This is a genomic window from Chryseobacterium sp. FR054, assembly GCF_056844565.1.
Genome location: NZ_JBXDSA010000003.1, coordinates 630,407 through 688,077 on the forward strand (window position 1 = coordinate 630,407; position 57,671 = coordinate 688,077).

The following is a 57,671-nucleotide window of genomic DNA, read 5'->3' on the forward strand; positions in this document are numbered from 1 at the left end:
CGGAACAGCCCTTACAGCAAGCTGCGTGGCTGAAAACGGAGAAACATTAGGCGTGATCATCGCTCCCGGAATTGTAACCTCTCTGAATTCCCTTATCAGCCATACGGCCCAGCTTCCCGAAATTGAACTGAAAAAACCTAAATCTGTATTAGGACTGGATACGGTAACCTGCATGCAGAGCGGAATGGTTTACGGATTCCTGGGAATGGTGGAAGGTTTTGTAGACCGCATCAACGATGAGGTGAATGATGACTGCTTCGTTGTGGCAACAGGAGGAGTTTCTCATGTTTATAAGCCTTTGACTGAAAAAATCCATGTGATGGATAGGCTGCATACCCTGAAAGGACTTTATTTCTTAGGAAAAGATCTTTAATTTTTATAATCCATGTCATGAAAAAACTCAGTGAATTTCCGGAAATAAAAACAGAAAGACTCATTCTGTCGCAGCTTAAAGAGGAGGATCTTGATCTTGTAACAGAATATCTTCAGAACAGGATCTTTTCAGATCTTACATCCAATATTCCGTATCCTTACACAAGACAGGATGCAGAGTTCTGGCTGAAAATGTCCGGTGCAGCATTTGATAAAAATACAGGCTTTACATTTGCCGTCCGGAATAAAGAGGGACAGATCATGGGAGCCATCGGCCTTCATGACAGGGATGATGATAAGGCGGAGCTGGGGTATTGGATGGGAATACCTTTCTGGAACAAAGGCTATATTACAGAAGCCGCTAAAGCAATAATTGATTTTGGATTTAAAGAACTTCATGTCAATAAGATTTATGCTACCTGTTTCCTTCATAATCCGGCTTCAGGCAGAATTATGGAAAAGGCAGGTATGGAGCAGGAGGCTCTTTTGAAGCAGCACCTTAAAAAAGATGATGAGTATTTCGATGTGATGATGTATTCTGTCTTCAGAAAATAATTCCGATTTTAACTTTTCGTGGAAGTAGGAATCAAATCTTAAAATACCTCCATGAAAATACCTTACTCATTTTTTGCACTGATTATCAGTATATCGGTTTTTTCGCAAACGAAACTGATCGCTTTTAAAAGCCACAGCGGAAACCCGGAAAATTTTACCAAAGCAGTTTCGGAAGATCTTTTTGATGTCAATTTTTCCAATCTTGGAGTGGCACCTCAGCAGCTTGTAAGAGATGCAAAGCTTGATTCTGTAATTATTCTTAATGAGAATGAAAGTATCCTGGTAACGAGTTCTTCCAACAAATTCGTGTCCAGAGACAGGAAAGACAACAGAAAAGTATGGACTCCCGGAAGAGAAACCGTACATAATCCGCTTTTTTCCAGAAAAAACATAGACAGTGTAAAACAGGTTCTGAAAAGAGATTATTTCTTCGTAAATGACGTAGACAGTGTTGTTTTTGTGGAATATGATAAAAAAAGTAAAACCTATAAACCCATAAGGCCTGCTGCTGTAAAACCGGCTAAAGAAAAGAATGAAAAAACCAGAGGAGGTCTTTTACTCGGAGTTCTGATGATTTCCGGAATTTCAGGGCTGTACAGTTGGAAGAAAAACAGGAAAAAATAATGAGCAGGAACCTTTTCTGCTGGGCCGGAATTTTCTTTCTGTTGTTCATGCTTTTTTTTCCTCTGGATTTCTTCGGGAACTTTCAGAAACAGATCTCACAGTTTCTATTCGGTGATCTTACAGGGTGGGTGATGAACGCTCTTTTCGGAATTGAAACTCCCAGGATTGATTTTTCTTCGGACAGTGTTTCCATGCTCGTTCTTATTGGATTTTTATTGATATTATCAGCCGTTATCATGCTTCTGATCGAGCGGAAGTATATTGATAAGGTTCTCCGCTTTTCTAAAGAACCGGTAGCTTTATATCTGGCTGTAATTCTGATGAAATATGGCTTTGATAAGGTTTTTAAAGCCCAGTTCTATCTTCCGGAACCCAATATTCTTCTTTCCCGTTTCGGAAATATGGACAGGGACATTCTGTTCTGGAGCACGATGGGAACTTCGCGGTCTTATTCCATATGGAGCGGCGGTGTAGAGTTGTTGGCCGCTCTTTTGATCCTTGTTCCCCGTACAAGAATTATGGGACTGTTCGTCAGTGCCGGGGTTTTTATGAACATCCTAGCCATCAATATTGGTTTTGATATTTCTGTGAAGCTTTTTTCCCTGATCTTACTGCTGATGACGGTTTATACATTGAAAGATGACTGGATTCCGCTGTTCCGGTTTCTGGTTCTGAAAAAAGAAGTGAAACCGAATGAAAATATTGAAGAACAGACTGTTTTCCGGCCGTTAAAGGTATTTCTTAGAACCGTTTTTATTGGTTCTTCACTGGTTCTGATCCTGTTTCCCTACATCAGTTCCGGAAACTATAATGATGATCAGGCAGAAAGACCTTTTATTCATGGAGCTTTCAGAATCACGGATGAAAGTTCAGATCTTCAGTATATCTTTTTCCACCGTAATCATTATCTGATTCTGATGAATACAAAAGAAGAAATGAAAGATTTTCATTATGTTGCGGCTTCCGGAAATCAGTTGATTCTTGAAGACTATAACGGTAAAAAAATACATGCAGATATTGCTTACCGAAAGAAAGACAGCCTTCTGATCCTCGGTTTAGAAGGAAAAACGGTGGAGGCAAAAGAACTGAACTGGAGAAAAATGAATGCCTTACGACCTCTTTTTCATTCAGCAATAGAAAAAATAGAATAGGAAAAAATAAGCTTGACATTCACCGGAAAGTTTCCTGGATATTACAATAAACCTTCAGGTGTTTTCAGGCTGCAAAAACTTCCCTCTTCCAGCCTTCGTCTTTATTACCTTTATCTTTTGCTTTTAAAAAACTCTTTAACGATCGCGGAACACTCATGTTCCATAATTCCGGCTACCATTTCCGTTTTGGGATGAAGGGAAAGATGCTTGTTGATGAAACCCCGCTGTTCGTCTCTGGCTCCGATCACCACTTTGGAAATCTGCGACCATGCAAGCGCACCTGAGCACATTACGCAAGGTTCAAGGGTGACATAGAGCGTACAGTTTTTAAGATATTTTCCTCCGAGAAAATTGGCTGCTGAGGTAATAGCCTGCATTTCCGCGTGAGCTGTCACATCATTTAATGTTTCGGTAAGATTGTGAGCCCTTGCAATGATCCTGTTGTTGGAAACAATCACACAGCCAATGGGAACCTCATCTTTTTCTAAAGCGGTTTCTGCTTCCTGCAGCGCCATTTTCATATAATATTCGTCGGTAAACATGTTCTTTTAATCGAGCGTTAAGGTGAAAGGAATTTTGAAACGTGATCTCACAGTATCTCCATTAACAATAGCCGGAGAAAATTTTTCGGAAATAGAATATAATGCAATTTCTGCCTGTCTGTTAAAGGTGAAATTATCTCCCTGAGCATGTACATTGCTGATGCTGCCGTCTTTTTCAACAATGAAAGCAACGCTGGTTTTTACGGTTTTTACCTCGGTATAGACACCTTCCGTGTAAAGGAGGTCGGCTACTTCCTTTCTCAGGATATTAAGGCCGCCGGGATAATCTGCCTGTTTTTCAACGTTGGCAGGTTTGTCGGGAGCAGTGTGAGGCATGTTTTTCTGTTTACCGATTCCCTGGAGGTCTTCCAGATTTCTCACTTTTAATAAAGCTCCGATAAGAGCGATATTCTCAATGCTGTCCATCTTTTTCATGAAAAGCTGATAATCACTTTTAATCCCGGCTTTTACAAAAGTATTGGTCTCTGCATCAAACTTCTTTTTAAATTCAGAATTCAGCATCATCCTGTGCTGGTTATAATAATTCTTCACAAGTCTGAACTCTTCTTTCTGCTGCGAAAAGCAAAATGAAGACATGAAACAGCATAGGCAAAGTAATAATGCTTTCAAGATGGTATATTTATGTAAATATAGCTAAAAAATATGAGATCAGGTATCTGTTGATCAGCTTTCAAGATAACGGTTCAGAGACTCCTGAAGATGGGCACGGATGTCATCAACTAAACATTTAGGTTCTAAAACGGTTACCTCTTTTCCATAGGAAAGAATTTCCTGCATAAAATCGTAAGTAGGATGAAGGAAGAACTCAAAATAGATCTCTTCTGGTGTTTCTCTGGTTTCTTTCTGAGACTGGTGAAGCGGAAAACTTCTGATGTATTCTCCCTGATGGCGGCTGCATTTCAATACAATATTCTGGGGTTTCTGCTTAGCCAGGTTCATCACCCCGAAAGCGTTCTTGAAATGTTCTCTGAAGTTGTAACTGTACTTTTCCCGGAATTTGTTTTTGGTCACATCAAGATAATTCACCCTGTCCAGGCCAAATGATTTTAATGTTTTATCTTTGGTATCCATCGCAATCAGGTACCATCTGTCTTTGGATTCTTTTAAAGCCAGAGGATGAACTTTACGGGAAGTCATCAGTTTGTTTTTGTAATTATAATGCTCAAAAGTAACTACCCTTTTGTTACGGATCGCGAAGAACAGATCATAAAAATGTTCAATTCCGGTAGGTTTTCTGCTTTCGAAAAAGATAAAGTCTGAAAAGTCCGGATGAAGATTTAATGCATTGCTTACCTGAAAAGATTCAAGTAACTTCTGATTGTATTCGTCCACTTCCATGATCGGGCGGCTTTCTATATAATAACGGTTGTCACCTTTTTTTTTGTTATGGATAGAAAGGTTAAAAAGATCGGATATCTCACGGATGTCGCGCTGAAGGGTGCGGATGGAGTAGCTCTTGATCTCCGCATCCTGAAATTCAAAAGAGTTCAGAAGGTATTCTTCCAGCTGTGGATAAGTAGCGGGAGAGCTTTCTAATCTTTTGATGATTAAGGCATATCTTGTCAGATAAAAATCTTTTTTCATGAGTTTATTTTTTTGGTTCCGTCTTTCCTGCAACCGGTGAAAATTACGGTCAGCAGGCAGACTTAATGGTTAAAGTTCTATGTAACAAATATATGTGCTTAATGCGACAAAACGTGTCGTATTTTATTTTTTGTAGATAAGATTTGAAACTTTTTCCCCCAGGTTTTTCAAAATCAAAATGCTGGTGACTGAAATATTCATAGAATTTAATCCATGATCTAGGGGAGCTCCGTAGGAGCGACCTGATAATTATATTGATGAAGATGAGGTTATCAGGGAACTTTAATCAATACGTATAACTAAAAGTAGCTTCCCGATTTCCATGTTTTTTAAAGATCTTCAATAGAATCTATTGCTAAAAATTCTTCTAAAGTACGGTTATAAAATACAGGTTCTGTTTCATCATACCTGAAAAGAAAGATAGATCCGTTTTTGTGCCCGTTTCCTGCGTAGATACAAATGATATGGCCTACCGGTGTCGTTGCAAAAGGAAGATATTCTTTGGGAATATGCTGTTCCGTTACCTGGAAACTGTCAATACTTTCTTCCATACGGGAATTTCCATGCTTTATACTGTCTAAATCATAGGAGTTTTCCCCAATCTCCAGAATACCTCCGTTATATTTTAAATAGAGTTTTTTTAGATTTTCAGGCATGATGATGCCGAATTGCTTTTCAAAATGCCTGATATCTTCAGAGGTAACAGGCTGTTCCTGCTCTGTGATTTTGGTTTTCATGATGATTTTAGTGTATAAATTTATACGAAATTGAGGACAAACCCTTCATTTTCCAGCATTTTGACTATTTCATTCTCTTTTTCATACACCATAGGTACTGTAATCTGATCGCAATCTCTGTAATCTTCTAAATAAGGGAGAATTTCTTCAGATGAAGGAATAATATCCATATTTCTTAACACAGACAATGCTTTTAAAATGGTAATGTCAGGATTATTTTCTCTTTTGATTATTATTTTCATAAAGCCTGATCATTTATTGTATTTCATAAACCGTCATTGTTCCGTATTCATTATCCTGCCGGCTGTTATAGGATTCATTAAATATAAAGAGTTCGGGAATTCTGTCATTGTTGATATCCATACTGTTAAAGGTGATCCAGTCCATGGATTCATAATGACGTACCGGTAATTTTATTTCGCTGTATCCTTTTTTGTACAGAAAATAATCTTCTCCTTTTTTTCTGATCTGATAATCTTTTGTATCCCGGCTGACCGTTTTATCCGGATAGTTTTTAAAATCCAGATCCATCAGTTCCGACTGGAACTTATAAGTCCTGAACATCTTCGTTGAATTATTTTCTTTAATGAAAGGCAGAATGTCTGTGCTGTCTTTAAGAAAAATACCGTTTTTCCAGACTTTAAGATGATTGTCGCCCCGATATATGCAAAACAGGCTGTCATTGGTAAATACTTTTGCATCATCACCATACGTCTGCTCTGTAAAAATCTTATTTATTTTCAATGGTTTGAGAGGTTCTGTAACAGTCTCTTTTTTGCATCCGATGAATACGGACAGTATAAAAATGAAGGCATATTTCATGGTTTTATTTTAGTTGACGGAATATTACAAAAAAAACCGCAACTTTTGATGTTGCGGCAGAATAAAATGTTCATAGTTGCCTGCATGGGAAATACCGGCTGATATATATAAAAATTTTAAACACAGTTCCGGCTGTCCGTCATTTTGTGAATGGTGATTTCAAAGGTATAAAGGATGTTTAATGAGACTGTTAGGCATTGCGGGAAATTGCAAAAAGTGATGAACAGTGCCGGAACCTGTTATGTTTAAAATTGTCTGGGTGCGTCTTCGTCAAGAATATCTTCTTCAAAATCTTCCTTAAAAAAACGTTCAATGTCATTGAGATAGTTTTCGTAATCCATCTCAGCATTTTCGATGTCGCTCCATTCTATGGTATAGAGATCGGTATCGAAGGCTATATCCGGGTTGTGATCTGGTGTTTCCATATGAGATGATTTAAGGTTTTGCGGGCATATTTCAGGTTGTCCCGTATAAATTGATGTTGAATTCAAAAGCTTTTAAAAGTTTTTTAGATGATTATTTTTTTGTCTTTATTTATATTCCAAAGGTATCCGTGGAAAGCGACAAAACTTGACGTATTAAAAATCTTTTTTTACTTTTTTTATATTTTGTTTCTGATCAGCTTCTGTACAATCTGATTCAGGGTTTCGCGATGGTCGTCAATGTAGCTTAGTCCTGCCTGAATGAGATTTTCAATATTGGATCTTTTTACATTATCCATTGCCGGCGACGCGTTTTTTAGAGAAGGATTCAGGCGGTAATAATTCTTCTGGTTTCTCAGTCCCAGCGTCTGGAACATCTGGCATAGCTGGTAATCTACGGTTTCCGCATTCGCAGACATCAGAATATCAATAATGGGATTTACCCAGCCGATCTTTCCTGCTTTCTCCATTTTCTTAAAAGGATAGGGTCTGGATTCAATTCCTGTTCCGATAGAAACAATGATCATATCGTTTACGGTGGGATGATTGGCTTTCTGGTGGTTTTTCAGAACCTCGGCAAAAGGAATCTTTCTTGCTTCGGCATAGGCGCAGAGTGCCGGATTGTTGGCAAACATTCCCCCGTCGATCAGGCTGAAGATTTGCCCGTACATCGATTTTATCTGCACCGGTCTGAAATAAGTAGGAGCAGCAGAGGTTGCCCTGCAGACATCTTTTACATAGAAATTATCTGTGCTGAGGCGCGCATCCCAGGAGTTGAAAAGCTTTGCTCTCCTGTTTTCTATATCATAGCTGGTAATTAAACATGGTTTTATAAATTCTTTAAGTTCAAGGTGTCCAAAAAAATCATTCAGGTTTTTTTCAAGTGCTTCCTGGGAGATCTTTTCGTTCAGCAGACCGAACGGGTTCAGCAGTTTTTCCCAAAAAGAGACCTGAAATATATCTCCGCCCTTCTCAGCATATAATTCCAGTCCTTTCTGGATAGAATATTTTGCTTTCCGGTGTTCATCAGGACATAGGATAATAGAAGCAATCAGCCCTCCGGTACTGCTTCCGGCTACCAGGTCAAAATAATCCCCGAGTCTGGCACCCGGCTTATCATAATGCTGAAGCTGCTCTTCTATGTAACGCAGAATAATACAGGTGATGATTCCTCTTATTCCGCCTCCGTCCAAAGAAAGAATGGTTGTCTTTTTCATGATGTTTTTGTTGGTTTTTAAAAAAAATAACAGGTCCAGAGACAACTAAAACCAACAATCTGCCGGTGAAGCTGATGCTGGTTTTAGTATTGAGATCTCAGGTAACTAACATTTTTCCTGTGAAACAAAGGTAGGCCGGGGAAGCGACAGAACTTGTCGTATTTTATTCAGTTTCAAATAAAAAACTAAAAAATTACATACTGCTGCTGGTCTTTTGCCATCTTAGAAAGTGTTCTCCAGCTGGTTTTTACCAGACCTTTTTTAGTCCGGATATTTCTCTTTTCAAAATGGGGGAGGTCTTTAAAGGTTTTCCAGTTTCCGCCCCAGTCCCAGCCATGTCTGGCAAAAATCTTTACACATTCGTACCAGTCGGCTACTTTGTCATTATCCCAGTCTTTGGCCGTATCCCAGCTCGCTGTTTTACCGTCAATGATCAGGCAGATGTCTACCGCCAGTCCGTAATTGTGGATGCTTTGCCCTGCTTTGGCATTCGTTACTTTTTTTCCGGAAGTGATTCTTCCGATGGCATACAGCTTTTCCTGTTCTTCCATAGATCTCAGTGCCTGTGTAATTCTTACTTTGGCCCTGCCGGTAAGAGCTTTATCACACGCTCTGATGATCTGTTTTACTTCTTCTCTTACTTCAGGGTGAAGGGTGCCGATTCTTTCCGATGTTACTTTATCCATGATCTTTTTGCTATTACGATTATGAAACAAAAATATAGACGCAGAACGACAGGACTTGACGTGTTTTATTTTTTCTGCCCGGAAATGAAATCAGGTTTACATAAAAAAATAGTAGAAAAAAATGACCTCCAGATTTTTAAAAATCAAATAGAAGTGGTAAATATGAAGAATAGAAAACACAATACCGAATGCATACGATTTTACCTTTTCTGCTGGCTATGGTAGCTGCCATTGTTTTGCTAAATATGTGGGCTGCGAAACTGAAGATTGCCTATCCTGTTTTATTGGTAGTATTTGGCCTGCTTGTCAGCTTCGTGCCCGGTCTTCCGGCTGTAAAGATCAATCCAGATCTGATCTTCTTTATTTTTCTGCCTCCTCTGCTGTTTGAAGCTGCCTGGACGATCTCTTTCAAAGAAATGAAAAGATGGTGGCGGATTATCGGGAGCTTTGCTTTTCTGGTCGTCTTTTTTACTGCATTTACAGTAGCTGTTACTGCGAATTATTTCATTCCCGGATTTAGCATTGCACTGGGATTTTTACTGGGAGGAATTGTATCTCCGCCGGATGCTGTGAGTACGGGGGCCATTATGAAATTTGTGAAAATACCCAATACCACCTCAGCAATTCTGGAAGGTGAAAGCCTGCTGAATGATGCTTCTTCGCTTATTATTTTCCGTTTTGCGCTGGTTGCTGTCGGAACAGGACAGTTTGTATGGCAGGAAGCATCTCTGAATTTTTTACAGATGCTCATTGGAGGACCTGTTATCGGGCTGGCGCTTGCCTGGATTTTTGTACAGGCTCATCAACGCCTTCCTACGGATGCTTCATCAGATATTGCCCTTACTTTAATTGAACCTTACCTGATGTACTGGGTGGCGGAACATTTTCATTGCTCCGGGGTGCTGGCAGTGGTATTCGGAGGGTTGTATATGTCGGATAAGCGGATGATTTTCTTAAACAGTACCAGCCGGATAAGAGGATACAGTGTCTGGGAAAGTTTTGTATTTATCCTGAATGGAATTGTCTTTTTACTCATCGGGCTTGAGCTTCCTGAAATTGTAGGAGGGCTGCGCTCCGAGGGAATTCCCCTGAGAACAGCCATTCAATATGGAGCTCTGGTAACGGGCATTTTGATCGCTGCGCGTATTGTAAGTTCATATGCAGCCATGATTGCTACTCTGGTATTCAGACCTGCGGTTGCTCCGAGGGCATCTTCTCTTAAAAGACGCCTGATGATGCCGCTTGTTTTGGGATGGACAGGAATGAGAGGGGTTGTATCGCTGGCGGCAGCGCTGGCCATTCCCATTACCCTTGAAAACGGTCTTCCTTTTCCGAACAGGAATCTTATCCTGTTCATCACGTTTGTCGTTATCCTGCTCACCCTTCTGGTACAGGGGCTTACCCTTCCTTATGTAATCAGGTATCTGCGTCCTTTTGATGATTTTATTAATGAAGAAAAAGAAAATCAGGCCAGACAGGAAATTAAACAGAAATTGAGGCAGCATGTTTATTATTTCCTGAAAAATAAACATGAAAATGAGCTTAACAGCCATGCCGGAATAGAGCGGATGCTGAAACACTGGGAAGAAAAAAATAAATCCGATGAAACAGAATGGATGAATGAAAAGACCAAAACCGTTTTCATTGAAATGTTGGAAAGCCAGAGGCAGTTTCTTTCAGAACTCAACAAAGATCTGTCGATTGATGAAGAATTGATACGCCATCAGCTCTATCAGATCGATCTGGAAGAAGAACGGATAAAGATGATTTAGCTCCATTACAGACGGATGTAGCCCTGAAAGAGAACTGAATTCTCGAAAAGCAGCGTTTGCTTTTGGCAAGAAAGTTCTAACATCCATCGTTTTTTGAGATTAAAAATTTTAATTAGCAAAATTCATTGTAAGGACAAATTTCCAAACTACAACTGGAATCAAAACCGATATTGGTCCAGCCTCCAAACATATAATTCATCATCTTTTCTAGACTGATGAGTTATGGATACACCTATTAAGTTTTAAGCAAAAAAAATCCTCTGAAAAGAGGATTTTAAAAATTAAATTTTTATAATAATTATTTTTTGAGTGCAAATTTAGCAACTACAGTTTTTCCCTTTTGAAGCTGTAACATATCGCCTTCAATCGTATAACTATCTGTGCTTTTTAAAGCTGCAATAAATTCATTTTCCATTTTAGTCTGGTCGCAAGCCACTTCTTTGCTATTAACATTGGCGAACAATAATTTCCCCGCTTCACCGGTTTGATAATCTCCTTCTACAGTATTACAACCTGTAAATCCAGAAAATCTTGCTAATCCAGAATCTAAAGAAATGAAATAATCTTTATCTGTAGTGTTTGTTACAGCGGCTCCATTCAATTCTGATAAAACCCATTTGTTTTCAGATATTGACAATTTTCCGGTTGCTGGATCTATTGTACCTGCAGGTTTTTCTGCTGATGCAGTGTTAGCACCACCAACCGTAGTGTCTTTTTTAATTGCTGTAGTGTCGTTTGTTGTGTTTGCATCAACATTTGTAGTTTGGTCTTTTTTGCAGCTTGTCATCATTAGTAATGCAAGAGATGAAATAAGATAGACTCTTTTCATGGTAAATTAATTTAAGTTTTTTAAAAATTTGTATCGCAAATGTAATATTAATAATAGTTTTAACGCTATAATTTTCGTTTTTTATTACTTTTTCATGTATATTCGTTTTAAATCATACTCTTTTAATAGCCGCTATTACTACTAATCTGTCGAAGATTTTGTCGCCAAAATAACGGCGATTTAGCTTATAGACGATTTCATTGAGAAAGCTGTAGATTTCTTCTTTTAAAATCATAATTTTGTATCATATTCACCATCCGTTATGTATGCTCTGGTAGATTGCAATAACTTTTTTGTTTCCTGTGAAAGGACGCTGGATCCTAAGCTGGAAGGCAAGCCCGTTGTGGTTCTTTCCAACAACGACGGCTGTGTGGTGTCCAGAAGTAAAGAAGCTCAGGACCTGGGAATTCCGATGGCGGCACCGGCTTTCAAATATAAAGAGTTTTTTAAAGAGCATGATGTGAAAAGCTTTTCCGCCAAATTTGAGCTGTATAATTTTAAAAGTCAGGAAGTCATTGGGGTGGCAACATCGTATGTTGATGAAAAAGATTTTGAAGTATACAGCATTGATGAACTCTTTTTAGATCTGACGAGTTTTAAATATGTTAACCTATATGACTATTGCCTGAAGATTAAAAACGAGATCAATGAAAAAGTGCATATTCCGGTAAGTATTGGCATTGCTCCAACTAAAACCTTATGCAAAGTTGCCAACCGAATCGTGAAAAAATATACGGATCAGTTTGAAGGCGTTTATATTCTGGATACCCCTGAAAAAATTGAAAAAGCTTTGAAATGGCTTCCGATAGGGGATGTCTGGGGAATCGGGCGGAGACTTGCTGCGAAAATGCATGACAGCGGCGTTTATAAAGCCTGGGATCTGCTTCAGAAACCTGAAATGTGGGTAAGGAAAATCATGGGAATTCACGGAGTAAGAATGATGAATGAACTGAAAGGAATCCGCCAGCTGGAACTGGATACTCCATCTCCTAAAAAATCAATTGCCGTAACGAGAAGTTTCATGGAAATGCTGACCCAAAAAGAACAAGTCCGCGAAAGGGTGGAAACCTTTGGGATGTATTGCTCGGAAAGGCTCAGAAAACAGAATACCTGCTGTAAAATGGTGACCGTTTTTGTACAGACCAACCGTTTCAGAAAAGATCTTCCCGAATACAGAAACGCAAAGACGCAGATTCTTCCCAATCCTACCAATTCTTCCATTCTGATAGGAAGGGTAGTGAATGAACTCTTTGAAGCTATTTACAGAGAGGGTTTTCACTATAAGAGGGCAGGAGTGATCGTGAATGACTTTGTTCCTGAAGATGAGAGACTGATCAGCCTTTTCGAGGAAGATACCCAGAACCAGCACCTTCCGGTAATGAAGGCAATGGATGCCATGAACAGAAAATTCGGAAAAGATAAGGTCCGTCTTGGAAGTATGAGCGGGGAAAATACATTCGGACGTGCCAAACTCTCCCCGGAATACGAAGCTTTTTTAAAGAATAATACCCTGCCGGAAGCCAATTTCAGATTTCACTGATGATCCGTTTCATTTTTATTTTTACCAATCCGTTAAAAAGAATATTTTTGTGCCCGGTTTCGGAGATTCGAAAGAATATTCCGGCTATTTAAATATTCAAAAACCAGAACTATGAAAAACCTGTTGACAACTTTACTGATATTCCTGTCAGTAGTTTTAACTGCCCAGAATTTTAAAGGAGAAATTACCTATTCCAATACTTATGAAAGTAAATCTGAACAGCTGACGAATGAACAGCTGACGGCAATGCTGGGAACCACCCAACACTATTTTACCAAAAACGGAAATTATAAATCCGAAACAAACGGTACATTCTTCCTTTGGCAAACCTATATTAATAAAGAAAACAGACTTTACAGCAAAATGGCCGCTTCCGAGACGGTGTACTGGAATGACTGCAGCATACAGGGTGATAAAGTTATAAAAGCGGACATCAGAAAAAATGCGGAAACAGTACTTGGAAAGTCGTGTGATGAGATTACTTTAGTCTGCGAAAGCGGAATTCAGAAGTATTATTTCAATACGTCTCTTGCTGTAAATCCGGATCTGTTCAAAAACCATAAATTCGGAAACTGGTATGATTTTATCTCCAGATCAAAAGCTTTTCCGCTAAAAATAGTCATAGAAAACCCTCAGTTTAAAATGACAAGCATTGCGACAAAAGTTGAACCCAAAGATATTCCGGACTCGTTTTTTAAACTTCCGGAAGGAGTAAAGACAGAACAGAGCAAACAGTAAAAACAGTAAATCCCTTCAGTCCAGACAGAGGGATTTTTTTATACGAATAAACGGTATGGGCAGAAGTTCATGAACTCACTTTCTTTCATATTTCCAGTTTCTGCCTTTTCCTTCTGAGATCCACTCCAGAGCCTGTTCCATTCTTTTATGACGGGTAGTTTCTGTCTTGGCATCAGTAATCCAGTTGATATATTCCTTCCTGAATGAGGGTGACGCTTTCTGAAAAACCTGTAAGGCTTTCTCATTGGCATTTAAAGCCGTCTGAAAATAATCCGGGATTTGAGTTTCGGTTTTGGAAGGTGCCGCTTTTTTCATCGTCACTCCCATATCCGTAAGTTCCATTGCTTCCTTAATCGCCTTTTTCAGGAGAGTTTTCGATGGAAGATCTTCCATTTTGGTGATTTTGCCCAGGCTGAACATATTGCTTTTTTCAGCAGCTGTTTCCAGTTCACTGATGGTCTTCATTTCCTGATGAAGCCAGAAGCCGAGGCTGCAGTATTGCTTGAAAGCGGTAATTGAGCATAGAATCTTTCCCTTATACATAAAAGCCGGGAACTTCCATTTGACGGCTTCTTCAGCATCGGGGCAGGTTTCATGAATCGTTTCACGGAGATAATGTAAGATAGGTTTCGCAAAATCCGGGGATTTTTCGATGTATTCATCAACTTGTGCGCTGTATTTTTCCATTATGAGGTTTGAAATAGTTGTACGGTTTCATTAACGAGGAATCTCACCTGGTCCGGCCTTCCCCTGTCGTTCTTAGGGTTGTTTGAGTAGCTTCCGGTTTTTACAATGACCATATTGTGCTCCGGAACCATAATGATATACTGCCCCTGAAGCCCGAGGAAATAATAATGTTTAACGGGATTGTCATAATTGATCCACAGGCCCAGCCCATAAATCTCTTTTGATTTTTCAGTAGGAGTGCGCATCTGTTCTATAAAATCCTTATTCAGAATCTGGGTTTCCCCAACTTTGCCATCATCCAGAAATAACTGTCCCAGCCTGGCAAAATCCCTGGCGCAGGCATGAATACAGCAGTACGTTTTTTCCATACCATAATCATCAGTGCTCCAGGCAGCAGGCTGTTCCATCCCCAGGGGAATCCAGAATTTTTCTGATAAATAGCCGGCGAGCGGCTGGCCGATTGCTTTTCTCAGGGCAAAGCCAAGCAGTTGCGTAGATCCGCTCTGGTATTCGAACCGGGTACCGGGCTCTTCTTTGAATTTTCTGGAAAATACCGCTTTTACGAGACTTTTTCCATAATATGCCCTGGCGTTGGGAAGAAAAGGATTATTGTAATCTTCATTCCAGTCCAGTCCGGCTTCCATCTGAGCGAGGTTTTTAAGGGTGACCTGGTTTCCGAATGTTTTTTCTTTAAATTCAGAATAAAAATCAGAGAGTTTCTCATCCATACTTTTAATGATACCTTCTTCAAGGGCTTTTCCAAGAAGCATTACTGTTACTGCCTTTGCCATAGAAAAAGAATTGGTATGGGAAAGCTGGTTGTAACCGTCCCAATACTGCTCGTGGAGAATTTTGCCGTTTTTAATGACAACAAAAGCCGCTGTTCTGGAGTGCTTTAAGTTTTCATTTATTGTTTCAGAAAGCTCTCTTTTGTTGTATTCCGGATCTTCTACCCAGGATCGGGGTTCTCCTGATGCGATGGGATTGCCGGGAAAAAGATTTCCGTCATCAATATAAGCACTTGACTTTCCTTTCAGGTAGGTTTTGGAAATGCCGCTGAATAAGTAGTCGTATCCGAAGAGATAAGCAGCTGCCACACCGAGTGCTGCGCCGCCTATTACATATTTCAATGCTTTCATAGAGGGATGAGTATCAGTCCTGAACAAATTTAAAATAATTTTGATTAGAATTTGAAAATGAGAAAGTAAATACGCTATTTTTGTTTTTATTGATGAAAGAACTATGACCAGAAAACTTATATTACTGATGCTTTCCATGTATTCTGTGCTGATCTTTGCTCAGGGTTATAAAGCCATAGATACCGCAGATTATATGCAGCGGAAAGAGTTCCTGAAAAATTTTGCCGATCATAATGAAGCCTTTATTAAAAAGCTGAAGTCTCAATATTCAGGGAAAACAGGCTCCGGATTATCTAAAGTCTATAAAGAATTCGGTGCCGATTTTGAAAAACAGGTGAAAAATAAGGATTTTGTTTTCAGATCCGAGTTTGATCCGGCTATTAAATCATTAATAGAACGTCTCCGGAAAAATAATCCCGGAGTCCCGCAGAACCTGAAAATATTGATTGCAAAAGATAATATGCCCAATGCATACTGTCTTGCCGACGGAACCTTTGTTATCAATATGGGTTTGTACAGCTGGCTGGATAACGATGCACAGATCGCAGCCGTAATTGCGCATGAACTTGGCCATAAGATAGATGATCATACCTTTAAAACCGTTTTAGGCATTGTAGAGCAGGACCAGCAGGATAAATCTACGGTCCAGAATATTAAAGAAACCACAGAAAGCAGAAGCCAGAGACAGAATCAGAAAGCTTTTGATCTGTTCAAAAACAGGATCTATAAAAAAAGTGTTGAAAAGAGAAAGCAGGAAATGCAGGCAGATTCTCTGGGATATACTATTTTCAAAAAAAGTGATTTTAATAAAAATGAGTTTGTCAATGCTCTGCAAAAGCTTCAGAATTTTGATACTATTTCTCCCAGAGTCCTTAAAGTGGAAACTTATAAAAAACTATACCATCTTCCAAAGCAGGCTTTTAATGAAAAGTGGCTGAAAAAAGAAGACTTCTCTCTGTATAACTATAATTTCTACAAAGAAAAACTGAATAAGGATTCCCTGGCTTCACATCCGGAAATGACTAAAAGAATAGAAAAACTCAAAAAAAAATTCCCTGAACTAAATATTTCGGTGGAGCCTGAAAAACCTTCCGAAACCTATCTGTCATTAAAGAAAACAGCACGGATGGAAATTCTGCCTAACTATTTTCATTCTGAAGATTATGGAGTAGGCATCTATTCTGCGATGCAGTTCCTGCAGGATGAAGAAGATGAAAAATATTATAAAGCCTGGCTGGGAAAATGCTTTGCCAAAATATATGAAGCCCGTAAGAATTATAACCTGAACCGCTATCTCGACAGGATAGAACCCAAAGATCAGAGCGAAAGCTACCAGCAGTTCCTGAATTTTATGTGGAATCTGAGCCTGGATGAGATTAAAAATATCGCGGATTATTATCAGTCCAACGCAGTTGCTTTAAAGTAAAAGGCGGTATTTAATTTCGCTGAATCCTTTTCAAATAGTATACCCGGGTTTTTATTTTTGGATCGCTCACAGATTCTGAGGATTTCGTGAAAAAAAGCTGAAGCCCGATAAAAATAAAAGCTGTCCTGATCGATCAGGACAGCTTTTATTATTTAATAATTCAGTTTTTCCAGGCGGATCTTATTGAATTTCTCTTTTTCATTGAATTCCCGCAGAAGTATAAATCCTTCTTTGGCTACATACGGAATTACAATATAATTATCCTTTTCAGAAATAGGAATGATTTCCTGCTTGAATTTCCCGTCGATCACCGTATTGATAAAAAGATTCCATTTTTTCTGTCTGGTTACCTCGTCTTTCTGATAATCGCGGTAGAAGAAAGCGATATCCTTTCCGCCATTGAGGTATTGGGAGAAGAGGTAATCATTGTTGACCCATTTGGTTTTTTCTTTTTCAAAAACTTTGAGGTCCCTGATCTTAAAGTCTTTGTCTGTGTAAATGTACACCAGATCGGTAGTTTTTGACGCATTGTACTGGCCTTCCGGTTTGTATTTTTCTGCAAGAATTCCTACGCTGCCGTCATTCATAAAATAAAGATCCTTAGTTTGCAGATAATAACCGTTTTCTACAAAACCGGTTCTGTTAATTTTAGGAAGATAGGAAGCCATATCCGGTTTGTAGCTGAGAGTTTTCAGATTAAGGGTAAAATCTGATTTGTTGATGATCATCCGGGCATATCCTGTATCATCATTACCTTCGTAATTTCTGCCTGTCAGTACTATTTTATCATCAAAAGTTTTGTCATTATCAATGGTGCTGTAATTGGAAATAAAAGTATCTATATACTCAATAGTCCTGTCTGAAGCTCCGGTAACAGGCTTATTGGCAACCTCCTTTCCTGTTTTCATGTCCAGTACAAGAAGGCTGAAGGTTTTCTTACCATCGTCTTCTTTCTTCAGGATACAATACATATACTGATCATCTTTATCTATGGGAGATAAAGTGGAGAAAACTTTTTTATTGCCGTCTGTATTGTATTTATATCTCCATACCTCTTTTTTGTTTCCGTCGAACTTCATCAGGCTGTTGTTGTTGACATACTTCCCGTAATCCTTGTATTCAACGGCGAAATAGCCACCTTCCTTTGTTTCCCCAACAGCGGAAACGTAGTTGTATCCTTTTTCCTTTTTCTCTGCACGGTTCTCTTTTCTCTGGTCCTTCCAGCTTTTAGGTTCATTAATTTCCCTGAAACTTCCGTCTTCGAGGTAGTCGTAATAAACTTTCCGGGAAATGGTATTGGTTTTGGGATCAATCACCATAGATACCGGAGTGAAAATTTCACGGCTTTTCACCAGAGAATAATCCATCATCGAAGGTTTCAGGATAATATGTCCTTTAAAGTCAACATATCCGAGATAGGAAGCCGCGGTAATATCTCCTTCAAATTCCTTGTTGGCAACAGGATTGAGGTTCTTATCCAGAATAACATATTCAAATTTTTTGGTTTTGTCTCCGGATTTACCATACGAATATATTGAAACATAGCCGTAAAGATTATCTTTATCGTCAAATAGGGCGTTCATCCCTACGTGATCGCCTGAGGCCAGTGTACTCAGGTCCTGGGTTTGGGAAAAAGCAAGTGTCTGGATCAGTCCGAACACTAAAAAGGTCATTTTTTTCATGGTTGATTTTCTGAAGTCTAAAAATAACAAATTAAGACATATCATCTGAAATAAAAAAGCCCTGATTTCTCAGGGCTTCCGTTTTATATTTTTGAAAGTAAATTTCTGAAGTTGGTCTTCTCATCAATGATCCTTCTGAGATCAGCAACCGGAACTCTTTCCTGCTGCATGGTGTCCCTGTCTCTGATGGTTACCGTGTGATCCGTAAGAGAATCGTGGTCGATGGTAATACAGTAAGGAGTACCAATGGCATCCTGTCTTCTGTAACGTTTTCCGATCGCATCTTTTTCCTCATAGAATAAGTTAAAATCATACTTCAGATCATTGAAGATCTTTTCTGCATATTCTGCCAGGCCGTCTTTCTTCATCAGCGGAAGAATAGCGGCTTTAATGGGTGCCAGTGCAGGTGGTAAGGATAATACTGTTCTCTCTGAACCGTCTTCCAGAACTTCATCTTTTAAGCAGTGAGCGAATATAGAAAGGAATAGCCTGTCTAAACCTACCGAAGTTTCCACTACATAAGGAACATAGTTTTCGTTTCTTTCAGGATCGAAGAACTGAAGCTTTCTCCCGGAGAACTCTTCATGAGCTTTTAAGTCGAAATCCGTTCTGGAGTGGATACCTTCCAGTTCCTTAAATCCGAATGGGAAATTAAATTCAATATCTGCCGCAGCATTCGCATAGTGAGCCAGCTTCTCATGATCATGGAATCTGTAATTGTCATTTCCTAAACCTAAAGCCAGGTGCCAGTTCAGACGCTTCTGTTTCCACTGTTCGTAGAATTCAAGTTCGGTTCCCGGAGCTACGAAAAACTGCATTTCCATCTGTTCAAACTCACGCATTCTGAAAATAAACTGTCTTGCAACAATTTCATTTCTGAATGCTTTTCCGATCTGGGCAATACCGAAAGGAAGCTTATGACGGGAAGTTTTCTGTACATTCAGGAAGTTAACGAAAATTCCCTGAGCCGTTTCCGGTCTTAAATAAAGATCCATCGCGCTGTCTGCGGAAGCTCCAAGCTTAGTTCCGAACATCAGGTTGAACTGTCTTACTTCCGTCCAGTTTTTAGAACCTGTATCCGGATCAGCAATTTCAAGCTCTTCAATTAAAGCTTTTACATCAGCAAGGTCTTCATTTTCCAGAGATTTTGCCAGTCTTGAAAGAATTGCTTCTCTTTTTGCTCTGTATTCCAGAATTTTTGGATTGGTAGCTACAAACTGATCCTTATCAAAAGCATCCCCGAATCTCTTCGCTGCTTTTTCAATCTCTTTATTCTCTTTATCTTCAATTTTAGCACAGTAATCTTCTACTAAAACGTCTGCTCTGAAACGTTTTTTAGAATCTTTATTGTCAATCAATGGATCATTGAAAGCGTCTACGTGGCCCGATGCCTTCCATGTGGTGGGGTGCATAAGGATTGCCGAATCAATACCCACAATATTTTCGTTAAGCTGTACCATCGCTTTCCACCAGTATTGTTTGATATTATTTTTAAGTTCGGCCCCGTTCTGTCCATAATCATAAACAGCGGATAAACCATCGTAGATCTCACTGGATGGGAAAATAAAACCATATTCTTTAGCGTGAGAAATCACTTTCTTGAAAACATCTTCTTGCTTTGCCATAATTTTTTTAACGTCTGAAGTGCAAAAATAGTGAAAAAGCGGGAAGTTGAAGGAGGGAAGCCGGAAGTTTTTATATATAAGAGTATTAGGAGCCGGGAACCTGCTTTCGCTACTCGCTTTTTCTGTGTTTAGGGGGGGGGGGGGGGGGGGGGGGCGGGGGGGGGGGGGGGGGGGGGGGGGGGGGGGCGGGCGCGGCCGCCCCCCCCCCCCCCCCCCCCACCTAAACACAGAAAAGAGCTCAGACATACCGCTCAATCAGGGCTATCATACAACCTCACGGATTTCAAAAACCCGTGAGGTTTAAAATAAATCTTATCCATGAAATTTTAAAGCCTCTCTCTCCGAAACAGGAATCAGCAGAAAATCTTTACTTTTGCCCCATGTTAGAAATTCTTTACCGTGACGAGCATATTATTGCGATCAATAAACCCAGCGGACTATTGGTTCACAAATCTTTCTATGCCGGAGAAGCCGATACCTATGCTATTCAGGAGCTGAAGAAACAGATTGGGCGGAAAGTGTACCCCGTACATCGCTTAGACCGGAAAACTTCAGGGGTTCTTCTGTTTACTTTAGATAAAGATACCCTTAGAATCATGAGTGAGCAGTTTGCATCACGCGGGGTGGAGAAGAAATATCTGGCTATTCTTCGTGGCTGGGCAAAAGAAAAAGAAACCATCGATTATGATTTAATCAATGAAAATGAAGTTAAGCAAAATGCTGTTACAAACTATCACCGTCTGCAGACTTCGGAAATCGATTTACCTTTTTTAAAACATCAGACTTCGAGATACTGTTTAGTGGAGGCCATTCCTGAAACAGGAAGATTTCATCAGCTGAGAAAACATTTCAAACATATTCTGCATCCTATTTTAGGCTGCAGAAAACATGGCTGTAATAAACAGAATAAACTGTGGCTTCAGACATTTGGCATCAATAAAATGACGCTCCATGCTCACCAACTGATTTTCAGTCATCCTGTTACCAACGAAAAAATAATACTGAATGCTGCGATAGATGAAGAATTCAAAAGGGTAGGAGACATTTTAAACTTCGACCTGAGTCCGTACTCCTAGTTATTATCGGTAAATATTTTGATTACCTGTATTTTCTTTCACAGGCCTTTAAAATTAAGGTCTCAAAAAATCTGCTCAATCAGCGGAATCTGCGAGAGAAATTTTAGAATCAATATTCTTTCCTGGCAGATTATAATGTTGTCTTTTATAGATTTTGTTTATAAAACATTTTTCCATAAAATATCACAGGTCAACCACCCATTAATTTTAAATTGAGTATTTTTGTAAAACTTTTTTTCAATGTACAAAAGTATCATCAGACCCATTCTCTTCAAATTTGATCCCGAAGAAGTTCATCATTTTACATTTTCAATGCTTAAAAATTTCGGATTTCTTACCAGGTTGTTTTTTCCGAAACCTGTTGAAGATAAACGTCTGGAAAGAGAAGTTTTCGGGCTGAAATTCAAAAATCCCGTAGGCCTGGCCGCAGGTTTCGATAAAAATGCGGTTTTATTTAACGAATTGGGAGACCTGGGATTCGGATTTGTAGAAATCGGAACGGTAACCCCAAAAGCGCAGGCTGGAAACCCTAAAAAAAGACTGTTCCGTTTAATAGAAGACGGCGGAATTATCAACAGAATGGGCTTTAATAACGATGGCCTTGAAGCGGCGGTTGAAAAGCTGAAGTCCAACAAAGGAAAAATCATCATCGGTGGAAACATCGGAAAAAATACCAACACCGCCCCTGAGAATTATACCCAGGACTACCTGGACTGTTTTGAAGGTCTTCATCCTTATGTAGATTACTTTGTCCTTAATGTAAGCTGCCCGAATGTAGGAAGCCACGCCAAACTGGAAGATGTGGAATATCTGCGTGAGCTGATTACAGAAGTAAAAAAAATCAACCAGTCAAAATCTGTACAGAAACCCATATTATTGAAAATTGCCCCGGATCTTAATAACCATCAGTTAGATGAGATTATTGACCTGATTGCAGAAACAAAAATTGACGGAGTGATTGTTTCCAATACCTCAGTAAACAGAGAAGGGCTGAAAACATCACCGGAAATCCTGGAACAGATAGGAAACGGTGGTTTAAGCGGAAAACCTATCCGTGAAAGAAGTACTACAATGATCAGATACCTTTCCGAAAAAAGCAACCGTGCTTTCCCGATCATCGGGGTGGGAGGAATTCATTCTGTAAGAGATGCAATGGAAAAATTAGATGCCGGGGCCAGTTTGATACAGCTGTACACCGGATTCATCTATGAAGGTCCGGAACTGATTCATGGAATCAATAAAGAGCTTCTGAAAAGAGCAGGAAGATTACCGAGATAAAAATAACTAAAGAGACTTTTCTGTCTCTTTTTTTAAGGGCGGAATGTATCAGCAACTGGAAGAGAGGAGCTATGAAACCACCGATAATATTTATTTAAGGTAATCTGATTATCCCTAAACGCCTTCACCCGAACCAGATTATTTATTTTGACCTTATAACAGATGCATTTTTAATATCCACTGTAAACATATAGGCAGGTGAAGAACTAGATTTGCCTACCTTATACCGTATGGTGTTTCTGTCTTTGGATTTTGTTTTGGAGGTGTCGTAAATAGATTCCATACAGCTTTCCGTCAGGAATTCTTCATAGCTTTTGAAATTCCAGTCTTTCGTAAAGTAAAGAACACGGTAACCTTTTTCACCTTCACTTGCCCCGCATCTTCCGCAGGCATTAAAGTTGGAAGTATGCTCAAAATACAGCAGTACCCTGTTGCCGCTTTCCCCGGATGTGTACGAAATCAGTTCATTGCCCCCCGCCTGATTAATAAAATCAAATGTGTTGATCTTTTTATCATTGGGTAAAAACAGATAATTATTATAACGGTAGATCATGCTGTTTTCTGTGAACAGTTCTGCCTGCCGGATTTTTTTGTCCAGATAAAAACTGCCGGAAATTATTCTTTTTTTCCTGTCATCACGATCGAAGAGAATAGATTCCTTAGGATGTAATGCCTGGGCAAATTCGTCGGTTTTCTCTATTTTCTGCGGAGATGTGATCTGTTCTTTAAGTTGTTGCGAACTCAGTTTTTGCTGGGTCCCGAAGTTATACAGTGACAGTTTGCCGTAGTCATAAACTCCGGTTAACGGGATCTTTTTCTGATACTTATCATAATAATACCAGCCGTCTACAAAATACTGGTACAGGCTGCAGTCTGCAATTCCTGAGTAATTAAGCTGGATCGTGATGGGAACTCCTGCAATCTGTCCCTTGAAAATCTGTGATGAATCCGTTACAGATTTAAGCTCAACTTTCTGGCTGAAACAGCACATAAAAAGAAAACAGAACAGGGTAATAAAAGTTTTTTTCATGGTCAGTTTTCAGTTTTTAAAGGAAAAAATGGGCAATCGTATAGATGATAAGCCCTACCAGGCCGCCTACCAGAGTTCCGTTTACACGGATAAACTGCAGGTCTTTTCCTACTTCCAGTTCCAGTTTTTCGCTAAGCTCTTTTCCCTGCCAGTTTCCAACCGTCGTACTGATGAGGTTTCCGAACTGATGGGTGTTTTTAAGGATATATTTGTAAGCCGTTACCCGCACCCAATGATCAATTTTATTCTGAAGATTTTCATCGGACTTTAAATTCAGGGCAAACTCGTTCAGATTTTTGGAAAGATAGTTTTTCAGGGCAGAATGTTCTTCCTGAAGCTCCTTCATTAGTGTTTTTTTAATGGAAACCCAGATATCACTGGAATATTCTTCCAGTTTATCATTTTTGAGAAGCCCGTTTTTGATGGTTTTAAACTCGTCGTTCCACTTTGGATCTTCCTTCAGATCCACAGAGAATTCATGAATCTTCCGGGTAATCAAAGTCCTGACTTCATGCTGTGGATTCTCCTCAACCTCTTTGAAAAAATCAGCAAGGCCGTCAGCGATCTTATCTGCGATTTTATTATCCACAAAAGAAGGAATGAAAGAATAGCTGCCCTTCTTTACCCTGTCTTTGATCATTTCATCATTTTCCAGAATGTATTCCTTGATCTGCCTGGAAAGATTGGTAATAATTCTCTGATGATCATTTTTTTCCAGAATATAGCCAATTCCGTTTCCTACCACTTGGTTGAGCTTGATATCGTCCGTCATTTCAGAAACCTTTTTACTGATAAACTGGCTTACGGCCGTATCATCAAGCTTATTGAGAATATCAAGAACAATATCCGAAATATTTCTGATCAGAATGCCCTGGTTCTTTTCTTTTCCCAGCCATTCACCCACAAAATTTGAAATTTTAAGCTTCTGAATATAAGGACGGATGTTTTGAGGTGAGAGAAAATTACTTACGACAAAACTGCCGAGATTGTCTCCCAGCCGCTGCTTACTGTTTTCAATCAGGTTGGTATGCGGAATAGGAAGGCCGAGAGGATGGCGGAACAGGGCGGTCACTGCAAACCAGTCCGCAAGGGCACCCACCATAGCGGCTTCTGCAAAAGCACGGACATAGCCGATCCAATGAGAACTGCTGGACTTCTGTAAGAGGGTAGTTACGATGAAAATAACCGCCATCAGGACAAATAATCCTGTGGCAAATGCTTTATATTTTCTGAGCTGTTTTCTTTTGGCGTCATCATTCATATTCTCAAATTTACTAAATTTGGTTGTGAACCTGAGGTTTATTATAACCACAAAAGCCACAAAAAAATTAAATGCATAAGTTTTTTTAAGTTAAAACCATGCTGTTAAAGTACAGATTAGTTTGATCAAAAGATATTTAAAATAACCCTATGGAAAATAAAGAAGCAAAAAATAATCCATATTATTCCAGAACAGACACCACAAAACTCAATATTTCCAATGATGAATGGAAAAAGGTCCTCGCTCCTGATCTGTATGCTATTGCGAGAGAAGCAGCTACGGAAAGGCCTTTCACCGGAAAATACAATGAATTTGATGAAACCGGCGAGTATTACTGTGCCGCCTGCGGAAATCATCTGTTCCGCTCCACCTCAAAATTTGCAAGCAGCTGCGGATGGCCGAGTTTTTTTGAAGCAGATAAAGAAGGAGTATATTATAAGAGAGATCTTGCCTATGGAATGGATAGGGTAGAGGTACTCTGCAAACGATGTGACTCCCATTTAGGACACGTTTTTGATGATGGTCCCCAACCTACCGGGCTGCGTTACTGCATGAATTCCGTGAGCCTGGAGTTTGTTCCGGACTCTGAAAATTAGGCTATGGAGGAGCTGAAGTTCCCCAATGTACAGAAACCAATCTGGATAATGTTATCCGAACTGTATCTGGAGGCAGAACTTCAGGAGTCTGACTTTCAGTATATGGCTTTAGCCTTCTTTAAAAACCCTTTTTCTTTCAGGAAAATTAAGAAAATGGGTCAATACGAAGTTTTCCCGGTACTCTTTTCCAATTGGTTAAATCCGGCCTGAAAATGGGCTGGATTTTGAAGAAAAAGGATTAGTTAAAAATATTATGAACCGGTTGGGATCCGGAATTAAACTGAACCTTCTTGCAATGAAATATGGGTACGTGATTTATGCATATGTAAATAGAAGTTATCAGGATAAGCTGGAAGAGATTTATAATCAGTCAGATAAAACATATCACCGTTAAAGTTTCTTAAATTGAGTTAAACTTTTTAGACTTATAACCACCTGGTAATTATGTTTTTATAATTTTGCCCCACTAATTTGGAATTAATATAGTATTGAATGAAAGGATTTTATAGCGTATTAGGCCTTGTATACATGGTCACGACTTCATTCTATCTTTCTCCGGGAAAGGCGGTAAAGAATGAGAATGTCTCCACAGTAAAAACTGAAAGATTAACTGACACGAAATCTGAGAAGGCCACAGCTGCTGTATCTTCATCAGAAGCACTGTACCAATCGATTGCATTTGATCCCGGACATGAGCTGAACTATGAAGTATTCAGCAAAGCACTGACGGGATTTGAAAACATTAAAAAAGCAGGATTGCTGAACCAGGACTCGCATTTATTGACTATCTGCGATTTTTCTATGTCCTCCAATACAAAAAGACTTTGGGTGATTGATCTTAATGATAAGAAAGTTCTGTTCAACTCACTGGTAGCTCACGGAAAAAATACAGGCGAAGAATTTGCTGCGAATTTTTCTAATACGGAAAGTTCGCAACAGAGCAGCATGGGATTTTATATCACGGATGCCACTTACAGAGGAGATAACGGATTTTCCTTAAGACTTTTGGGAATGGATAAAGGTTTTAATGATGCAGCATACAGAAGAGCGATTGTGATGCATGGAGCGGATTATGTAAGCGAACAGTTTGCAGCCATGCACAAAAGAATCGGAAGAAGCTGGGGATGTCCGGCAATTCCAAGAGATCTCACACAGCCGATCATCAATACGATCAAAGGAAGAAATCTCCTTTTTATCTATTATCCGGATCAGAATTATCTCTCTTCTTCGGAATGGTTAAAAGCATAAAACAAAAAGCAGTCAGTTCAATGGCTGCTTTTGTTTTTTACACTCAATATCTTAATCCGGTTTTCCGCGATAAAACACAAAACTCTGCGTCATCTGAAAAATCTGCGGGAGCAATTTATTTAAACTTCTTGAAGATCAGGGTAGCATTGTGCCCTCCGAATCCAAAAGCATTACTCAAAGCATAGTTGATTTCCTTTTCTTTGGCTTCTCCAAAAACGATATTCACATCTTTCGGAATATTTTCATCAATCTTATGAAGATTGATCGTTGGCGGAATAATTCCCTGTTCAACAGCTTTAATGGACAGAATAGCTTCTGCCGCACCGGCTGCCCCCAACAGATGCCCGGTCATAGACTTGGTAGCACTGATGTCCAGGTTTTTACTTCCGTTGAATAATTTGCTGATTCCTCTTAGTTCCACAAGATCTCCAAGTGGCGTAGAAGTAGCATGAGGATTCAGATAATCAATGTCTCCGACATTAATTCCTGCTTCCTTAAGGGCAAGCTGCATGGCTTTAATCGCACCTACACCGTCAGGGTGAGGAGCCGTCATATGGTAAGCATCTGCGGTCATGGCAGCGCCTGCTAATTCTGCATAAATTTTAGCACCTCTTGCTTTAGCATGTTCATATTCTTCAAGAACCAGTGCTCCGGCACCTTCACCCATCACAAAACCATCCCTGTCCGCATCATAAGGACGGCTGGCCGTAGCAGGATCGCCATTCCGGGTAGACATCGCCTTCATAATAGAGAATCCTCCCACGGATGCAGGGGTAATCGCTGCTTCTGAACCTCCGCTGATGATTACTTTTGCTTTTCCCAGACGGATATAGTTAAAAGCATCCATTATTGCTGTATTTCCCGTTGCACAGGCAGAAATCGTAGTATAGTTGATGCCCTGAAGGCCGAATTTCATCGAGATCATTCCGGAAGCCATATTAGCAATGAACTTAGGAACAAAGAACGGATTGAATCTCGGTGTTCCGTCCCCTTTCGCAAATTCCATCACCTCACTTTCAAAGGTCCACATTCCGCCCTGCCCGGTTCCCCAGATCACACCCGTATCAAACGGATCCATATGGGCTAGGTCCAGCCCTGAATCCTGTATGGCTTCTGCCGATGAATACATGGCATATTGGGTAAACAGGTCGCTTCTTTTGATTTCGTTGTGGGTAAGATGAACCTTCGGATCAAAGTTTTTGACTTCACACGCAAAGTGTACTTTAAATTTTTCCGGATCAAAGTGGGTAATGGTTTCCGCTCCGCTCACTCCGTTGATGCTGTTGTGCCAAAAATCTTCGACATTGTTTCCCAGGGGCGTTACGGCACCCAGTCCTGTAATGACAACTCTTTTCATATATACTTATCTGTCCTTTTTTAATAGTCGCAGGCAACCGCCATTTTTAAAGAAAAAATGGGGTTCATGCTTAGTTGTTGATTTTGAATAGATTGGAGGTTCCTCTGGCAATAAGTCTTGTTTTGTCTGCATTCCATATTTCACATTGGGCATTTACAAACTGCCGGCCTCTTTTTATAATTTTTGTTTCGGCTACAATATTATCATTTTCTTTTGCAGTTGAAAAATAATCGATCACATTATTGATGGTGGTGATGAAAGAATTTTCGTTCAGGGAAAACATGGTAGCCCCGATAATGTCATCAATAATGGCCGCTGTTACTCCTCCATGAAGATTTCCGACCGGATTCAGCCATTCCTGCCTTACCGTATACTGAAACTCAAGATGACCTTCTTCCACGGAAATAACAATGGGATTCAGCCATTTCATAAAAGGGGATGGTGACTGGCTGAACTCTTTTCCGATAAATTGCTGAAGCTGCGCTAATCTGTCCATATATTCTGTATTATTTTTCTATAATCATGGTCACTCCCTGACCGCGGGCGGCACAAATGGAAATAAATCCTTTTCCGCTTCCCTTTTCATGGAGGAGTTTGGCCATTGTGGCAATGATACGTCCTCCGGTAGCTGCAAAAGGATGGGCTGCTGCAAGACTTCCGCCTTTTACGTTCAGCCGGTTCCTGTCGATTTTTCCCAATGCTTTTTCAAGACCGAATTGTTTAGCCTGATCATCATGTTCCCAGATTTTCAGGGTAGCGAGAACCTGTGCGGCAAATGCTTCATGAATTTCATAATAATCAAAATCCTCAAGATTCATCCCTGCTTTTCTGAGCATTCTGTCGGCGGCAAAAACAGGTGCCAAAAGAAGATTCTGTCTGTTTTCAACATATTCAATTCCGGCAACCTCTGAAAAAGTGATATAAGCCAGTACAGGCAGGTTATTGGCTTTTGCCCATTCTTCACTGGCCAGCAGTACCGCTGAAGCTCCGTCAGTGAAAGGGGTTGAATTTCCGGCAGTAAGCGTTCCGTTCTGTTTATCAAATGCAGGTTTCAGCTGTGAAAGTTTTTCCATGCTTGTATCGCGGCGGAGATTATTATCTTTATCCAATCCGAAAGCCGGAGTGATCATATCATCAAAAAATCCCTCATCATAAGCTTTAGCCATATTCTGATGACTTTTTAAAGCTAATTCATCCTGTTCTCTGCGGGAAATTCCGTAGTATTTGGCTGTGATTTCCGTATGCCCGCCCATCACCAGTCCTGTTTTGGGTTCCTGGCCTTTATAAGGAACGGGCATCCAGTCTTTAAGTTTAGGACTTAGCAGCTGTTTCAGCTTTCCGAAAGCTGATTTTTCTTTATTGGCCCTTAAAAGAGCTTTTCTCAACCGGAGAGAAGACTCGAAGGGAATATTGCTCATCGCTTCTACACCGCAGGCAATTCCGCTTTCGATCTGCCCCAGTGCGATTTTGTTTCCGATGTATACAGCCGCTTCAATTCCGGTGTCGCAGGCCTGCTGAAGATCACAGGCCGGAGTTGCCGGATCCAGTGCCGTATTCATAACGGATTCCCGGATGAGGTTGCTTTCAGAAATATGCTTGATAACCGCTCCTCCGGCAACTTCTCCCAGAAGCTTTCCCTGTAAATGATACTTTTGTACCAGTCCGTTGAGGGCCGCCTCCAGCAGCTGCTGGTTTCCCTGATCTGCATACGCTGTATTGATTCTGGCAAAAGGAATTCTGTTATATCCTACAATAGCCACTTTTTTTGTTTCCATAACTTTTATTTTTAGGATGGAAGAAGAGTGAGTTCATGATCAATCATATGAGTAATCCTGTCCAGTGCAAGGTTCAGGAATTTTTCATCGTCTGTTGTTTTGGAAAGCAGTATTCCTCCTTCAATAAGCATGATGAACAGGGAAGCATATTCTTCAGCATCCGCTTCCGGATTGAGTTCTCCGTTTTCCTGCCCATATTGAATAACCCCGGAAATCTTAAGATTCCAGGTTTCAAAAGATTTTTTAACACAGCTTTTTAAGGCCGGAAAAGAATCGTCAGCTTCAGTAGCGGCATTCATAATCGGACAGCCTCCATTGGTGAAAACCGTCCGCCAGTTTTTCCTGTAAAAAGCAGTGAAAGCATGAAGCTTATCCAGGGTGGCCGGAAATTCGTCTCCAAAAGACCTGCTCATAATGTTGCTCAGCTGTCCTGCATTATAACGGTAAACTTCCAGAGCTACTTCATCCTTATTTTCAAAATTCCCGTAGATGCTGCCTTTTGTAAGACCTGTGGCTTCGGTAATGTCCGACAGGGAGGTAGATATATAGCCTTTGGTATTAAACAAAGAGGCCGTTTTTTCAATAATAAGCTGTCTGGTCTTTTGTGCCTTTGACATTTTGTACACTGTTTTTCAGTACAAATATACAAAAATATACCAATCGGTATATTTTATTTTGAAATATTCTGTAACCAGTTTTTAATTATTATGAAAAAATCTGCACCATCTTCGAAATCAGCGGGGATAAAAAATAAACCATTAAAATCCAGTCAGAAATAAAACCAGTAGAAATTGGCAAGCCATTTCCCCAGACATTCTGTCAACTTAAAAGATTTTAATGGTTTAAAAAGGAATTAAATAACCTCAGTGTTCGGAATGAGAATTTTTGATTGATAGAGATTTGAAGCTGGAAGAGGGAAGTTTTGAAAGTCATCAGTAATAGACTGCCATCTCCGGCATTTTATCTCTAAATTCCTCAGCCCGGGTTCAGGTTAAAAATAACTTCTATGCTAAAGTTGCATTCAGTGTAATCTCAAAATTGAAAGCCGCACTTACCGGGCATCCTTCTTCCGCGATTTTAGCATACTTCTGGAATTCCTCTTCAGAAATCCCCGGAACTTTTGCCGTTAAAGTCAATTCTGATTTTGTGATTTTTCCAATGCTTGGGTCAAGAGTGATCACCGAAGTTGTTTTAAGCTCCTCAGGGGTGAAGCCTGCCTGGGAAAGTTCAGCGCTCAGTTTCATGGTGAAGCATCCTGCGTGTGCTGCTGCCAGTAATTCTTCAGGATTGGTGCCTACACCATCGGCAAAACGGCTGTTAAAAGAATACTGAGTTTCGTTTAAAGTGGTGCTCTGGGTTGTTAAATGTCCTTTTCCTTCTTTGATGGTACCGTTCCAAACGGCTGTTGCGTTACGTCTCATAATGTTTGTTTTTTTGTTATTGATATGTATGATTGTTTTTAATGTGACAAAGGTATTGCGGTTAATGGTTGGATTCAATAGAGAAAAAGACTTAAATATTGTACTTTTTTCCCGAAATGTATTTTTTTTTGAAATTTGAAGGCGTGTTTCCTGTTTTTTTGGTAAACAGCCTGTTGAAATAAGCGGGATCCTCATATCCCAGATCATAAGCAATTTCCTTCACGGGTTTATCTGTATAGAATAAGAGTCTTTTGGCTTCCAGTAAAATTCTGTTAATGATAAACTGGTTGGGAGAATCAAGTTTCAGGTTTTTAAATTTATGGGTCAGTGTCTTGGGGGCGATATGCAGCAGCTCTGCATAATCTGACACATTATGTTTCTGTCTGAAATGAATTTCAAGGTGCCTGCTGAAATCTCTGAAAACATCCAGTTCGGTACCTGAAATCTTTAAACTGCCACTGTCAAGATTCTTTTGCTTCCATTTTCTGGTGGCACGGATGATGATCTGTTTTACATAGGTTCTGATCATTTCTTCAGCGGAGGAGTCTTTAAGTTCAAGTTCATCTTTAATGTGCTGAAAAAGATTTCTGATACTTATGGCTTCTTCAGGATCAAGCTCCACAAAGGGGATTTCAAAAACATTATGAAACAGAAGCCCGTCGCAGGCCACTTCTTTATCGTGGATCTGAATACAGTAAAAATCACGGTTATAATAAAGCAGCAGCGCATCTTCTTTACCTTTTCCGATCTTCATACGCTGCCCGGTCAGAAAAAATAAAGAAGGAACTGAAGTTCTGTAATGGTTAAAATCTACGGTCAGTTCATAACCTTCAGGAATGAATAGAATTTTAATGTCTGATATAAAAAGATTACTGTGAATGGCTTCCGGGTTTCCTTCCGAAAACATTTCCAGCCCCAGTTTTTTATATTGATCTTCAAAAATAAGCGGCATAGGATTACTTTACCTTAAAGATACAAAAAGAAATGATGGCTGAGGTGGAAGTTAGTACTGAAGAAGCAGCTTAATGAAATATGAGGGGGCCAGGTTAAAATATTTCCCTTTTTAAGGGTGAATTAAGAGTTAATCTTGTCTGGCGGAGCCGCTGTTTCCAGATTTTCAATAAAAAACAGATAAAAAATAAAAATTATATATTAGTTGATTGTTTTTTTATCAATTTTGTAAAAGTACTGTATTTGATTTATAACTTAACTTTTTTAGCCACTCATGAGCAAGTTAGAAAATATATTGAGAGAAATAACGCCGTTATCTCCCGAGGACAGTTTTCTTGTATTTGACCGCATCAAAGCATCGTTTGATTTTCCCTATCATTACCACCCGGAAGTGGAGATCAATTTTGTTTATAAAGGCAAAGGATATCGCAGAATGATCGGTGATCACACCGGGGAGATAGGCGATTACGAACTGGTTTTGGTAGGACCGAACCTGCCGCATTGCTGGGCCAATCATAAATGTAAAAACAGGAAAACCCACGAAATTACCGTACAGTTCAATCAGGATTTTTTTAACCAGTCGATGATGGATAAGAACATCCTGAAACCGATCAGCAATCTGATGAAAGATTCTATCAAAGGGATTCTGTTTTCACCGGAACTGGCAGAAAAACTGAAAGATTCTTTTCTCAACCTGTCGAAAATGAGCAGTTTCGAATCTTTCATCGAAATCATGAAAATTCTGAATGAACTGGCTACTGCAGAAGAAAAGACCCTGCTGTCTTCATACAGCATTGAACTTGAAACATTTGCCGATAATGATAAAATGAAAATTGTTCATGATTTTGTCCATAAAAATTTTGAAAGTAAAATATCCCTGAACGATGCGGCATCACTGGTCAGCATGAGCAATGTAACGTTCAACAGGTTTATTAAAAAAAGAACGGGTAAAACTTTTGTGAATTATCTTAATGAAATCAGGATCAGCTACGCAGCCAGATGGCTGATGGAAAAGAATCTTACGGTTTTCGAAACCGCCTTTGAGGCCGGATTTAACAATATTGCTAATTTCAACAAAGTTTTCAAATCGATTAAAAAGACAACCCCTACTGAATTTAAAGAACAGTTCAAGGGAGTGAAAAAAATCGAATAATGCGATAAAATTTAAAAATTATACTGCTCATTGGCAGAATCCGGAACGCTGTTTCCGGATTTTTTTTGCTGAAAACTTCATAATTACCCCATATTTTCACCAAAACACATCAAAAACTGTGTTAAAACTGTAAAGCTGAATAAGGCATAAATTGTTGGTATATAGATCAAAATAAACGGTTTTTAAACAGACCTGAAAAAATAATATCGTTTTATGATAAAATAATGTTATATCCGGCTGTTTACAAAATTTAGATTTGCTAATGTGAATTAAATCTTAATCAAACTTTAAATTATTTGACGCTTTTTAATCATAACGTTGCGAAAAAATCACAATGGCTATGCTTTATGTTTCAAAATCATATTTGAAGAAGTGCGGTTGATTCTCAAATAAATCTAAATTAATCCTAAACCTTATGAGAAAAACTGTTATACCGGTTTTATTAGCTATTTCTTTATCTGCTCATGCACAGGAAGCTCAGAAGGCAGATACTGCTAAAACAACCAAAATAGAAGAAGTGGTTGTTACTTCTTTAGGGATCAAAAGGCAGGCGCGGTCTTTAACGTATTCGAGCCAGCAGATTGGCGGGGATGAACTTACGGAAGTAAAGACCCCCAATCTTTTAAACTCTATCAACGGCAAGGTTTCCAATGTACAGATCAATAAGACCAACGGAGGTGTAGGAGGATCTGTAAGGGTAGTGATGAGAGGGGACAAATCAACAAGAAACAGCCAGCCGCTGTATGTGATTGACGGGATTCCTATCATCAATAATACAAAAGGGCCTAATGTAGATTTTTTTGCATCCATGCCGGATACAGGTGATGTACTGAGTACAATCAATCCGGAAGATATTGAAAGCATTAACTTCCTGAAGGGTGCTTCAGCTGCTGCATTATACGGTGCTGCCGGAGGTAACGGTGCCGTTCTGATTGTTACTAAAAAAGGAAGGGCAGGGAAAAGTAAGCTGTCTTATACAACGAGTCTTACCCTGGATAAGGCATACAGTCTTCCCGAATTGCAGTACAGCTATCTGCAGAGTATTCCTTATGATCCTGCTGCCGGGCAAACCGGTTCTCAACAGAGCTGGGGACCGAAAGGGACTTCAAAGGATTATCTTAAAGACTTTTTACAAACCGGAACAACCTGGGTCAACAATATTTCATTTCAATCGGGAAATGAGAAATCCAATAACTTTTTCTCTCTGGGAAATACGACCAATAAAGGAATCATTCCTACTTCCATATTTGACCAGTACAATATTAATTTCAGAAATTCAAGTAAATTTCTGGATGATAAACTGACACTTGATGCCAACTTTATGGGGTCTCTGCAGAACAGTAAAAACAGACTTACTCCGGGATCTTATTATTCCCCGCTCGTCAATCTGTACTGGCTGCCAAGAGGTATTGATTTCGATCAGTTCAGCGGGGCCAATTATACCTATCAGAACAATAACAGATTGCTTCCCGCACAAAACTGGTGGGCTATAAAACCGGACGGAAGCTTTAGTGTAGAATCTCAGAATCCGTACTGGATTCTTTATAAAAACCCGGTAACAACAAAAAATAAAAACCTTTACAGTGCTGTGACACTCAGCTACCAGATCAATCCGTGGCTGTCTGCCAGACTGAGAGGAAATTACGGCTATACCACTTCAGACAGCCAGCGTAATGTAGCGGTTTATTCCTTGCCTGTTTTATTGGGAGGAAATGATAATGGTAAACTTTACAAAGATGTAATAGAGAGCACCTCTACTTATGGTGACGCGTTGCTTATCGGAAGTCCGAAAATCAATGATGATATCTCCCTGGATTTTACGGTGGGAGGAAGTATTAATACACAAAGGTATACATCAAGCAGTATAGAGAACAATCTTTTGGTCATTCCCAATCTTTTTACACAGAATAACTTACAGTGGCCGGGGCAGAACGGAAACGGGGTGAGCTACCTGTATTACAGTACAAAGAAACAGACTCAATCTGTTTTTGCAAGTGCCAATCTTGGGTATAAGAAATTCCTGTATCTTGATCTTACATTCAGAAATGACTGGGATTCAACGCTGTCGGGAACCGGAAGGATTTCTTTTGACTATGAATCAGTAGGATTAAATGCTATTTTGTCTGAAATTTTTAATCTTCCGGAATCTGTCAGCTTCTGGAAGGTAAGGGCATCCTATGCAGAAGTAGGAAACGGACTGTATTCTAACCTTACCGCACCTAATATTTACCGTTACCAGGTAAATGCAGGAACGATGATCACACCGGTTTCTTCTCCCGTTACCAATCCTGAATTCTCTGAGCTTTTTGCCAAACCTGAGCTTAACAGGACTTTTGAGGCAGGAACAGAGCTCCGGCTTTTTAAAAACCGGTTGAGTTTTGATTTTACATACTACAATTCAGTAGTATCCAACCAGCTCCTGCAGGCCGTGGAAATATCGTCCAATTTAGGATTCGGGACCGGAAGGTTTGATGTGAATGCAGGAAAAATTCAGAACAGAGGATTTGAATCAAGTTTATCATACAAAGCATTTACCGGAAATAAGTTCGGCTGGACAACAACAATTAATGCTTCAGCCAATAAAAATACCATTAAAGAGCTTTTTCCGTCCAGGCTGAAGATTTCCGACGACAAAACTTTTGTACTTACAGGAGGCGGATATAACAGGCTAAAAGTAGGCGGATCATTCGGGGATATTTACGGGTCGGTCTTTAAAAGAGACGGACAGGGAAGAATTATTGTGGATGCCGACGGCGTTCCGTTAAGAGATGAGAATCAGGTACAGTATCTGGGAAATCCCAATCCGAAATTCATTCTCGGCTTCAACAACTCTTTCAATATCGGGAAACTGGGAATCAGTTTTCTTATTGACGGGAAATTTGGCGGAAAAGTGTTGGGCTATACGCAGGCTAAAAATGATCAGTACGGCGTAAGTAAAGCCAGTGCAGATGCCCGTGATAGAGGAGGGGTATCTGTTCCCAATGCCGTGTATGAAAACGGAACTCCCTATACAGGGCTGACCGATGCTGAAAAATATTATTCAAAAGTAGCGGGATCTGTTGATGAGCCGTACATGTATAAAGCAACAGCCGTACGGTTGAGACAGGCTTCAGTGTCCTATACCTTTGATATCCATTCAAAATATATAGACAATGCTACGGTAAGTTTAATCGGAAGCAATCTGTTTTTCCTGTACAAAGATGCTCCGTTCGATCCTGAGCAGGTATCCGGGGTTAATCCGGGTGGTGTGGGAATCGATATGTTTGGAATGCCTATCACCCGATCTGTCGGTTTATCATTAAAAGCTAACTTCTAATTTTAAGAACAAATGAAAATATCATATATTAAAACGGTATCACTCAGTGCACTTATGCTGTTTTCTGCTCTGAACTGCACAGGTGAGTTTGATCAGTACAACCAGGAATATATCGGAGGACCTGAGAATTTCAATGCTGATTTTACCCAGATTGTGAATCCTTTAAAACTGATGCAGAGAAATCAGCAGAGTTCTACCAACTGGATCTATCAGCTTCAGACCAACCTTAATGCAGATATGTACAGCGGCCTTTTCAGTACAGGAACACCCTACAACGGAGGAAGAAATAATACTACTTATTTTATTATGGATAACTGGAATGAGAGGATCATGATGACGCAGCTGGAAGATGTTTTTGACAAATCAAAAACCATTAATGCTGTCATCAGAGAAAATTATCAGGGGATAAACTTTAAGGGATCGCTTGCTCTTGCAAAAATTCTCAGAGTAATTTCTGCCGGCAAGGTTTCAGATGCCCACGGACCTATTATTTACAGTAAGTTCGAAACACCCGATCCTATAACAGGGATTACCGATTTTGACTCCCAGCAGGAAGCTTATCATAATTTCATTGCAGATCTTACTTCAGCCATTTCCGACCTGCAGCAGACCCCTGGAGTGGAAGATAAAGCGGTCATCAGCAAATCTGATCTGATATACGGAGGTAATCTGCTCAACTGGGCAAAGCTTGCCAACTCTCTGAAATTAAGATTTGCCATGAGAATAAGCTATGCCGACCCTGCAAAATCAAAACTGTATGCAGAAGAAGCTTTGGCCTCACCTGTCGGATTTATTGATGATAACTCTGCGAATGCTCTGATTAACTATGGAGGAGCTTCCCCTCTCAGCGATATTATTTATTCCTGGGGAGACTGCAAAATAGGGGCGCCTTTAATGGCATTTATGAACGGATATAATGATCCGAGAAAAACAGCATATGCCAAACCTGCCACAGATCCTTCCGTAGCCGGACAGTATATCGGGGTGAGACAGGGAGTTGATATGGGAGGAAGCAAGGACCGGTACGGAGATTTTTCCCAACCTATTGCCGCAGCTGCGGGCGGAGATTATTTTTCTAACAGCAACGGTAAAAACAAAATTATGACAGCCGCAGAAATCTGGTTTCTGAAAGCGGAAGCTGCCATCAGAGGTTATGCCGGAGCGGGAGATGCCGGAACAAATTATAATAAAGGAATCGAAATGTCTTTTGCAGAATGGGGGAAAAGCTCATCTTATGCAGCTTATATAGCAGATGCAACTTCTACGGAAGCTCCCTATATCGATCCTAAAAATGCCTCAAACAGTATTCCGGCAGGAAGCCCGATGCTGAGCACAATTACCATTAAATGGAATAACGGAGATTCTTTTGAAAGAAAACTGGAACGGATCATCACCCAGAAATGGATTGCTGTTTATCCCGATGGTCCCGAAGCATGGGCGGAACAGCGGAGAACAGGTTACCCTGTGATTTTCAGAAATGTTCTTAACGACAGTCAGGGAACCATCAGTACCGATGCAATGATCAGAAGGGTTCCTATTCCTACCAAGTATAGAAACAATACCCTGAACTATGCGCAGGCGCTGCAATTCCTCGGCGGCCCGGATACAGGAGGTACAAAACTGTGGTGGGATAAAAAATAATACTTTTCAGGATCAATTATAAAGAAAACAGAAGGCCGTCTCAAAAAATAGATTTAATTTGGTTTTTTCATGCCGGTATAGAAAAATCTTTTACAAATTCGTTTTTAAGATTATTCTTTTTTAGTTTCGTTCATCCGGGATGACAATTTTGAGAGGCCTTCTTTTCTTTAACATTTTAGTTTGAATATGGAAAAAAACAAATCCGAGACACATCCGGTACAACCGATTTTCTGGATCTCAACATTATATTTTGCAATGGGAATCCCCTTTGTAACCATTAATGCTGTTTCCGGAATCATGTATAAAGATATGGGTGTTTCAGATGCGCAGATCACCTTCTGGACAGGACTTGTTATGCTTTCCTGGACGCTGAAGCCACTCTGGAGCCCTTTTCTGGAGATCTATAAAACCAAAAAGTTCTTTGTTCTTTTTACACAGGCAGCTATCGGGGTTCTTTTTGCTCTCATTGCGCTGAGTCTCCCGCTTCATGATTTTTTCAGATACAGTATTGCCCTTTTTGCCGCAGTTGCTTTCTGTGGCGCCACACACGATGTGGTGGCAGACGGCACCTATATCGCTTTTCTTTCCAATAAAGAGCAGGCAAGGTATATCGGCTGGCAGGGAGCTTTCTACAATCTGGCCAAAATTATCAGTAGCGGTGCACTGGTGTATTTTGCCGGTGTTCTTGAGAAAACAAAAGGAATTACCCATGCCTGGATGATCATCATGGGGATTTATGCCGCCTTATTTTTCGTCCTGGCAGTTTATCATTACCGGGTGTTGCCGGAAGAACAGAAAAATGAAAATGAAAAAAAGGAAAGAAATGCAGGAAATATCCGTAAAGAACTGCTGGAAGTGATCACTTCTTTTTTTACCAAACGGAATATTCTGTGGTCGGTTATGTTTATTATCCTGTACCGTTTTGCCGAAGGATTTGCCATTAAGATCGCGCCTTTGTTTTTTAAGGCACCCCGCACTTCGGGAGGCCTGGGATTATCCACTTCAGATATAGGGCTTATTTATGGAACCTATGGGTCTGCTGCATTTATTTTAGGCTCTGTGCTGGCAGGATATTTTATTTCAGCAAGAGGACTTAAAAAATCTCTGATCTGGCTTTGCTGCGCATTTAATATCCCGTTTGTGGTGTATGCGCTGCTGGCTCATTATCAGCCGGAAGATCTTTTTTCAGTAGGACTGGCTGTGGTTACTGAATATTTCGGATATGGTTTTGGTTTTGTGGGGCTGATGCTGTACATGATGCAGCAGATTGCGCCCGGAAAACACAAAACGGCCCATTATGCATTTGCCACCGGAATTATGAATCTCGGAGTCATGATCCCCGGAATGTTCAGCGGCATGATCAGTGACTGGATCGGATATAAAATGTTTTTCATCTGGGTGCTGATCGCTACGATACCGGCATTTATAGTAACCCTGATGGTCCCGTTCCCACATGCTGAAAAACCAAAAGAAGAATTAGTTAATTAATAATAAAAAAATAAAAAAGTAATACTACTTTATGACATCTCAATCAGTAATGATCCCGTGGCAGGAACGCCCGAAAGACTGCCGTGATATTATGTGGCGCTTCTCTGAAAACCCGATTATCAGCAGGTATGCAATTCCCACGTCCAACAGTATTTTCAATAGCGCGGTGGTCCCTTTTGAAGACGGATTTGCAGGCGTTTTCCGGTGCGACAACAAAGCCGTACAGATGAATATCTTTGCCGGTTTCAGTAAAGATGCCATTCATTGGAAAATCAACCATGATCCCATTGACATGAAAGCCGGGAATACCGATATGATCGAATCCGATTATAAATATGACCCGCGGGTAACCTTTATTGAAGACCGCTACTGGATCACATGGTGTAACGGGTACAATGGCCCCACTATCGGAATAGGATATACCTTCGATTTTAAAGAATTTTTCCAGTGTGAGAATGCCTTTCTGCCTTTCAACAGAAACGGAGTGCTTTTTCCTGAAAAGATCAATGGGAAATATGCAATGCTGAGCCGCCCGAGTGATAACGGTCATACTCCTTTTGGGGATATTTACATCAGTTACAGTCCGGATATGAAATATTGGGGAGAGCACAGATGTGTTATGAAAGTCACTCCTTTTGAAGACAGTGCATGGCAGTGTACAAAAATCGGAGCAGGGCCGGTGCCAATCAAAACCAGTGAAGGATGGCTGCTTTTCTATCATGGCGTAATTAATACCTGCAGAGGATTCAGATATTCTATGGGAGCCGCGCTGCTTGATCTGGAAGATCCTTCAAAAGTATTGTACAGAACAAAACCATACCTGCTGGCCCCTGCGGAAATGTATGAACTTACGGGAGATATTCCCAACGTCATCTTTCCTTGTGCTGCATTAACTGAAGGAGATAAGGTGGCAGTATATTACGGGGCTGCCGATACGGTAGTGGCTGTTGCTTTTGGATATATTTCGGAAATCATTGATTTTATGAAAATTAATTCAATTTAATAGCATAAAAAATGTAATAAGACCTGTAAAATCTGTGATTTTGTTATATAATATTGTTATTATGATTTTCATATTCCTAAATAATCCCTTATCTTAAAAAAAATTTGAGATCCTGCATACCATCATGAAAAAAGAACTGCTTATATTTTTAATGTCAATACTGCTTTCACACCACGGAAATGCACAGCTGAAGAATAATGATATTCTTTCCTGGGTAGACCCGTTCATTGGGACGGGAGGTCATGGGCATACCTTTCCGGGAGCGACAACACCATTCGGAATGATACAGCTCAGCCCCGATCAGAATACCAAAAGCGGTGACTGGGATTGGTGTTCTGGCTATCATTACAGCAGTAAGACCATCATGGGCTTCAGCCATAACCACCTTAGCGGAACCGGCTGGGCAGATCTCGGTGATATTCTGGTAATGCCAACAATAGGACAGATCAGAATGCTGCCCGGTTCGGAAGATAAACCTGAAACAGGATACCGCTCCACATTCAGCCACGAGAAAGAAACCGCATCTCCGGGATATTATTCCGTGATGCTTGACAGTTATGGAATCAAGGCCGAACTGACCGCTTCACCAAGAGTAGGATTCCATAAATATACTTTTCCTGAAAGTGAAGAATCCAATATCATTATTGATCCTGTGAATAAAATATTCGGGAATGTATACCATACACTGGTAAGTATTGAAGGAAATAATAAAATTAAAGGTTACAGTTATAGTACAGGCTGGGGAGGAAAAAGATTTGCCTATTTCGTGATGGAGTTTTCAAAGCCTTTTAAATCCTACGGAGTGTATTCAGAAGGAAAGATCAGAAATAATGAGAAAATGGCCCTTGCTAAAGATGCGAAAGCATTTGTGAGATTTTCCACAGAAAAAGATGAGAGTATAGAAGTGAAAGTATCCCTGTCTCCGGTAAGTACAGAAGGTGCACAGGAAAATTTCGATACCGAAGCCGGAAATGTTGATTTTGCCAGAGCTAAAGAAACAGCACAGAAAACATGGAGAGATCTCATCAGCAGATTCCAGGTGACAGGCGGAACAGATGATCAGCGGAAGATCTTCTATACAGGAGTCTATCATACCTTTATTGCTCCTAATCTTTATATGGATGTCAACGGCGATTACGTCGCAGCAGAAGAAAATATGAATACCCGATGGTTTACCAATTACAGTACATATTCTTACTGGGATGGCTTTAGGGCAACGCATCCGCTGCTGACGATCATGGATCAGAAACACACCAGGGAATTTGCCAATTCTCTCATCAGCAGGTATACAGACCGTAAAGATCATATGCCGATCTGGGAGCTTTGCGGTTATGACAATTTCTGCATGTTGGGATATCACAGTGCATCAGTGATCTGGGATGCCATTTCCAAAGGAGTCCCCGGGATTGATCATGAAAAAGCGTTTGCCGCAATGAAAGATGCTTCATTAACCGATAAAATGAGCAGCAGTGATGGCGGAGGCGGCCTGAATGACTATATTAAATTAGGCTATTCGCCTTCTGAGAACGGAGCTTCTGTTTCTGCGACTTTAGAATATGCCTATGATGACTGGTGTATTCAGCAGCTGGCGGAAAAACTGGGCAAAAAAGAGGACGCAGAAGTATACAGAAAACGCTCAATGAATTTTCTGAATACCTTCAACACAAAGAATAATCACTTTTGGCCAAGACAGAAAAATGGAGAATTTCTCCCTGATTTTCCTTTGAACGACTGGAAAAAACTTCAGCCGCACTGGGTTTCAGGCAATATCTGGGCCTATGATTTCTTTGTTCCGCATCAGATTGGTGAAATGATAAAACTGTATGGAGGAAAAAAAGGATTTGAGGAAAAGCTGGACAGAACTTTTACCGAAAAACTGAATATGCAGGGAGAACAGCACGTAGATATTTCAGGATTCATAGGATCTCTGGGATTCGGAGACGAGCCGGGGCACCATGTTCCTTATCTGTACAACTATGCAGGCGTCCCTCATAAAACGCAGAGAATGGTAAAATATATCCGCGATAATATGTATACGGCAAAACCTGACGGAATTGTAAATAACGAAGACTGCGGGCAGATGTCGGCATGGTATATTTTTTCCTCCCTGGGGTTCTATCCCGTTACTCCCGGGAAACCTGTATATGCAATAGGAGCTCCCCAGTTTCCGAAAGCTTCTTTAAAGCTGGAGAATGGAAAAACTTTTACAGTCACTGCTGATAAAATTTCCGATAAAAATATATACGTTCAGAAAATATTCCTGAACGGGAAAGAATACAAAAGCTGGGAACTGAATCACAGCGATATCATGAACGGAGGAGAGCTGAAGTTTATCATGGGAAGTAAACCCGTACAGTAAATCTAATAAGTAATAAAGAAATAAAAAGAATCAATGGAAAGGAGAAAGTTTATTAAAACAGGCGCACTGGCTGGAGCCGGGCTGCTGTTTACCCAAAATGTTTTTGCTAAAAATCTGGCTGTGGAAGATTTTCCAGTAGTCAGAGTTCCGAAAGATAAAAGGCATTTTACCAGCGAATCGGTAGAAAATGCCATTGCAGCCTTCAGAAAGAATGTTAAAAATAAAGAACTGGTGTGGCTTTTTGAGAACTGCTTTCCGAATACATTGGATACAACTGTTTTTTATAAAGAAATTAACGGAACTCCGGATACCTATGTGATTACCGGAGATATCGATGCCATGTGGCTTCGTGACAGCTCTGCCCAGGTTTTTCCTTATCTGCAGTTTTCTAAAAAAGACGAGAAGCTGCACAGGCTGATCTCAGGAGTGATTCATAAACAGACCGAATTTATCCTTAAAGACCCTTATGCCAACGCATTCTATAATGATGACAAGAAAATAAGCAAGTGGAAAGAATACGATCATACCGATATGAAACCGGGCATCCATGAGAGAAAATGGGAAATAGACTCACTTTGTTATCCTGTTCGTCTGGCCTATCATTTCTGGAAAACAACCGGAGATACCAAACCTTTCGATGCTCAGTGGCTGAAAGGAATAAAACTTACCTTACAGACTTTTACTGAACAGCAGCGTAAAAAAGATCTCGGTCCTTATAAATTTGAACGTACCACCGCCTGGGCTACCGATGGAGTTCCGATGGGCGGCTACGGCTATCCCACAAATCCGGTAGGACTCATCAGTTCCATGTTCCGTCCCAGTGATGATGCTACCATTTATGGATTTCTTATTCCTTCCAACCTGTTCGCAGTAGTAAGTCTACGTCAGGCAGCAGAAATGGTTTCCAAAATCAAAAATGAAAAAACATTGGCAGCGCAGCTGAACGGTCTTGCAGATGAAGTAGACGCAGCCGTTAAAAAATATGGTATTTATAACCATCCGGAATATGGGAAAATATATGCTTTTGAAACCAACGGATTCGGAAGTTACAATCTGATGGACGATGCCAACTGTCCGAGCCTTTTGGGACTCCCTTATCTGGATGCTGTAAAATCTGATGACCCGGTTTACCTCAATACCAGGAAATATGTATGGTCAAAAGACAACCCTTTCTTCTTCAAAGGAAGCCTTGCCGAAGGGATAGGAGGCCCGCATATCGGTCTGGATATGATCTGGCCCATGAGTATTATTATGAAAGCCCTTACCACCAAAGATAAAAATGAAATCAGATGGTGTATACAGACCCTTCAGAAAACCCACGGAGGTACCGGATTTATGCATGAGTCCTTCCATAAGGACAACGACAGGAAATTTACCAGAGACTGGTTTGCCTGGGCAAACACACTGTTTGGAGAATTATTATGGAAAACATTTAACGAAAACCGGGATTTACTGACTTAAATATTTCAGATCCTGAGTACTCCGTTTACTCTTCTTTTGCGGTATTCATTATGCAGGACAGGTTATAACCGGTCTGCACAGGGAACTGCATATTTTAAAACAGCAAAAAATTATACTATGAAGAAAAACTCCGTTCTTGCAGCACTGATCCTCATGGCTTGTCAGGCAGGATCCCTGTTCAAAGCACAGCAGCTTGACCCTGTCGGAATATGCTATGTGGAAGTCAACAACAGCAATATGCTGAATGCAGGCTCTTACACCCTGCAGAACAGTGGAAGGCAGCTTTTTGATGTGGCCATTATTTTTGCCGCAAACATTAATTATGATGTTTCCAAAAACAGGGCATATATTTCCGGAAACGGAAATGTTACCAAAGTACTGAATGATGTCAATACCTACGTAAGACCATTACAGCAGAAAGGAATGAAGGTCCTGCTGGATATTTTAGGAAACCATCAGGGAGCCGGAATCTCCAATTTTCCGAACCGTGAAGCTGCCCGTGATTTCGCAAGGCAGATTGCCAATACCGTTTATACCTATGGCCTGGATGGAGTAGATCTGGATGATGAATATGCAGGATACGGAAATAACGGAACAGGACAGCCCAACAGCAGCTCGTTTGTCATGCTGCTGCAGGAACTTAAAGCGGCAATGCCAGATAAACTGATCACATTTTATTACATAGGTCCGGCCACCACAAGGCAGAGTTACAATGGTGACTCCGCAGGAAATTATATCAATTACGGCTGGAATGCTTACTACGGAACTTACAGTGCACCCGTTATTCCTCCGCTTGATAAAACAAAAATTTCTGCTGCGGCAACATGGATACGTAATACCAATCCTGAGTCTACACCGGCATCTACGCTGGCAACGCTGGCCACCAATACCAAAAATGACGGCTATGGCGTATTTATGTGGTATGACCTGGGAGCTACGGATGTTGCAGGCTATTTAAGTACAGGATCAAATATCCTTTATAATGAAAATACCCTGCTTACCGGACAGCTCTACTCATGGACGCAGGGCCAGGCATGCGACCCGCCTTTAGGGCTTGAGGCCACCAATGTTGCAGGTACTTCAGCTACCCTGAAATGGACTTCCAATGCTTCGCAAACCTATAATATAGACTATAAACCGGCCAATTCCAATACGTGGATCAGTGCCGGAACCCATTATTCCGGAAACAGTATTGTTATCAGCAATCTGACTCTGAATACGGAGTATGACTGGAGAATACAATCCAACTGCTCTTCATCACTTAGCAGTATTTATCTTTTTGCACCACGGTTTAACTCGGGAAACGGATGCGCAGTCCCGGCAGGAATAAAATCTGAACGTTTTCTCGGGAATACCGCTAAAGTATCCTGGGACGCCGTAGGAACTGCAGCATCTTATAACCTTCAGTATAAAACAGCCGCTGCCACAACTTGGACAGATGTTCAGAATATCTCCTCCACCTCTTATACCCTTCCGAACCTGACGGAGAATACCGGTTATGTCTGGAGAGTACAGGCAGTATGCAATGGTGGAAATAGCAGTGTTTATTCAGCAGATACGGCATTCAACAGTGGTTTTGCTCCGGTTCAGAGCCCTGGGGCAAGATCCATTGCTTTTAACGGGAGTACACAATATCTGAATGCCGGGCAATTTGATCTGAGCGGTAATGCTCTGACCATTGAGGGCTGGGTAAAGGTAAATGCATTTAAAACCGGGTTTCCCTATATTTCTTCCGTAGCAGGAATTGAAGTAGGAGATAACAATTCCGCGATACTGAGATTCGGAGACGGAAATCTGGCCAATAATAAACTGCAGTTTACCCTGAGTTTAGGCTCATCCCAGGTAAAACTCAGCAGCAATACCTCATTTAATACAAATACATGGTATCATATCGCGGCAGTATATGACGGAACTTCTATGAAACTTTATATTAATGGTAATGAAGATGCCGGCAATACGGCTTCCGGCAGTTTTACGGCAAACGGTATTCTTTACCTGGGAAGAAATTATGATAATTCCCGTACCCTGAACGGATTTTTAGATGAATTCAGGATCTGGAAAAGAGCACTGACGGCACAGGAGATCTCAGATCAGAAATGTAATGTAGCAGCAAATACTCCCGGTCTTGAAGCCAATTGGAAAATGAATGAAGGAAGTGGAATCGGAGTTTTGGATGCAACAGCCAATACACATTTTGCAACAATGGTTAATATGACCAATACAAACTGGAGAACAGACGTTGCCTGCACAGAGCAGCTCTCCGTAAAAGAAAACACATCAGGAAGTGCAGACAGCCATCTCTATCCGAATCCCGTTAAAAAAGGCAGTGATCTTCATTTTATCATAAGTGATACGGCAGCAGATGAGGTTGCACTGTATGATATGACAGGAAAACTGGTAATTACACAGAAAGTGGATAAAAATATTACCGTTATGGGTACACAGAACCTGTCCGCAGGAACTTATATCTATAAAATAAGCTCTTCTGATAACAAGATTCTGAGATCCGGAAAAGTACTCGTGAAATAAAACCGGAAAAGATAAAATACATGACAAAAAAATAAAAATTAGGGGATTTTTGACTGGGACCTGAAACGGACGTATATTAGTACTTAACTTTGCTATTACTGTCCGTTTGGGTCACAGTTTTTTTATTCGGATAAAACAAACATCATGCAAAATATAATAGGAATAGATATCGGCGGCTCCCATATTACAATGGCACAGGTAGATCCGGCTAAACGTGAAATCATTGCATCCACTTACGTCAGGGAACATGTCGATTCCTTTGGTTCCCGGGAAACCATCTTTTCTTCCTGGGTTTCTGCTGTTGAAAAAGTTACAGAAGGGCTTGCGAAAGAAAACCTTTTAATAGGAATAGCCATGCCGGGACCCTTCGATTATGAAAATGGAATTTCCCTGATGCAGCAGGGGAAATTTATTGATATATACCAAATCAATATTAAAGAAGAGCTGGCTGAAAGATTAGCGGTTTCAGAACAGCAGATTCATTTTGTAAATGATGCCGGAGCCTTTCTGGAAGGAGAAGTTTTCGGGGGCTGCGTGCAGGACTGTAACAGAATTTTCGGAATAACATTGGGAACAGGGCTGGGAACGGCCTTTTATGACGGAACAGCGGCTACTGATGAAGACCTCTGGGATTCCCCTTTCAGGAATTCAATAAGTGAAGATTATCTGGCCACACGCTGGTTTGTACACCGGTATAAAGAACTTACAGGACAGGAAATTTCAGGAACCAAAGAATTGCTGGATAAACCTCAGAACGTACAAACCGAAATATTGGATGAGTACGCAGATTCCTTTGCAGAATTCATTGTAAAATATATCAGCCCTTATCAGCCGGAAGTTTTAGTTATAGGCGGAAACATTGCCAAAATGTATCCTTATTTTGAGGAAAGACTTCACAAAAACTTATCTGAGGATAATATTGATCTTCCTGTAAGAATTTCCGCTATTTTTGAAGATGCAGCCATTTTAGGAGCAGCAGGTTATGCTTTGAAGAAAGCCACGAATTAATTAACAGAATGACATTATGAAATTGATCATTTCATCTTTTTTTATTGTACTGAGTACATGGGTACTGGGACAGGATAAGTCCCCGGCCGATTATGTGAACCCTTTAATGGGTACCCAATCCAAACCATCCCTGTCCAATGGGAATACCTATCCGGCAATCGGACTTCCCTGGGGAATGAACCTCTGGACACCACAGACCGGTAAAATGGGCGATGGGTGGGCATATACCTATGATGCCGATAAAATTAAAGGATTTAAACAGACCCATCAGCCTTCTCCGTGGATGAATGACTACGGAGCTTTTGCCATTATGCCGGGAGTAGGTAAACCAAAATTCAGAGAAGAAGAACGGGCAAGCTGGTTCAGCCATAAAGCTGAGGTGGCAAAACCTTATCATTACAGTGTGTACCTGGCTGATATTAACGTTACCACAGAACTTACCCCGACAGAAAGAGCGGCCTTTTTCAAATTTGATTTTCCCGGGACAGACAGTGCCTATGTAGTGATTGATGCCTTAAATAAAGGATCCTATATTAAGATCATTCCGAAAGAAAGAAAAATTCTGGGCTATACGACCAAATATGCCAGAGGAAAATATGAAAACTTTAAAAACTATTTTGTCGTTCAGTTCGATAAAGATTTCGATCTTACCACGGTCTGGAAAGATAATGCTTTTGTAAACGGACAGCTGGAACTGGCCAGCGAACATACAGGAGCTGTCATAGGATTTAAGCTTAAAAACAAAGAAAGTGTTTATGCAAAAGTAGCTTCTTCGTTCATCAGTTTCGAACAGGCAGAACTAAACCTCAAAAGAGAGATCGGAAACCGGAATTTTGAACAGGTAAAAACTGATGCTAAAAATATCTGGAATAAAACATTGGGTAAAATTGAAGTGAAGGGAGGAACAGACCAGCAGATGAGGACATTCTATTCCTCTCTGTACAGAACGCTGTTCTTCCCGCAGAAACTATACGAAATTGATGCTCAGAACAGAATAAAGCACTGGAGTCCCTACAACAGCAAGATCTTGGATGGAAAAATGTTTGCCGGAACCGGATTCTGGGATACTTTCCGTGCCCTGTATCCATTCCTGAACCTGGTGTATCCGGGTATCAATGCTGAAATGCAGGAGGGATTGGTGAATGCCTACAAGGAAGGAGGATTTCTGCCTGAATGGAGCAGTCCGGGATATTCTGACATTATGATTGGGAATAATTCCGCCTCAGTAGTTGCAGATGCTTACATAAAAGGTCTCCGGGGGTACGACATAGAAACTCTCTGGCAGGCCGTTAAGCATGGAGCCGATAACGAAGGTCCTATTGACGCAGTCGGACGCAGAGGAGTTCAGTATTACAATACACTGGGCTATGTTCCTTACGACGTAAAGATCAACGAAAATGCAGCCAGAACTTTAGAATATGCTTATGATGATTTTGCAATCTATCAGCTGGGAAAAGCATTGGGAAAACCCGCTTCGGAAATTGATATTTACAGACAGAGAGCTTACAACTATAAAAACCTTTTCGATCCGGAAACCGGACTGATGAGAGGAAAAAATAAAGACGGAAAATTTCAGGCCCCATTCAATCCGTTCAAATGGGGGGATGCCTTTACAGAAGGAAACAGCTGGCATTATACATGGTCGGTTTTTCAGGATATTGAGGGGCTGTCTAAGCTGATGGGAGGTAAAAAGAAATTTGAAGCCAAACTGGATGAAGTATTTTCTCTTCCTCCTGTTTTTGATGACAGCTATTACGGCAGTGTCATACACGAGATCCGAGAAATGCAGATCATGAATATGGGACAGTATGCACACGGCAATCAGCCGATCCAGCATATGATCTATCTGTACAACTATGCCGGAGCACCCTACAAAACACAGTACTGGACAAGACAGGTGCTGGATAAACTCTATCAGGCAACTCCTGACGGCTATTGCGGAGACGAAGACAACGGGCAGACTTCTGCATGGTACGTATTCTCAGCCTTAGGATTTTATCCTGTTACTCCCGCTACGGATCAGTATGTTTTGGGAGCCCCCTTATTCAAAGAAGCCATAATCCATCTGGAAAACGGAAAGAAAATAGAAATAAAAGCACCGGAAAATAATGCGGATAATTTCTATGTGAAATCTCTGAAAGTCAATGCACAGCCTTATTCCAGAAACTGGTTAAGCCATAAAGAACTGATGAAAGGAGCCGTGCTGGATTTTCAGATGGATAATAAACCGAATAAAGAAAGAGGATCACAGGAAAAAGATTTTCCGTATTCAATGTCTGTGGAATAATGAAACAATACTTAATTTTTAAAATAATCTTAAAGAGCAGTTTAGCGATATGAGTGCAGTAAAAAAAGAAATATTCGATAAAATAGAAAAAATGCTTGGTACACAGGGGTTTAATCTTGTCGCAAAAGACGACACAAGACCCTGGGGAGGTTTCTTTGTAATCGATGAAAACCAGGCACAGGATTTTGCCAACCGTTACTTTGACGGAATTGATGTCAATAACCTGAAAATAAGCGGAAAGCTCAGTCCTAAGATCCTTATTGTAGCCCCTCAGGCACGGTTGAGCTGGCAGTATCACCACCGCAGAGCCGAAATCTGGCAGGTTGTGGAAGGAACTGTCGGAATCAAAAGAAGTACAACAGATGAAGAAGGCGAACTGAAAGAATACCACCCGAAAGAACAGGTAAAACTGCAGCAGGGTGAAAGGCACAGGCTGATCGGTCTGAATGGCTGGGGAGTAGTCGCAGAAATCTGGCAGCATACCGATGCATCCAATCCTTCAGATGAAGATGACATTGTAAGAGTACAGGACGATTTCGGAAGATAAAACAGACGCAGCATTGATTTTTCAATGCTGTGCCTGTTTTCAGAAAAGAATTGCACTAAAGCAGAAATCGGAGATTGGGGAATAGGTCTTACCTTTCGTTGTTATCTTCTGCATAATTTTTAAAATCAACTGCAAGAATAATTGTATTAAATTTACATAATAAGCATTCAGCGATCTTACACTTATGATAAAGCTGTTCAGACAGCTGATCAATCTGTGTGATAACTTTTATTTAAAAAAATAACATTTATATGAATATGTATACCCAACCGATGCTGCGTGAGGGCGCATTAAAAGATAAAGTGGCAATAGTAACAGGAGGCGGAAGCGGTCTCGGGAGAGCAATGACCAGATATTTTCTGGAGCTGGGCGCTAAAGTAGTGATCACATCCCGTAACCTGGAAAAACTTCAGACCACTGCAAAGGAGCTGGAAGAGGAAACAGGCGGGAAAGTACTTTCCGTAGCCTGCGACGTGAGAAACTGGGATGAAGTGGAAGCTATGAAAGAAGCTGCTTTAAAAGAATTCGGAAGAATTGATATCCTGCTGAATAATGCGGCCGGAAACTTTATTTCCCCAACGGAAAGACTGACGCATTCCGCTTTCGATTCTATTCTGGATATTGTTTTAAAAGGAACCAAGAACTGTACATTATCCATAGGAAAACACTGGATAGATTCCAAAACCCCGGGAACCGTCCTGAATATTGTAACCACTTATTCATGGACCGGGTCTGCCTATGTAGTTCCCTCAGCATGCGCCAAAGCAGGAGTTCTGGCTATGACAAGATCTCTTGCCGTAGAGTGGGCGAAATACGGAATCCGTTTCAATGCGATCGCTCCGGGGCCTTTCCCTACCAAAGGAGCGTGGGACAGACTGCTTCCGGGAGATCTTCAGGAAAAATTCGATATGAAGAAAAAAGTGCCTTTAAGAAGAGTGGGAGAACATCAGGAACTGGCCAATCTTGCCGCTTACCTGGTTTCAGATTACTCGGCATATATGAACGGGGAAGTGGTGACCATAGACGGAGGGGAATGGCTGCAGGGCGCAGGAGAATTCAATATGCTGGAAGATATTCCCAAAGAAATGTGGGATGCCCTTGAAGCGATGATCAAGGCAAAAAAATCAAATTAAACGAAAAATAAGTATAAAAAATCCCGGATTGTAACGATTCCGGGATTTTTTATAACTTATACCCTGAATTTACTAAATTTTTTTCAAATGAATTTTAAGCTCTCAGGTATTGTTGCTGCAGCCGCAGTTTTCCTTCTTTCAGCTACTGCCCTGGCACAGGAAACTCCGAAGTACAGTTATGTAGAAGCATTTAAACCTTTCTTTTACCCCCAGACAGGAACAGAAACCCGTTCTGCAAGCGGACAGCCCGGTTATGCCTACTGGCAGAATTCAGCAGATTACAATCTGAATGTTTCTCTGAATGAAGCAAAAAATGAAATTTCCGGTACCGCCGAAATTATATATACCAACAACAGTCCCGATAAACTGGGATTTCTCTGGCTGCAGCTGGATCAAAACCTGTTTGCAGAAGATTCCAGAGGAAATGCCTTAGTTCCGCTTTCAGGAAGCAGAAACGGAGCCAGAGGTGAAAAACTGGAGGGAGGATATAAAATAAAATCAGTAAAACTGGACGGAAAAGCTGTAAAATATACCGTTACCGATACCAGGATGCAGATCGATCTTCCCAATGAGCTTAAAGCAAAAGGCGGCAAAGCCAGAATTGCCATCGAATATTCATTTATCTCTCCTGAATACGGATCCGACAGAATGGGAGTTCAGAATACCAAAAACGGCAAAATCTTTACCGTGGCACAGTGGTATCCCAGAATGTGTGTATATGATGATGTGATGGGCTGGAATACACTGCCTTACCTGGGGGCATCGGAATTTTACCTTGAATATGGCAATATTACAGCCAGTATCACCGTTCCTGCAAATCACTATGTAGTAGCTTCCGGAGAGCTTCTGAATGCTAAAGACGTTTACAGCAAAGAAGAAAATAACCGCTGGCAGCAGGCTAGGAACAGTGATAAGACCGTCATGATACGTACAGAGTCCGAGATCGGAAAAAACCAGGACTCCGGAACAAAAACCTGGAAGTTCAGGATTGAGCAGACCCGTGATTTTGCATGGGCTTCCTCACCGGCATTTATCCTGGACGCAGCAAAAATAAACCTGCCGAGCGGCAAAAAATCACTGGCCATATCTGCCTATCCTGTGGAAAGCGGAGGAGAGAAGGCCTGGGGCAGATCCACGGAATATACAAAAGCTGCGATAGAGCATTATTCACAGAAATGGTATGAATATACCTATCCCGCAGCCACTAATGTAGCAGGAAATGAAGGCGGAATGGAGTATCCGGGAATCGTATTCTGCCACATGAACTCAGCCGGAGAAGATCTTTGGGGAGTCACAGATCATGAATTCGGGCACAACTGGTTCCCGATGATTGTTGGCTCCAATGAAAGGCTTTTCGCGTGGATGGATGAAGGATTCAATACCTTTATTAATGAATTATCCACAAAAGCATTCAACAATGGGGAATACTATAAAAAGAAAGACCTTGCCAGAAGCGGAAGCTTTATGATGGGAGATAATCTGGAGCCTGTGATGGTAGGACCCGATAATATGAAAGAAAGGAGCATCGGAGCTCTTGCCTACTATAAGCCGGGGCTTGGGCTTGAAATTTTAAGAGAAGCAGTTCTGGGACCTGAAAAGTTTGACAAAGCGTTCAAAACCTATATTGAACGCTGGGCCTTCAAACATCCTACTCCCTGGGATTTCTTCCATACTATGGAAAATGTTTCCGGCGAAGAACTCAGCTGGTTCTGGAGAGGCTGGTTTATCAACAAATGGAAAATAGATCAGTCGGTGAAAGACGTGAAATATGTGAACGGAGACTTCAGAAACGGAGCACAGATTACCGTCGAAAATCTGGGGCAGCTGCCAATGCCGACAACCGTTCAGATAAAATTCAGAGACGGAACCCGACAGATTGTAAAAATTCCGGTGGAAATCTGGAAGCGTAACACGGAATGGACCTTCAGAGTCAATTCCGTGAAGGAAATTTCTGAGGTAATGCTGGATCCCGATTCCGTAGTTCCGGATGTAAATCCTAAAAACAATACCTGGACAGCATCGTAAAACTATTGTGCTGAAACAGAAATCTGATACAGTTATTATTAAAACGCCTGAACTTATTACCGTGGTTCAGGCGTTTATTTTTAGGGTGTTTTTCCGGGACAGGTCAAGCGGTTTTCCTGTAATATTTTGATTAATAGTGAGATAATTTTGTCCCACAGTATTAATTTAAAAACAAAAGAACATGGAAACATTAAAATCGGTGCTTGAAGCAAGCCACGCCAAGAAAACCAAAAACGAACTGATTGACCTTCTGTCAGGAGTAGAAAAAGTGCTTACCCCGGCAGTCTACGAAAAGGTTTCAGGAATTGAGACTTCAGAATTGGGAACCCTCACCAATAAAGAACTCTTAAACATCGTAGAGGATTTTAAAAAGAATTATGACGAAAAATGGGAAAAATCTTTTTCCGGAGCCTCTTCAGAGATCATGAAACTTATTGCCGGCAAGATGGCTGCCGATGATGAGATCTTCAGAACTTCAGATGCTGCCGGTGCAGATTTCGCTGCAGAACTGGGAAGTATAGATTTTGCCACCATTATAGGCGGACCTCTGGATGCCTGTGTAAAAGCACAGTCCAATGCTTCTATCGCTACCGTTAACTTCATCAATGAAGTAGGATTTGAGCTTACAGATCCTGCCAATGCTGCCAGTGCGAAAAAACTGAGAATGGCAGAATTTAAATACAAAAAGAATATCCCGAACCCGGATTTTAAACCTGAAGAACCGGTAAGCACAACTAACCCCAAGACTATTCCTGACGACGTGGAGATTTCAGTGCCTTTTATTGCGCTGCTGAACGTTCCAAGCTTCAGAATAGAAACCTGCGAGGTAGATTTTAACGTTAAGCTTAATTCTACCTACACCAAAGACGTAAGCGATGAATTTGGAATCAACGCCGGAGTTTCCGGAGGTTGGGGACCTGTAAAATTCAAAGTGGATGTATCTTATAAAAGAACTTCCAGTACAGGAATCAAAGTGGAAAAAGAGTACTCTCTGGGGGTAAAAGTACGGGCTACCAATGACGAAATGCCGGCAGGACTTGAAAAAGTTCTCGGACTTCTTTCACAATAACCAATTTTTACGGAAATGATCAAATTATCAGATTACCTGGATTATCTCAACAACGAGATAATTCAGGCCCGTAAAAAAGCTGATGAGAATGCTGTTCTTATTGCAAAGGAATATGCAAAGCATGAGTACCTTAAATATTTTAAGGTTCCCAGATATGCCCTGCCCAGTGTAAAGATGGATATTCCGGTAAAGATCACCGATATAGATTCGGCTCCCAAATACAATTTTAAACTGAATCAGGATCAGTTTGTTTCAGAAATGAACGAAAGGATCAGGCTGGTGAATAAAGAAAAAAAACTGAATATTCCGGAAATTACCAAAAGACAGATTCAGACGGATGAATTTAAAACCCTGTTCAGCAAACTGGAAAAGAACGACCAGAAGTTCGGAAAGCTGCCTGCTGATGAAGTGCTTAAACTGGATCTCAGAAACAGAATAAAAGTTCTCAATAGTGGAATTTTCCGTCCTCAGGACGGAACAGGTGAAGAAGATATTGATGAGCTGAAAGAAATCTTTTCAAAGGTTTTACTGAATAAATATACTCTGGTGAATGCAAAACTGAACAACATTTACATAGATCCCAATACATCAGCAGCAGAAGATAAAGATAAATTATTCATCAACCTTCATGTGGAAATGGAGGAAGAAGGAATAAGGATTGTGTCCTACAAGGATAAAGACGGTAATGAAATAGAACAGATAACTTTTGAGTAATGCAGGAACTTATTCACTTTACGGTACAGAAAATCAGGGAGCTTCTGGAGCATTTCAATGAAGTCCAGGCATTATACCTGTCGAAATCATTTGACTTTGATGCCCGGCTGGAAGTTTTTCTCAACGAGGTCCTGGAATATTTCCGTACCAAAGGAAACACCAGCCACGAATCTGAAGTCCTGAAGATCATGAATATGATTGCAACGGTCAAAAGAAGCTTTAATCCCATAAAAATGGAGAAAATAACAGCTGGAAAACGCGATCTCCTCTGGGGATTTTCATTCAGCGGAATGGAAAGTATCTATGATATTCTGATGGAAATATATGCGAAGGAAAATAAAAAACTGGATGATGCTGAAGAGCTTATTTCCGGAATTATCGTCTCATTATACCAGAACGGAATTCTGGATGATGAAAAACTGAAGGAAATGGATTCTGTCCCGAAGATTGAAAGCTTCTGGACTTCGCTGGTGACACAAAATACAGCTATCTCAGGGATTAATAAAAAGCTTAGGCTGACTGTCATTCCTGAAGATATTTACCTGATCCTGGAAAAAGTATTTCTGAAATTAATTTAAAAAAAGATCATCATGGAAACCGGAAGATATATAGTGCTGCTGAAAAACCAGCAGAAACCGGCACTCAGAAAAATAGAGAAAGAACTGGAAGTGAGTATTACCTCTTCAGAACTTCTCTCCAAAGAAAACCGTGCCTATGATATTATAGACCAGGATAACAGTGTGCTGTACAAAAACCTGGGAGTTCTTGTCGTTGAGAATATGGATGAAGAGCAACTGAAAAGCGCAGTAAAAAATGAATCGAACGCTATTGTGTATTATGAAAAAGAACGGGAATTTTTTCCCGCTGATGAATTACAGCTGATCAGTGAACTGAAAAAACAGTCAGCCGGAATAGCGGAAAAGATTTCAGAACTCGAAAAATACATCACCAACAAACCCCTGCCGCAAAAACCGCTGATTGAAATGGAGTGGGGACTGAAAGCTATCGGGCTGGAAAATGCACAATATACAGGAAAAGGAGTTGATATCTGCATTCTGGATACGGGACTTCAGACTTCCCATCCCGATTTTTCATCCCGGGAAATAGAGGGAAAATCCTTCATTGACGGGGAAGACTGGAACAGAGATCCCAATGGGCATGGAACCCATTGTGCAGGAGTGGCCTCCGGAAATATCCGCAGCGATATCGGAAAACGGTACGGAATTGCAAAAGACTGCAATCTGAAAATCGCCAAAGTACTCTCAGACAGCGGAAGAGGAACTACAAGCAGCGTAATTGATGCCATAGACTGGGCTATTACAAAAAAAATCAGAATACTGTCTCTCTCGCTGGCATCTCCCGTGAAACTTAATGATCCCCCTTCTGTTCTTTTTGAAACGATAGGCGAGAGGGCACTGGAAAACAACTGCCTTATCATAGCAGCAGCAGGTAATGACAGCAACAGACCACAGATTCCGCAGCCCGTTTCAATGCCTGCCAATTCAAAATCCATAATGGCGGTTGCCGCCATTGACGGGCAGATGAAGGTCGCCAGGTTTTCAAATGCCGGCCTTAATCCTTCTACCGGAGGGAATATCAACGTTTGTGCCCCGGGTGTGGATATCATAAGTGCTTATCCCAAAAATTCAAAAAATAAAAGTAACCTGTATTACACCATGAGCGGAACCAGTATGGCTGCTCCTCATGTTACAGGGCTTGCGGCCTTATACATGGAACAGTTTCCCGATAAATCTGCGAAAGAGATCTGGGAACT

General features: G+C 40.7%; 52 protein-coding genes (2 of these 52 running past the window's edge). 30 read left to right on the forward strand and 22 right to left on the reverse strand.

The window, feature by feature from the left end; genetic code table 11:
• The 4 genes in view from AC106S_RS15775 to AC106S_RS15790 are tightly spaced (at most 51 nt apart) and all read left to right on the forward strand, a layout consistent with a single transcriptional unit that may run on beyond the window.
• On the forward strand, positions 1–373 hold the 3' portion of the coding sequence (locus AC106S_RS15775; protein ID WP_482440457.1) for a type III pantothenate kinase. The gene continues 386 nt to the left of window position 1, outside the view; only the last 373 of its 759 coding nucleotides appear in the window; its start codon lies off the left edge, out of view; the stop codon is at positions 371–373.
• A 17-nt stretch (positions 374–390) separates the two neighbouring features.
• A complete protein-coding gene (locus AC106S_RS15780; RefSeq protein ID WP_482440458.1) occupies positions 391–927 on the forward strand; it encodes a GNAT family N-acetyltransferase in 537 nt (178 codons plus the stop codon).
• A 51-nt stretch (positions 928–978) separates the two neighbouring features.
• The gene (locus tag AC106S_RS15785) at positions 979–1,551 is read left to right on the forward strand and encodes a hypothetical protein (protein WP_482440460.1); all 573 of its coding nucleotides are present in this window, start codon (positions 979–981) and stop codon (positions 1,549–1,551) included.
• Positions 1,551–2,702, forward strand: a complete 1,152-nt coding sequence (locus AC106S_RS15790; protein ID WP_482440462.1) for a hypothetical protein — start codon at positions 1,551–1,553, stop codon at positions 2,700–2,702. Before AC106S_RS15785 ends, AC106S_RS15790 begins: the two co-directional genes overlap by 1 nt.
• Positions 2,703–2,812: 110 nt before the next feature.
• On the opposite strand, the gene AC106S_RS15795 is transcribed toward AC106S_RS15790, so the two are convergent.
• From AC106S_RS15795 to AC106S_RS15835, 9 genes are all read right to left on the reverse strand, one after another.
• Positions 2,813–3,244, reverse strand: coding sequence for a nucleoside deaminase (locus AC106S_RS15795; protein ID WP_482440463.1), 432 nt, complete (start codon positions 3,242–3,244; stop codon positions 2,813–2,815).
• Between the two features lie 6 nt (positions 3,245–3,250).
• A complete protein-coding gene (locus AC106S_RS15800; protein ID WP_482440465.1) occupies positions 3,251–3,874 on the reverse strand; it encodes an energy transducer TonB in 624 nt (207 codons plus the stop codon).
• Positions 3,875–3,928: 54 nt separating this feature from the next.
• Complete coding sequence (locus AC106S_RS15805) at positions 3,929–4,849, reverse strand: helix-turn-helix transcriptional regulator (RefSeq protein ID WP_482440466.1); 921 nt, start codon at positions 4,847–4,849, stop codon at positions 3,929–3,931.
• Positions 4,850–5,178: 329 nt separating this feature from the next.
• The gene (locus tag AC106S_RS15810; protein ID WP_482440467.1) at positions 5,179–5,586 is read right to left on the reverse strand and encodes an SMI1/KNR4 family protein; all 408 of its coding nucleotides are present in this window, start codon (positions 5,584–5,586) and stop codon (positions 5,179–5,181) included.
• 20 nt (positions 5,587–5,606) lie between these two features.
• The gene (locus AC106S_RS15815; protein WP_482440469.1) at positions 5,607–5,828 is read right to left on the reverse strand and encodes a hypothetical protein; all 222 of its coding nucleotides are present in this window, start codon (positions 5,826–5,828) and stop codon (positions 5,607–5,609) included.
• Positions 5,829–5,841: 13 nt separating this feature from the next.
• The gene (locus AC106S_RS15820) at positions 5,842–6,408 is read right to left on the reverse strand and encodes a hypothetical protein (protein ID WP_482440470.1); all 567 of its coding nucleotides are present in this window, start codon (positions 6,406–6,408) and stop codon (positions 5,842–5,844) included.
• A 245-nt stretch (positions 6,409–6,653) separates the two neighbouring features.
• Complete coding sequence (locus AC106S_RS15825) at positions 6,654–6,833, reverse strand: hypothetical protein (protein WP_482440472.1); 180 nt, start codon at positions 6,831–6,833, stop codon at positions 6,654–6,656.
• Between the two features lie 176 nt (positions 6,834–7,009).
• Complete coding sequence (locus AC106S_RS15830) at positions 7,010–8,047, reverse strand: patatin-like phospholipase family protein (RefSeq protein ID WP_482440473.1); 1,038 nt, start codon at positions 8,045–8,047, stop codon at positions 7,010–7,012.
• Between the two features lie 185 nt (positions 8,048–8,232).
• A complete protein-coding gene (locus AC106S_RS15835) occupies positions 8,233–8,733 on the reverse strand; it encodes a M15 family metallopeptidase (RefSeq protein WP_482440475.1) in 501 nt (166 codons plus the stop codon).
• 188 nt (positions 8,734–8,921) lie between these two features.
• Between AC106S_RS15835 and AC106S_RS15840 the strand changes: the two genes are divergently transcribed.
• Positions 8,922–10,505, forward strand: coding sequence for a Na+/H+ antiporter (locus AC106S_RS15840; RefSeq protein WP_482440476.1), 1,584 nt, complete (start codon positions 8,922–8,924; stop codon positions 10,503–10,505).
• Positions 10,506–10,803: 298 nt separating this feature from the next.
• Here the strand turns inward: AC106S_RS15840 and AC106S_RS15845 are convergent, their stop codons facing one another.
• Positions 10,804–11,334, reverse strand: a complete 531-nt coding sequence (locus AC106S_RS15845; protein ID WP_482440477.1) for an META domain-containing protein — start codon at positions 11,332–11,334, stop codon at positions 10,804–10,806.
• 262 nt (positions 11,335–11,596) lie between these two features.
• Between AC106S_RS15845 and AC106S_RS15850 the strand changes: the two genes are divergently transcribed.
• A complete protein-coding gene (locus AC106S_RS15850; protein WP_482440478.1) occupies positions 11,597–12,874 on the forward strand; it encodes a Y-family DNA polymerase in 1,278 nt (425 codons plus the stop codon).
• Positions 12,875–12,985: 111 nt separating this feature from the next.
• Positions 12,986–13,612 carry a hypothetical protein gene (locus tag AC106S_RS15855; protein WP_482440479.1) on the forward strand — a complete coding sequence of 209 codons (627 nt, stop codon included), beginning with the start codon at positions 12,986–12,988 and terminating at the stop codon, positions 13,610–13,612.
• Between the two features lie 75 nt (positions 13,613–13,687).
• Here AC106S_RS15855 and AC106S_RS15860 read toward each other — a convergent pair whose 3' ends face one another.
• On the reverse strand, positions 13,688–14,299 hold the full coding sequence (locus tag AC106S_RS15860; protein WP_482440480.1) for a YdeI/OmpD-associated family protein: 612 nt from the start codon (positions 14,297–14,299) through the stop codon (positions 13,688–13,690).
• Positions 14,299–15,438 (reverse strand): serine hydrolase domain-containing protein, encoded by a 1,140-nt coding sequence (locus AC106S_RS15865; protein WP_482440481.1) that lies wholly within the window; start codon positions 15,436–15,438, stop codon positions 14,299–14,301. The genes AC106S_RS15860 and AC106S_RS15865 overlap by 1 nt, the downstream gene beginning before the upstream one ends.
• A gap of 103 nt (positions 15,439–15,541) precedes the next feature.
• On the opposite strand from AC106S_RS15865, the gene AC106S_RS15870 reads away from it, so the two are divergent.
• Positions 15,542–16,864, forward strand: a complete 1,323-nt coding sequence (locus AC106S_RS15870) for a M48 family metallopeptidase (protein WP_482440482.1) — start codon at positions 15,542–15,544, stop codon at positions 16,862–16,864.
• 152 nt (positions 16,865–17,016) lie between these two features.
• Here AC106S_RS15870 and AC106S_RS15875 read toward each other — a convergent pair whose 3' ends face one another.
• Both AC106S_RS15875 and AC106S_RS15880 read right to left on the reverse strand, forming a co-directional pair.
• Positions 17,017–18,537 (reverse strand): hypothetical protein, encoded by a 1,521-nt coding sequence (locus tag AC106S_RS15875; RefSeq protein ID WP_482440484.1) that lies wholly within the window; start codon positions 18,535–18,537, stop codon positions 17,017–17,019.
• A gap of 92 nt (positions 18,538–18,629) precedes the next feature.
• Positions 18,630–20,171, reverse strand: coding sequence for a glycine--tRNA ligase (locus tag AC106S_RS15880; RefSeq protein WP_482440485.1), 1,542 nt, complete (start codon positions 20,169–20,171; stop codon positions 18,630–18,632).
• A gap of 380 nt (positions 20,172–20,551) precedes the next feature.
• On the opposite strand from AC106S_RS15880, the gene AC106S_RS15885 reads away from it, so the two are divergent.
• Together AC106S_RS15885 and AC106S_RS15890 are read left to right on the forward strand one after the other, a co-directional pair.
• A complete protein-coding gene (locus AC106S_RS15885; protein WP_482440487.1) occupies positions 20,552–21,247 on the forward strand; it encodes a pseudouridine synthase in 696 nt (231 codons plus the stop codon).
• A gap of 240 nt (positions 21,248–21,487) precedes the next feature.
• A complete protein-coding gene (locus tag AC106S_RS15890) occupies positions 21,488–22,525 on the forward strand; it encodes a quinone-dependent dihydroorotate dehydrogenase (protein WP_482440489.1) in 1,038 nt (345 codons plus the stop codon).
• 142 nt (positions 22,526–22,667) lie between these two features.
• On the opposite strand, the gene AC106S_RS15895 is transcribed toward AC106S_RS15890, so the two are convergent.
• Together AC106S_RS15895 and AC106S_RS15900 are read right to left on the reverse strand one after the other, a co-directional pair.
• A complete protein-coding gene (locus tag AC106S_RS15895; protein ID WP_482440490.1) occupies positions 22,668–23,555 on the reverse strand; it encodes a hypothetical protein in 888 nt (295 codons plus the stop codon).
• A gap of 16 nt (positions 23,556–23,571) precedes the next feature.
• Positions 23,572–24,816, reverse strand: coding sequence for a DUF445 domain-containing protein (locus AC106S_RS15900; protein WP_482440492.1), 1,245 nt, complete (start codon positions 24,814–24,816; stop codon positions 23,572–23,574).
• A gap of 149 nt (positions 24,817–24,965) precedes the next feature.
• Here AC106S_RS15900 and msrB point away from each other — a divergent pair, with 149 nt between their 5' ends.
• The 3 genes from msrB to AC106S_RS15915 all read left to right on the forward strand — a co-directional run bounded on the left by msrB (position 24,966) and on the right by AC106S_RS15915 (position 26,660).
• Complete coding sequence (msrB, locus tag AC106S_RS15905; protein WP_482440495.1) at positions 24,966–25,412, forward strand: peptide-methionine (R)-S-oxide reductase MsrB; 447 nt, start codon at positions 24,966–24,968, stop codon at positions 25,410–25,412.
• Between the two features lie 3 nt (positions 25,413–25,415).
• Complete coding sequence (locus tag AC106S_RS15910; protein ID WP_482440497.1) at positions 25,416–25,622, forward strand: DUF7079 family protein; 207 nt, start codon at positions 25,416–25,418, stop codon at positions 25,620–25,622.
• Between the two features lie 282 nt (positions 25,623–25,904).
• Positions 25,905–26,660, forward strand: a complete 756-nt coding sequence (locus tag AC106S_RS15915; RefSeq protein ID WP_482440498.1) for a murein L,D-transpeptidase catalytic domain family protein — start codon at positions 25,905–25,907, stop codon at positions 26,658–26,660.
• A 115-nt stretch (positions 26,661–26,775) separates the two neighbouring features.
• Here the strand turns inward: AC106S_RS15915 and fabF are convergent, their stop codons facing one another.
• The 6 genes from fabF to AC106S_RS15945 form a co-directional block, all read right to left on the reverse strand.
• The gene (gene fabF / locus AC106S_RS15920) at positions 26,776–28,017 is read right to left on the reverse strand and encodes a beta-ketoacyl-ACP synthase II (RefSeq protein ID WP_482440500.1); all 1,242 of its coding nucleotides are present in this window, start codon (positions 28,015–28,017) and stop codon (positions 26,776–26,778) included.
• A gap of 70 nt (positions 28,018–28,087) precedes the next feature.
• Positions 28,088–28,513, reverse strand: a complete 426-nt coding sequence (locus tag AC106S_RS15925; RefSeq protein WP_482440502.1) for a PaaI family thioesterase — start codon at positions 28,511–28,513, stop codon at positions 28,088–28,090.
• A gap of 10 nt (positions 28,514–28,523) precedes the next feature.
• On the reverse strand, positions 28,524–29,792 hold the full coding sequence (locus AC106S_RS15930; protein WP_482440504.1) for an acetyl-CoA C-acetyltransferase: 1,269 nt from the start codon (positions 29,790–29,792) through the stop codon (positions 28,524–28,526).
• Positions 29,793–29,803: 11 nt separating this feature from the next.
• Entirely contained in the window at positions 29,804–30,409 is a 606-nt protein-coding gene (locus AC106S_RS15935) for a TetR/AcrR family transcriptional regulator (RefSeq protein ID WP_482440506.1), read from the reverse strand.
• Positions 30,410–30,796: 387 nt separating this feature from the next.
• Positions 30,797–31,213 carry an OsmC family protein gene (locus AC106S_RS15940; protein ID WP_482440508.1) on the reverse strand — a complete coding sequence of 139 codons (417 nt, stop codon included), beginning with the start codon at positions 31,211–31,213 and terminating at the stop codon, positions 30,797–30,799.
• A 91-nt stretch (positions 31,214–31,304) separates the two neighbouring features.
• Positions 31,305–32,165 (reverse strand): helix-turn-helix domain-containing protein, encoded by an 861-nt coding sequence (locus tag AC106S_RS15945; protein ID WP_482440510.1) that lies wholly within the window; start codon positions 32,163–32,165, stop codon positions 31,305–31,307.
• A gap of 273 nt (positions 32,166–32,438) precedes the next feature.
• Between AC106S_RS15945 and AC106S_RS15950 the strand changes: the two genes are divergently transcribed.
• The 17 genes from AC106S_RS15950 to AC106S_RS16030 all read left to right on the forward strand — a co-directional run.
• Positions 32,439–33,317, forward strand: a complete 879-nt coding sequence (locus tag AC106S_RS15950; RefSeq protein ID WP_482440512.1) for an AraC family transcriptional regulator — start codon at positions 32,439–32,441, stop codon at positions 33,315–33,317.
• A 415-nt stretch (positions 33,318–33,732) separates the two neighbouring features.
• Positions 33,733–36,633 carry a SusC/RagA family TonB-linked outer membrane protein gene (locus AC106S_RS15955; RefSeq protein ID WP_482440514.1) on the forward strand — a complete coding sequence of 967 codons (2,901 nt, stop codon included), beginning with the start codon at positions 33,733–33,735 and terminating at the stop codon, positions 36,631–36,633.
• 12 nt (positions 36,634–36,645) lie between these two features.
• A complete protein-coding gene (locus AC106S_RS15960; RefSeq protein ID WP_482440515.1) occupies positions 36,646–38,274 on the forward strand; it encodes a SusD/RagB family nutrient-binding outer membrane lipoprotein in 1,629 nt (542 codons plus the stop codon).
• A gap of 186 nt (positions 38,275–38,460) precedes the next feature.
• Positions 38,461–39,762, forward strand: a complete 1,302-nt coding sequence (locus AC106S_RS15965) for an MFS transporter (protein WP_482440517.1) — start codon at positions 38,461–38,463, stop codon at positions 39,760–39,762.
• A 31-nt stretch (positions 39,763–39,793) separates the two neighbouring features.
• Positions 39,794–40,765, forward strand: coding sequence for a glycoside hydrolase family 130 protein (locus AC106S_RS15970; protein WP_482440519.1), 972 nt, complete (start codon positions 39,794–39,796; stop codon positions 40,763–40,765).
• A 124-nt stretch (positions 40,766–40,889) separates the two neighbouring features.
• Positions 40,890–43,124, forward strand: a complete 2,235-nt coding sequence (locus AC106S_RS15975; RefSeq protein WP_482440521.1) for a GH92 family glycosyl hydrolase — start codon at positions 40,890–40,892, stop codon at positions 43,122–43,124.
• A gap of 33 nt (positions 43,125–43,157) precedes the next feature.
• On the forward strand, positions 43,158–44,585 hold the full coding sequence (locus tag AC106S_RS15980) for a glycoside hydrolase family 125 protein (protein WP_482440523.1): 1,428 nt from the start codon (positions 43,158–43,160) through the stop codon (positions 44,583–44,585).
• Positions 44,586–44,702: 117 nt separating this feature from the next.
• The gene (locus AC106S_RS15985) at positions 44,703–47,114 is read left to right on the forward strand and encodes an endo-beta-N-acetylglucosaminidase H (protein WP_482440524.1); all 2,412 of its coding nucleotides are present in this window, start codon (positions 44,703–44,705) and stop codon (positions 47,112–47,114) included.
• A gap of 144 nt (positions 47,115–47,258) precedes the next feature.
• Positions 47,259–48,122 (forward strand): ROK family protein, encoded by an 864-nt coding sequence (locus AC106S_RS15990; RefSeq protein ID WP_482440526.1) that lies wholly within the window; start codon positions 47,259–47,261, stop codon positions 48,120–48,122.
• A gap of 16 nt (positions 48,123–48,138) precedes the next feature.
• The gene (locus AC106S_RS15995) at positions 48,139–50,409 is read left to right on the forward strand and encodes a GH92 family glycosyl hydrolase (RefSeq protein ID WP_482440528.1); all 2,271 of its coding nucleotides are present in this window, start codon (positions 48,139–48,141) and stop codon (positions 50,407–50,409) included.
• 49 nt (positions 50,410–50,458) lie between these two features.
• Positions 50,459–50,956: a cupin domain-containing protein gene (locus tag AC106S_RS16000; RefSeq protein ID WP_482440530.1), complete on the forward strand. Its 498-nt coding sequence runs from the start codon at positions 50,459–50,461 to the stop codon at positions 50,954–50,956.
• A gap of 251 nt (positions 50,957–51,207) precedes the next feature.
• Positions 51,208–52,089 carry an SDR family oxidoreductase gene (locus AC106S_RS16005; RefSeq protein WP_482440531.1) on the forward strand — a complete coding sequence of 294 codons (882 nt, stop codon included), beginning with the start codon at positions 51,208–51,210 and terminating at the stop codon, positions 52,087–52,089.
• 87 nt (positions 52,090–52,176) lie between these two features.
• Positions 52,177–54,114 (forward strand): M1 family metallopeptidase, encoded by a 1,938-nt coding sequence (locus AC106S_RS16010; RefSeq protein ID WP_482440533.1) that lies wholly within the window; start codon positions 52,177–52,179, stop codon positions 54,112–54,114.
• A gap of 181 nt (positions 54,115–54,295) precedes the next feature.
• A complete protein-coding gene (locus AC106S_RS16015; RefSeq protein WP_482440535.1) occupies positions 54,296–55,183 on the forward strand; it encodes a DUF2589 domain-containing protein in 888 nt (295 codons plus the stop codon).
• A 15-nt stretch (positions 55,184–55,198) separates the two neighbouring features.
• Positions 55,199–55,897 carry a hypothetical protein gene (locus AC106S_RS16020; protein WP_482440537.1) on the forward strand — a complete coding sequence of 233 codons (699 nt, stop codon included), beginning with the start codon at positions 55,199–55,201 and terminating at the stop codon, positions 55,895–55,897.
• Positions 55,897–56,475, forward strand: coding sequence for a hypothetical protein (locus AC106S_RS16025; protein WP_482440539.1), 579 nt, complete (start codon positions 55,897–55,899; stop codon positions 56,473–56,475). Before AC106S_RS16020 ends, AC106S_RS16025 begins: the two co-directional genes overlap by 1 nt.
• A gap of 12 nt (positions 56,476–56,487) precedes the next feature.
• On the forward strand, positions 56,488–57,671 hold the 5' portion of the coding sequence (locus AC106S_RS16030) for a S8 family peptidase (protein WP_482440541.1). It continues 79 nt past the right edge of the window; only the first 1,184 of its 1,263 coding nucleotides appear in the window; the start codon lies at positions 56,488–56,490; the stop codon falls past the right edge of the window.

Coding starts and splice junctions, on each gene's coding strand:
- AC106S_RS16015 (WP_482440535.1), top strand. CDS start 54,296: ATGGAAACATTAAAATCGGTGCTTGAAGCAAGCCACGCCAAGAAAACC.
- AC106S_RS15990 (WP_482440526.1), top strand. CDS start 47,259: ATGCAAAATATAATAGGAATAGATATCGGCGGCTCCCATATTACAATG.
- AC106S_RS15870 (WP_482440482.1), top strand. CDS start 15,542: ATGACCAGAAAACTTATATTACTGATGCTTTCCATGTATTCTGTGCTG.
- AC106S_RS15895 (WP_482440490.1), bottom strand. CDS start 23,555: ATGAAAAAAACTTTTATTACCCTGTTCTGTTTTCTTTTTATGTGCTGT.
- AC106S_RS15825 (WP_482440472.1), bottom strand. CDS start 6,833: ATGGAAACACCAGATCACAACCCGGATATAGCCTTCGATACCGATCTC.
- AC106S_RS15945 (WP_482440510.1), bottom strand. CDS start 32,165: ATGCCGCTTATTTTTGAAGATCAATATAAAAAACTGGGGCTGGAAATG.
- AC106S_RS15815 (WP_482440469.1), bottom strand. CDS start 5,828: ATGAAAATAATAATCAAAAGAGAAAATAATCCTGACATTACCATTTTA.
- msrB (WP_482440495.1), top strand. CDS start 24,966: ATGGAAAATAAAGAAGCAAAAAATAATCCATATTATTCCAGAACAGAC.
- AC106S_RS15885 (WP_482440487.1), top strand. CDS start 20,552: ATGTTAGAAATTCTTTACCGTGACGAGCATATTATTGCGATCAATAAA.
- AC106S_RS15900 (WP_482440492.1), bottom strand. CDS start 24,816: ATGAATGATGACGCCAAAAGAAAACAGCTCAGAAAATATAAAGCATTT.
- AC106S_RS15940 (WP_482440508.1), bottom strand. CDS start 31,213: ATGAGACGTAACGCAACAGCCGTTTGGAACGGTACCATCAAAGAAGGA.
- AC106S_RS15820 (WP_482440470.1), bottom strand. CDS start 6,408: ATGAAATATGCCTTCATTTTTATACTGTCCGTATTCATCGGATGCAAA.
- AC106S_RS15985 (WP_482440524.1), top strand. CDS start 44,703: ATGAAGAAAAACTCCGTTCTTGCAGCACTGATCCTCATGGCTTGTCAG.
- AC106S_RS15845 (WP_482440477.1), bottom strand. CDS start 11,334: ATGAAAAGAGTCTATCTTATTTCATCTCTTGCATTACTAATGATGACA.
- AC106S_RS15880 (WP_482440485.1), bottom strand. CDS start 20,171: ATGGCAAAGCAAGAAGATGTTTTCAAGAAAGTGATTTCTCACGCTAAA.
- AC106S_RS15840 (WP_482440476.1), top strand. CDS start 8,922: ATGCATACGATTTTACCTTTTCTGCTGGCTATGGTAGCTGCCATTGTT.
- AC106S_RS15785 (WP_482440460.1), top strand. CDS start 979: ATGAAAATACCTTACTCATTTTTTGCACTGATTATCAGTATATCGGTT.
- AC106S_RS15865 (WP_482440481.1), bottom strand. CDS start 15,438: ATGAAAGCATTGAAATATGTAATAGGCGGCGCAGCACTCGGTGTGGCA.
- AC106S_RS15925 (WP_482440502.1), bottom strand. CDS start 28,513: ATGGACAGATTAGCGCAGCTTCAGCAATTTATCGGAAAAGAGTTCAGC.
- AC106S_RS16020 (WP_482440537.1), top strand. CDS start 55,199: ATGATCAAATTATCAGATTACCTGGATTATCTCAACAACGAGATAATT.
- AC106S_RS15960 (WP_482440515.1), top strand. CDS start 36,646: ATGAAAATATCATATATTAAAACGGTATCACTCAGTGCACTTATGCTG.
- AC106S_RS15790 (WP_482440462.1), top strand. CDS start 1,551: ATGAGCAGGAACCTTTTCTGCTGGGCCGGAATTTTCTTTCTGTTGTTC.
- AC106S_RS16025 (WP_482440539.1), top strand. CDS start 55,897: ATGCAGGAACTTATTCACTTTACGGTACAGAAAATCAGGGAGCTTCTG.
- AC106S_RS15835 (WP_482440475.1), bottom strand. CDS start 8,733: ATGGATAAAGTAACATCGGAAAGAATCGGCACCCTTCACCCTGAAGTA.
- AC106S_RS15805 (WP_482440466.1), bottom strand. CDS start 4,849: ATGAAAAAAGATTTTTATCTGACAAGATATGCCTTAATCATCAAAAGA.
- AC106S_RS15890 (WP_482440489.1), top strand. CDS start 21,488: ATGTACAAAAGTATCATCAGACCCATTCTCTTCAAATTTGATCCCGAA.
- AC106S_RS15855 (WP_482440479.1), top strand. CDS start 12,986: ATGAAAAACCTGTTGACAACTTTACTGATATTCCTGTCAGTAGTTTTA.
- AC106S_RS15935 (WP_482440506.1), bottom strand. CDS start 30,409: ATGTCAAAGGCACAAAAGACCAGACAGCTTATTATTGAAAAAACGGCC.
- AC106S_RS15850 (WP_482440478.1), top strand. CDS start 11,597: ATGTATGCTCTGGTAGATTGCAATAACTTTTTTGTTTCCTGTGAAAGG.
- AC106S_RS16010 (WP_482440533.1), top strand. CDS start 52,177: ATGAATTTTAAGCTCTCAGGTATTGTTGCTGCAGCCGCAGTTTTCCTT.
- AC106S_RS15915 (WP_482440498.1), top strand. CDS start 25,905: ATGAAAGGATTTTATAGCGTATTAGGCCTTGTATACATGGTCACGACT.
- AC106S_RS15860 (WP_482440480.1), bottom strand. CDS start 14,299: ATGGAAAAATACAGCGCACAAGTTGATGAATACATCGAAAAATCCCCG.
- AC106S_RS15830 (WP_482440473.1), bottom strand. CDS start 8,047: ATGAAAAAGACAACCATTCTTTCTTTGGACGGAGGCGGAATAAGAGGA.
- AC106S_RS16000 (WP_482440530.1), top strand. CDS start 50,459: ATGAGTGCAGTAAAAAAAGAAATATTCGATAAAATAGAAAAAATGCTT.
- AC106S_RS15965 (WP_482440517.1), top strand. CDS start 38,461: ATGGAAAAAAACAAATCCGAGACACATCCGGTACAACCGATTTTCTGG.
- AC106S_RS15970 (WP_482440519.1), top strand. CDS start 39,794: ATGACATCTCAATCAGTAATGATCCCGTGGCAGGAACGCCCGAAAGAC.
- AC106S_RS15995 (WP_482440528.1), top strand. CDS start 48,139: ATGAAATTGATCATTTCATCTTTTTTTATTGTACTGAGTACATGGGTA.
- AC106S_RS15975 (WP_482440521.1), top strand. CDS start 40,890: ATGAAAAAAGAACTGCTTATATTTTTAATGTCAATACTGCTTTCACAC.
- AC106S_RS15950 (WP_482440512.1), top strand. CDS start 32,439: ATGAGCAAGTTAGAAAATATATTGAGAGAAATAACGCCGTTATCTCCC.
- AC106S_RS15810 (WP_482440467.1), bottom strand. CDS start 5,586: ATGAAAACCAAAATCACAGAGCAGGAACAGCCTGTTACCTCTGAAGAT.
- AC106S_RS15980 (WP_482440523.1), top strand. CDS start 43,158: ATGGAAAGGAGAAAGTTTATTAAAACAGGCGCACTGGCTGGAGCCGGG.
- AC106S_RS15780 (WP_482440458.1), top strand. CDS start 391: ATGAAAAAACTCAGTGAATTTCCGGAAATAAAAACAGAAAGACTCATT.
- fabF (WP_482440500.1), bottom strand. CDS start 28,017: ATGAAAAGAGTTGTCATTACAGGACTGGGTGCCGTAACGCCCCTGGGA.
- AC106S_RS15910 (WP_482440497.1), top strand. CDS start 25,416: ATGGAGGAGCTGAAGTTCCCCAATGTACAGAAACCAATCTGGATAATG.
- AC106S_RS16005 (WP_482440531.1), top strand. CDS start 51,208: ATGAATATGTATACCCAACCGATGCTGCGTGAGGGCGCATTAAAAGAT.
- AC106S_RS15795 (WP_482440463.1), bottom strand. CDS start 3,244: ATGTTTACCGACGAATATTATATGAAAATGGCGCTGCAGGAAGCAGAA.
- AC106S_RS15955 (WP_482440514.1), top strand. CDS start 33,733: ATGAGAAAAACTGTTATACCGGTTTTATTAGCTATTTCTTTATCTGCT.
- AC106S_RS15930 (WP_482440504.1), bottom strand. CDS start 29,792: ATGGAAACAAAAAAAGTGGCTATTGTAGGATATAACAGAATTCCTTTT.
- AC106S_RS15875 (WP_482440484.1), bottom strand. CDS start 18,537: ATGACCTTTTTAGTGTTCGGACTGATCCAGACACTTGCTTTTTCCCAA.